Annotated in this window: 51 protein-coding genes (1 of these 51 running past the window's edge); 42 read left to right on the forward strand and 9 right to left on the reverse strand. The window is 64.1% G+C overall.

Going from position 1 to position 57671, the window contains the following annotated elements; translation table 11 throughout:
* Positions 1-82 precede the first annotated feature (82 nt).
* Genes lpdA through ACKLLE_RS17830 form a run of 4 tightly spaced genes read right to left on the reverse strand, consistent with a single transcriptional unit; the run spans position 83 to position 5047 of the window.
* On the reverse strand, positions 83-1471 hold the full coding sequence (gene lpdA / locus ACKLLE_RS17815) for a dihydrolipoyl dehydrogenase (RefSeq protein WP_420058659.1): 1389 nt from the start codon (positions 1469-1471) through the stop codon (positions 83-85).
* Between the two features lie 2 nt (positions 1472-1473).
* Positions 1474-2754: a dihydrolipoamide acetyltransferase family protein gene (locus ACKLLE_RS17820; RefSeq protein WP_420058660.1), complete on the reverse strand. Its 1281-nt coding sequence runs from the start codon at positions 2752-2754 to the stop codon at positions 1474-1476.
* On the reverse strand, positions 2755-3813 hold the full coding sequence (locus ACKLLE_RS17825) for an alpha-ketoacid dehydrogenase subunit beta (protein ID WP_064302489.1): 1059 nt from the start codon (positions 3811-3813) through the stop codon (positions 2755-2757).
* A 1-nt stretch (position 3814) separates the two neighbouring features.
* Positions 3815-5047, reverse strand: a complete 1233-nt coding sequence (locus ACKLLE_RS17830) for a 3-methyl-2-oxobutanoate dehydrogenase (2-methylpropanoyl-transferring) subunit alpha (RefSeq protein WP_420058661.1) — start codon at positions 5045-5047, stop codon at positions 3815-3817.
* Positions 5048-5258: 211 nt separating this feature from the next.
* Between ACKLLE_RS17830 and bkdR the strand changes: the two genes are divergently transcribed.
* The 3 genes from bkdR (at position 5259) to ACKLLE_RS17845 (ending at position 8813) form a co-directional block, all read left to right on the forward strand.
* Positions 5259-5750, forward strand: a complete 492-nt coding sequence (bkdR, locus tag ACKLLE_RS17835; RefSeq protein ID WP_420058662.1) for a Bkd operon transcriptional regulator BkdR — start codon at positions 5259-5261, stop codon at positions 5748-5750.
* Between the two features lie 326 nt (positions 5751-6076).
* A complete protein-coding gene (locus ACKLLE_RS17840; protein WP_420058708.1) occupies positions 6077-7318 on the forward strand; it encodes a glutamine synthetase family protein in 1242 nt (413 codons plus the stop codon).
* A 151-nt stretch (positions 7319-7469) separates the two neighbouring features.
* A complete protein-coding gene (locus ACKLLE_RS17845) occupies positions 7470-8813 on the forward strand; it encodes an MFS transporter (protein WP_064302492.1) in 1344 nt (447 codons plus the stop codon).
* Positions 8814-8850: 37 nt separating this feature from the next.
* Here ACKLLE_RS17845 and ACKLLE_RS17850 read toward each other — a convergent pair whose 3' ends face one another.
* The 4 genes from ACKLLE_RS17850 to flgA form a co-directional block, all read right to left on the reverse strand.
* Complete coding sequence (locus ACKLLE_RS17850) at positions 8851-9594, reverse strand: flagellar brake protein (RefSeq protein ID WP_009402952.1); 744 nt, start codon at positions 9592-9594, stop codon at positions 8851-8853.
* A 75-nt stretch (positions 9595-9669) separates the two neighbouring features.
* Positions 9670-10137, reverse strand: a complete 468-nt coding sequence (locus tag ACKLLE_RS17855; RefSeq protein ID WP_009402950.1) for a flagella synthesis protein FlgN — start codon at positions 10135-10137, stop codon at positions 9670-9672.
* Positions 10138-10182: 45 nt separating this feature from the next.
* Positions 10183-10500, reverse strand: coding sequence for a flagellar biosynthesis anti-sigma factor FlgM (flgM, locus tag ACKLLE_RS17860; RefSeq protein WP_009402949.1), 318 nt, complete (start codon positions 10498-10500; stop codon positions 10183-10185).
* 180 nt (positions 10501-10680) lie between these two features.
* Positions 10681-11433 carry a flagellar basal body P-ring formation chaperone FlgA gene (flgA, locus tag ACKLLE_RS17865; protein WP_420058663.1) on the reverse strand — a complete coding sequence of 251 codons (753 nt, stop codon included), beginning with the start codon at positions 11431-11433 and terminating at the stop codon, positions 10681-10683.
* Between the two features lie 67 nt (positions 11434-11500).
* Between flgA and ACKLLE_RS17870 the strand changes: the two genes are divergently transcribed.
* Positions 11501-12433 carry a chemotaxis protein CheV gene (locus tag ACKLLE_RS17870; RefSeq protein ID WP_009402947.1) on the forward strand — a complete coding sequence of 311 codons (933 nt, stop codon included), beginning with the start codon at positions 11501-11503 and terminating at the stop codon, positions 12431-12433.
* A gap of 52 nt (positions 12434-12485) precedes the next feature.
* On the forward strand, positions 12486-13313 hold the full coding sequence (gene cheR, locus ACKLLE_RS17875; protein ID WP_009402946.1) for a protein-glutamate O-methyltransferase CheR: 828 nt from the start codon (positions 12486-12488) through the stop codon (positions 13311-13313).
* A 169-nt stretch (positions 13314-13482) separates the two neighbouring features.
* Here cheR and ACKLLE_RS17880 read toward each other — a convergent pair whose 3' ends face one another.
* Positions 13483-16104, reverse strand: a complete 2622-nt coding sequence (locus ACKLLE_RS17880) for an autotransporter family protein (protein ID WP_420058709.1) — start codon at positions 16102-16104, stop codon at positions 13483-13485.
* Between the two features lie 335 nt (positions 16105-16439).
* Between ACKLLE_RS17880 and flgB the strand changes: the two genes are divergently transcribed.
* From flgB to fliE, 37 genes are all read left to right on the forward strand, one after another.
* Positions 16440-16850, forward strand: a complete 411-nt coding sequence (flgB, locus tag ACKLLE_RS17885) for a flagellar basal body rod protein FlgB (protein ID WP_420058664.1) — start codon at positions 16440-16442, stop codon at positions 16848-16850.
* 3 nt (positions 16851-16853) lie between these two features.
* Positions 16854-17294 carry a flagellar basal body rod protein FlgC gene (gene flgC, locus ACKLLE_RS17890; protein ID WP_064302498.1) on the forward strand — a complete coding sequence of 147 codons (441 nt, stop codon included), beginning with the start codon at positions 16854-16856 and terminating at the stop codon, positions 17292-17294.
* A gap of 15 nt (positions 17295-17309) precedes the next feature.
* On the forward strand, positions 17310-18032 hold the full coding sequence (flgD, locus tag ACKLLE_RS17895) for a flagellar hook assembly protein FlgD (RefSeq protein WP_037061276.1): 723 nt from the start codon (positions 17310-17312) through the stop codon (positions 18030-18032).
* Between the two features lie 27 nt (positions 18033-18059).
* Entirely contained in the window at positions 18060-19382 is a 1323-nt protein-coding gene (gene flgE / locus ACKLLE_RS17900; RefSeq protein ID WP_064302499.1) for a flagellar hook protein FlgE, read from the forward strand.
* A 74-nt stretch (positions 19383-19456) separates the two neighbouring features.
* Positions 19457-19639 carry a hypothetical protein gene (locus tag ACKLLE_RS17905; protein WP_420058665.1) on the forward strand — a complete coding sequence of 61 codons (183 nt, stop codon included), beginning with the start codon at positions 19457-19459 and terminating at the stop codon, positions 19637-19639.
* A 326-nt stretch (positions 19640-19965) separates the two neighbouring features.
* A complete protein-coding gene (locus tag ACKLLE_RS17910; protein WP_009402930.1) occupies positions 19966-20706 on the forward strand; it encodes a flagellar basal body rod protein FlgF in 741 nt (246 codons plus the stop codon).
* Between the two features lie 45 nt (positions 20707-20751).
* Entirely contained in the window at positions 20752-21537 is a 786-nt protein-coding gene (flgG, locus tag ACKLLE_RS17915) for a flagellar basal-body rod protein FlgG (RefSeq protein WP_009402928.1), read from the forward strand.
* Positions 21538-21591: 54 nt separating this feature from the next.
* A complete protein-coding gene (gene flgH, locus ACKLLE_RS17920; protein WP_064302501.1) occupies positions 21592-22287 on the forward strand; it encodes a flagellar basal body L-ring protein FlgH in 696 nt (231 codons plus the stop codon).
* A 12-nt stretch (positions 22288-22299) separates the two neighbouring features.
* The gene (locus ACKLLE_RS17925; RefSeq protein WP_009402924.1) at positions 22300-23409 is read left to right on the forward strand and encodes a flagellar basal body P-ring protein FlgI; all 1110 of its coding nucleotides are present in this window, start codon (positions 22300-22302) and stop codon (positions 23407-23409) included.
* 12 nt (positions 23410-23421) lie between these two features.
* A complete protein-coding gene (gene flgJ / locus ACKLLE_RS17930) occupies positions 23422-24627 on the forward strand; it encodes a flagellar assembly peptidoglycan hydrolase FlgJ (protein WP_420058666.1) in 1206 nt (401 codons plus the stop codon).
* A gap of 10 nt (positions 24628-24637) precedes the next feature.
* Positions 24638-26686: a flagellar hook-associated protein FlgK gene (gene flgK, locus ACKLLE_RS17935; protein ID WP_064302503.1), complete on the forward strand. Its 2049-nt coding sequence runs from the start codon at positions 24638-24640 to the stop codon at positions 26684-26686.
* A 13-nt stretch (positions 26687-26699) separates the two neighbouring features.
* Complete coding sequence (locus tag ACKLLE_RS17940) at positions 26700-28274, forward strand: flagellar hook-associated protein 3 (RefSeq protein ID WP_064302504.1); 1575 nt, start codon at positions 26700-26702, stop codon at positions 28272-28274.
* A gap of 114 nt (positions 28275-28388) precedes the next feature.
* A complete protein-coding gene (locus tag ACKLLE_RS17945) occupies positions 28389-31973 on the forward strand; it encodes a glycosyltransferase (RefSeq protein WP_420058667.1) in 3585 nt (1194 codons plus the stop codon).
* Between the two features lie 158 nt (positions 31974-32131).
* Entirely contained in the window at positions 32132-32905 is a 774-nt protein-coding gene (rfbF, locus tag ACKLLE_RS17950; RefSeq protein WP_009402915.1) for a glucose-1-phosphate cytidylyltransferase, read from the forward strand.
* Positions 32887-33969 carry a CDP-glucose 4,6-dehydratase gene (rfbG, locus tag ACKLLE_RS17955; RefSeq protein WP_064302506.1) on the forward strand — a complete coding sequence of 361 codons (1083 nt, stop codon included), beginning with the start codon at positions 32887-32889 and terminating at the stop codon, positions 33967-33969. Before rfbF ends, rfbG begins: the two co-directional genes overlap by 19 nt.
* Positions 33966-34526, forward strand: a complete 561-nt coding sequence (locus ACKLLE_RS17960) for a dTDP-4-dehydrorhamnose 3,5-epimerase family protein (RefSeq protein ID WP_064302507.1) — start codon at positions 33966-33968, stop codon at positions 34524-34526. The genes rfbG and ACKLLE_RS17960 overlap by 4 nt, the downstream gene beginning before the upstream one ends.
* Entirely contained in the window at positions 34523-35746 is a 1224-nt protein-coding gene (locus ACKLLE_RS17965; RefSeq protein WP_420058668.1) for a methyltransferase domain-containing protein, read from the forward strand. The genes ACKLLE_RS17960 and ACKLLE_RS17965 overlap by 4 nt, the downstream gene beginning before the upstream one ends.
* A 5-nt stretch (positions 35747-35751) precedes the next feature.
* Positions 35752-36609, forward strand: coding sequence for an NAD-dependent epimerase/dehydratase family protein (locus ACKLLE_RS17970; RefSeq protein WP_420058710.1), 858 nt, complete (start codon positions 35752-35754; stop codon positions 36607-36609).
* Positions 36599-37672: a class I SAM-dependent methyltransferase gene (locus ACKLLE_RS17975; protein ID WP_420058669.1), complete on the forward strand. Its 1074-nt coding sequence runs from the start codon at positions 36599-36601 to the stop codon at positions 37670-37672. The genes ACKLLE_RS17970 and ACKLLE_RS17975 overlap by 11 nt, the downstream gene beginning before the upstream one ends.
* Positions 37673-37692: 20 nt before the next feature.
* Entirely contained in the window at positions 37693-38424 is a 732-nt protein-coding gene (locus tag ACKLLE_RS17980) for a cephalosporin hydroxylase family protein (RefSeq protein WP_009402908.1), read from the forward strand.
* Positions 38425-38503: 79 nt separating this feature from the next.
* Entirely contained in the window at positions 38504-41383 is a 2880-nt protein-coding gene (locus tag ACKLLE_RS17985) for a TIGR00180 family glycosyltransferase (protein WP_420058670.1), read from the forward strand.
* Between the two features lie 164 nt (positions 41384-41547).
* Positions 41548-42849, forward strand: a complete 1302-nt coding sequence (pseC, locus tag ACKLLE_RS17990; RefSeq protein WP_420058671.1) for a UDP-4-amino-4,6-dideoxy-N-acetyl-beta-L-altrosamine transaminase — start codon at positions 41548-41550, stop codon at positions 42847-42849.
* Positions 42846-43559 carry a pseudaminic acid cytidylyltransferase gene (gene pseF, locus ACKLLE_RS17995; protein WP_064302512.1) on the forward strand — a complete coding sequence of 238 codons (714 nt, stop codon included), beginning with the start codon at positions 42846-42848 and terminating at the stop codon, positions 43557-43559. Before pseC ends, pseF begins: the two co-directional genes overlap by 4 nt.
* A complete protein-coding gene (gene pseG, locus ACKLLE_RS18000) occupies positions 43556-45025 on the forward strand; it encodes a UDP-2,4-diacetamido-2,4,6-trideoxy-beta-L-altropyranose hydrolase (RefSeq protein ID WP_064302513.1) in 1470 nt (489 codons plus the stop codon). The genes pseF and pseG overlap by 4 nt, the downstream gene beginning before the upstream one ends.
* Positions 45012-46064, forward strand: coding sequence for a pseudaminic acid synthase (pseI, locus tag ACKLLE_RS18005; RefSeq protein WP_420058672.1), 1053 nt, complete (start codon positions 45012-45014; stop codon positions 46062-46064). The genes pseG and pseI overlap by 14 nt, the downstream gene beginning before the upstream one ends.
* A 390-nt stretch (positions 46065-46454) precedes the next feature.
* Positions 46455-47381 (forward strand): ketoacyl-ACP synthase III, encoded by a 927-nt coding sequence (locus ACKLLE_RS18010; RefSeq protein ID WP_064302515.1) that lies wholly within the window; start codon positions 46455-46457, stop codon positions 47379-47381.
* Positions 47382-47436: 55 nt separating this feature from the next.
* Positions 47437-48726, forward strand: coding sequence for a motility associated factor glycosyltransferase family protein (locus ACKLLE_RS18015; protein ID WP_420058673.1), 1290 nt, complete (start codon positions 47437-47439; stop codon positions 48724-48726).
* Positions 48723-48983, forward strand: a complete 261-nt coding sequence (locus ACKLLE_RS18020) for a hypothetical protein (RefSeq protein ID WP_064302517.1) — start codon at positions 48723-48725, stop codon at positions 48981-48983. Before ACKLLE_RS18015 ends, ACKLLE_RS18020 begins: the two co-directional genes overlap by 4 nt.
* Before the next feature lie 217 nt (positions 48984-49200).
* Positions 49201-50055, forward strand: coding sequence for a flagellin domain-containing protein (locus ACKLLE_RS18025; RefSeq protein WP_064302518.1), 855 nt, complete (start codon positions 49201-49203; stop codon positions 50053-50055).
* A gap of 67 nt (positions 50056-50122) precedes the next feature.
* Positions 50123-50491, forward strand: a complete 369-nt coding sequence (locus ACKLLE_RS18030) for a flagellar protein FlaG (protein ID WP_009402885.1) — start codon at positions 50123-50125, stop codon at positions 50489-50491.
* Positions 50492-50572: 81 nt separating this feature from the next.
* The gene (gene fliD, locus ACKLLE_RS18035; protein WP_420058674.1) at positions 50573-51976 is read left to right on the forward strand and encodes a flagellar filament capping protein FliD; all 1404 of its coding nucleotides are present in this window, start codon (positions 50573-50575) and stop codon (positions 51974-51976) included.
* Between the two features lie 129 nt (positions 51977-52105).
* Entirely contained in the window at positions 52106-52489 is a 384-nt protein-coding gene (gene fliS / locus ACKLLE_RS18040) for a flagellar export chaperone FliS (RefSeq protein WP_064302520.1), read from the forward strand.
* Positions 52490-52512: 23 nt separating this feature from the next.
* Entirely contained in the window at positions 52513-52809 is a 297-nt protein-coding gene (gene fliT / locus ACKLLE_RS18045) for a flagellar protein FliT (protein WP_064302521.1), read from the forward strand.
* Positions 52810-52978: 169 nt separating this feature from the next.
* Complete coding sequence (locus tag ACKLLE_RS18050; protein WP_064302522.1) at positions 52979-54454, forward strand: sigma-54 dependent transcriptional regulator; 1476 nt, start codon at positions 52979-52981, stop codon at positions 54452-54454.
* Between the two features lie 181 nt (positions 54455-54635).
* A complete protein-coding gene (locus ACKLLE_RS18055; protein ID WP_420058675.1) occupies positions 54636-55841 on the forward strand; it encodes a sensor histidine kinase in 1206 nt (401 codons plus the stop codon).
* A complete protein-coding gene (locus ACKLLE_RS18060; protein ID WP_420058676.1) occupies positions 55838-57235 on the forward strand; it encodes a sigma-54-dependent transcriptional regulator in 1398 nt (465 codons plus the stop codon). The genes ACKLLE_RS18055 and ACKLLE_RS18060 overlap by 4 nt, the downstream gene beginning before the upstream one ends.
* A gap of 118 nt (positions 57236-57353) precedes the next feature.
* A protein-coding gene (gene fliE / locus ACKLLE_RS18065) for a flagellar hook-basal body complex protein FliE (RefSeq protein ID WP_009402338.1) crosses the window boundary here: on the forward strand, positions 57354-57671 show its 5' portion. It continues 12 nt past the right edge of the window; only the first 318 of its 330 coding nucleotides appear in the window; its start codon is at positions 57354-57356; its stop codon lies beyond the right edge, outside the window.

Consider the following 57671-nt stretch of genomic DNA (forward strand, 5'->3'; position numbering starts at 1 on the left):
CCCCCCCCCCCCCCCCCCCCCCCCCCCCCCCCCCCCCCCCCCCCCCCCCCCCCCCCCCCCCCCACAGGGTCCGCGTCCCGCTTTAGATATGCAGCGCATGCCCCAACGCCCGCAGCGCCGCTTCCTGCACCGCCTCACCCAGTGTCGGGTGTGCATGGATGGTCCCCGCCACATCCTCCAGCCGCGCGCCCATCTCCAGTGACTGGGCAAAGGCCGTGGACAGTTCGGAAACCCCGACGCCCACCGCTTGCCAGCCGACGATCAGGTGATTGTCACGCCGTGCCACCACGCGCACGAAGCCGCTCTTCGATTCCAGGGTCATGGCCCGGCCATTGGCGGCGAAGGGGAACTGCGCCACCAGGCAATCCAGTCCCTCTTCCTTGGCAGTTTCCGGGGTCTTGCCTGCCACCACGACCTCAGGATCGGTGAAGCACACCGCCGCGATGGCGGCAGGCGCGAAGGCCCGCTGCCTGCCGGCGATCAGTTCGGCGACCATCTCGCCCTGGGCCATGGCCCGGTGCGCCAGCATCGGCTCACCTGCCACGTCACCGATGGCCCAGACGTTGCGCATGCTGGTCTGGCAGCGCTCGTCGATGGCGATGGCGGCGCCGTTCATCTTCAGGTCCAGGGCTTCGAGGTTGAAGCCTCTGGTCCGCGGACGACGTCCCACGGCGACCAGCACCTGGTCGGTTTCCAGGGACAACTCCTCGCCATCCGGCGTGCGCACCTTCAGGTGTTTGGTCGCGGCGTCGAAGCCTTCGACGCTGTGCCCGAGGTACAGCTGCACGCCAAGCTTCTTCAGCGATTCGGCCACCGGCTGGGTCAGTTCGGCGTCGTAGGTCGGCAGGATGCGCTCGCGGGCTTCCACCACGCTGACCTCCACGCCGAGCTTGCGGTAGACGATGCCCAGCTCCAGGCCGATATAGCCGCCGCCGACCACGGTCAAGCGCTTGGGCAGGGCCTTGGGCGACAAGGCTTCGGTGGAGGAGATCACCGCGCCGCCCAGCGGCAGTATCGGCAATTCGACGCTGCTGGAACCGGTGGCGAGCAACAGGTGCTCGCAGCGGATGCGCAGGTCCTGCCCGTCGATTTCCACCAGCTTGCCGTCGATGATCCTGGCCCAGCCGTGGATCACCTTGACGTCGTTTTTCTTCAGCAGGGCGGCAACGCCAGTGGTCAGGCGGTCGACGATGCCGTCCTTCCAGGCCACGCTCTGCCCGATATCCAGGCTTGGCGTGGCGACCTTGATGCCGAGCGTGGATTTGCGGCTGTGCAGCTCGGTCTGATGGAACTGCTCGGCCACATGGATCAGCGCCTTCGACGGAATGCAGCCGATGTTCAGGCAGGTGCCACCGAGGGCCTGGCCTTCGACCAGGATGGTGGGGATGCCCAGTTGTCCGGCGCGGATCGCGGCGATATAGCCGCCGGGGCCGCCGCCGATGATCAGCAGGGTGGTGTCCAGGGTCTGCATGCTTACTCCACGAACAGGCTGGCGGGTTGTTCGAGCAGGCCGCGCACGGCCTGGATGAATTGTGCGGCGTCCATGCCATCGACCACCCGGTGATCGAAGGAGCTGGAGAGGTTCATCATCTTGCGGATGACGATCTGGCCGTTGACCACCATGGGCCGCTCGACGATGCGGTTGACCCCGACGATCGCCACTTCCGGGGTGTTGACCACCGGCGTGCTGACGATACCGCCCAGCGCGCCGAGGCTGGTCAGGGTGATGGTCGAGCCGCTGAGTTCGTCGCGGCTGGCCTTGTTGCTGCGTGCGGCCTGGGCCAGGCGCGAAATTTCGCTGGCGTTATGCCACAGGCTGCCGGCTTCGGCATGGCGCAGCACCGGCACCATCAGGCCGTTGTCGCCCTGGGTGGCGATGCCCACGTGCACCGCGCCGTGGCGGATGATGACCTGGGCTTCGTCGTCATAGGTGGCGTTGATCTGCGGGAAGTCGCGCAGGGCCACGACCATGGCGCGCACCAGGAACGGCAGCAGGGTCAGCTTGCCGCGGCTTTCGCCGTATTTGCCGTTGAGGTGCTGGCGCAGTTCTTCCAGGGCGCTGACGTCGATCTCTTCCACATAGCTGAAGTGGGCGACGCGGCGCTTGGCGTCCTGCATGCGCTGGGCGATCTTGCGGCGCAGGCCGATCACCGGGATCTGCTCGCTGTCCTCGCGCTTGGCGTAGCCGCCCGGGGCGCCGTTGCCGCTGCGGGTCGGCTGGGTGAGGAAGGCGTCGAGGTCCTCGTGGAGAATGCGCCCGGCCGGGCCGCTGCCGTGGACGTAACGCAGTTCGATCCCGGCATCCCAGGCGCGCTTGCGCACGGCGGGGGAGGCGAGGGGTTTTTCATTGGCGCCACGGGGTACGATCGGTGCCTTCTCGACCGCTGCGGCGGCGATGTGCGGTTTGGCCGCCGGCGCTTCCACCGCTGCCGGAGCCGGTGCCGGTTTCGGCTCGGGTGCTGCTGCAACCACCGGTGCCGGCTTGCCGGCGCTTTCCTGATGATTGCCGGCCCCTTCGACTTCGATGCGGATCAGCTCGCTGCCCACCGCCATGACCTCGCCGGGCTGGCCGCCCAGGGCCAGGACCTTGCCGGAGACCGGCGAAGGAATTTCCACCGTGGCCTTGTCGGTCATGACATCGGCCACCACCTGGTCCTCGGTGATGGTGTCACCGACCTTGACGAACCATTCCACCAACTCTACCTGCGCGATGCCTTCGCCGATGTCCGGCATCTTGATGACGTGCGTGCCCATTCAGACCTCCATGACCCGTTTCAATGCCGCACCGACCCGCGAAGGGCCAGGGAAGTACGCCCACTCCTGCGCGTGCGGGTAGGGGGTGTCCCAGCCGGTGACGCGTTCGATGGGCGCTTCCAGGTGGTGGAAGCAATGTTCCTGGACCAGCGACACCAGCTCGGCACCGAAGCCGCAGGTGCGCGTGGCTTCATGCACCACTACGCAACGGCCAGTCTTCTTCACCGACTCGACGATGGTTTCCAGGTCCAGCGGCCACAGGCTGCGCAGGTCGATGACCTCGGCATCGACGCCGGTTTCCTCGGCGGCGACCTGGGACACGTAGACCGTGGTGCCATAGGTCAGCACGGTAACGTCGTTGCCCGGACGGGTGATCGCCGCCTTGTCCAGCGGCACCGTGTAGTAGCCGTCCGGCACGGCGCTGGCCGCATGCTTCGACCAAGGGGTTACCGGGCGATCATGGTGGCCGTCGAAGGGGCCGTTATACAGGCGCTTGGGTTCGAGGAAGATCACCGGGTCGTCGCATTCGATCGAAGCAATCAACAGGCCCTTGGCGTCGTAGGGGTTGGATGGCATCACCGTGCGCAGGCCGCAGACCTGGGTGAACATTGCCTCGGGGCTCTGGCTGTGGGTCTGGCCGCCGTAGATACCGCCGCCGCAGGGCATGCGCAGGGTCAACGGGGCAACGAATTCACCGGCCGAGCGGTAGCGCAGGCGGGCCATCTCGGAAACGATCTGGTCGGAGGCGGGGTAGAAGTAGTCGGCGAACTGGATTTCCACGACCGGGCGCAGGCCGTAGGCGCCCATGCCCACGGCGGTGCCGACGATGCCGCTTTCCGAAATCGGCGCGTCGAACACCCGGGACTTGCCGTACTTGCTCTGCAGGCCCTCGGTGCAGCGGAACACGCCGCCGAAATAACCGACGTCCTGGCCGTAGATGACCACGTTGTCGTCGCGCTCGAGCATGATGTCCATGGCCGAGCGCAGGGCCTGGATCATGGTCATGGTGGTGGTCGACATGGCGGTTTCAACCTGGATGGAAGTGTTGTGGTCGTTCATGTCAGATCCCCAGTTCCTGGCGCTGCCGGCGCAGGTGCGCGGGCATTTCCTTGTAGACGTCCTCGAACATCGAGGCCGGGCTCGGCATCTGGCCGCCGGCCAGGGTGCCGTACTGCTCGGCTTCCTTCTGCGCGGCGATGATTTCCGCGTCCAGCTCGGCACTGACCTGCTGGTGCTCTTCTTCGGACCAATGGCCGTTGGCGATCAGGTGCTGTTTCAGGCGCACGATCGGATCGCCCAGGGGGAAGTGAATCCAGTCGTCGGCGGGGCGGTATTTCGAGGGATCGTCGGACGTGGAGTGCGGGCCGGCGCGGTAGGTGACCCACTCGATCAGCGTCGGGCCGAAGCCGCGGCGGGCGCGTTCGGCGGCCCAGCGCGAGGCGGCGTACACCGCGACGAAGTCGTTGCCGTCCACCCGCAGCGAGGCGATTCCGCAGCCCACGCCACGGCCGGCGAAAGTGGTGGCTTCGCCACCGGCGATGGCCTGGAAGGTGGAGATGGCCCACTGGTTGTTGACCACGTTGAGGATCACCGGGGCGCGGTAGACGTGGGCGAAGGTCAGGGCGGTATGGAAATCGGATTCGGCGGTAGCACCGTCGCCGATCCAGGCCGAGGCGATCTTGGTATCGCCCTTGATCGCCGAGGTCATGGCCCAGCCGACCGCCTGGACGAACTGGGTGGCAAGGTTGCCGCTGATGGTGAAGAAGCCGGCCTCGCGCACCGAGTACATGATGGGCAACTGGCGACCCTTGAGCGGATCGCGCTCGTTGGACAGCAACTGGCAGATCATCTCGGTCAGCGACACTTCCCGGGCCATCAGGATGCTCTGCTGGCGATAGGTCGGGAAGCACATGTCGCTGCGGTTCAGGGCCAGGGCCTGGGCACTGCCGATGGCTTCCTCGCCCAGGCTCTGCATGTAGAAGGACATTTTCTTCTGGCGCTGGGCGACCACCATGCGGCTGTCGAACTGGCGGGTCTTCATCATTGCCCGCATGCCCTGGCGCAGGACCTGCGGGTCGATGCCCTCGGCCCAGGGGCCTACGGCATTGCCTTCGGCGTCGAGAACGCGGATCAGGCTGTAGGCCAGGTCCGAGGTATCGGCAGGTTCGACGTCGATGGCGGGTTTGCGGACTTGCCCTGCGTCATTCAGGCGCAGGTAGGAGAAATCGGTCTGGCAGCCTGGCCGGCCGGTGGGCTCGGGCACATGCAAACGCAGTGGGGCGTACTCGTTCATTGCTTTTTACGCTCGCTCTGTCTTGTGTTTTTGTTGAGCTTTGACGCAGTAGCTACTGGGACCCGGCTTGTGACCGGCTTGTGACCGGGAAGTCAGTCTTGTCTTAATGATATTCCGGCCCCGGAAGAATATTTTTCTGATGTTCGTTGCCTTTGTTCGAGCGGACGGATAAATATTCTGCAAAAGAACAAAAGGCGGGAAGATTTATCTCATGCGCAAACTGGATCGCACTGACATCGGCATTCTCAACAGCCTTCAGGAAAACGCGCGGGTCACCAACGCCGAACTGGCGCGTTCGGTGAACCTGTCGCCGACGCCCTGCTTCAACCGGGTCAAGGCGCTGGAGGAATGCGGCGTGATCCGCCAGCAGGTGACCTTGCTGGCGCCGGAGGTACTGGGGCTGGACGTCAACGTGTTCATTCACGTCAGCCTGGAGAAGCAAGTGGAGCAGTCGCTGCATCGCTTCGAGGAAGAAATCGCCGAACGGCCCGAGGTAATGGAGTGCTACCTGATGACCGGGGACCCGGATTATCTGCTGCGGGTGTTGTTGCCGAGCATCCAGGCGCTGGAGCGGTTTCTCGATTACCTGACGCGGTTGCCGGGGGTGGCGAATATTCGTTCGAGCTTTGCCTTGAAACAGGTCAGGTACAAGACGGCGCTGCCGTTGCCGGCCAATGGGTTGACCCTGCGAGAGCCACGCTAGAAAGAGCACCGCCTATCCTGTGGGAGCGGGTTCACCCGCGATGACGATGGTGAATTCACCGACGTAATCGCGGGTGAACCCGCTCCCACAGGGTCCGCGTCCTATCAACAGGGTGTAGAAAATCACGATCAATCGCCGCCATCACCGCTTGATATTTTGAACAGCCCCTGAGTATGTTGTCCGGGTCGCCGTTTCCGGCATGCGAAAACAACAAGGACAGAGTCATGACGACCAATGTTCAGCGTTCCCTGGAAGAGCGCTTGACGGGCATTGATGAAATCGAATGCGTTACGCCGGATCTCAACGGCGTGCCGCGCGGCAAGGTGATGACGGCCGAGGGCTTCCTCGAAGGCCGACGCCTGCAACTGGCGCGAGGCGTGCTGTTGCAATGCATCATGGGCGGCTACCCGCCGGCGCGCTTCTATGGCGGCGACGATGGCGACCTGGCGCTGGTCGCCGATCCGGCGCAGATCCACCGCCTGCCCTGGAGCGCCGAACCCCGCGCCCTGGCCATCTGCGATGCCGACGAATTGAGCGGCGAACGTTCCGGCCTGTCCACCCGCGGCCTGCTCAAGACAGTGATCGCCCGCTATGCCGCACGCGGCCTGGCGCCGGTGGTGGCGACCGAGCTGGAGTTCTTCGTTTTCGCGCCCAACACCGACCCGACCCGGCCATTCCAGCCTCCGCTGGGCCTGGACGGGCGCCGCGAAGATGGCCATTCGGCGTTCAGCGTCAGTTCCAACAACGGCCTGCGCCCGTTCTTCCAGGAGGTGTACCGCTGCATGGCAGCGCTCGGGCTGCCGCGCGATACCTTCATGCACGAGATGGGTGTCAGCCAGTTCGAGATCAACCTGCTGCATGGCGATCCGCTGCTGCTGGCCGACCAGACCTTCCTGTTCAAGCACCTGCTCAAGGAGGTCGCGCTCAAGCATGGCCTGACCGTGGTGTGCATGGCCAAGCCGCTGGCACATACCCCGGGCAGCTCGATGCACATTCACCAGAGCGTGGTGGAGATTGGCAGCGGCCGGAACGTTTTCAGCGATGCCGGCGGCAAGCCCACCGATACCTTCCTGCATTTCATCGGTGGCCAGCAGGCGTGCATGGCCGACTTCACCGCACTGTTCGCCCCGAACGTCAACTCCTACCAGCGCCTGTGCCATCCCTACGCATCGCCGAACAACGCCTGCTGGTCCGAGGACAATCGCGCCGCCGGCCTGCGCATTCCGGCCAGTTCACCCGTGGCCCGGCGTGTGGAAAACCGCTTGCCGGGGGCCGATGCCAACCCCTACCTGGCCATCGCCGCCAGCCTCGCCGCCGGCCTGCATGGCATCGAGAACGGCCTGCAACCGGCCCCGGCGATCCAGGGTGAGTTCGCGGTGCCGGATCACCTGTCGCTGCCGTGCACGCTGCATGCGGCGCTGGATCGCCTCAAGCGCAGCAGCCTGGCGCGTGAGCTGTTCGGCGAGGAGTTCATCGCCGGTTATATCGCCACCAAGACCCAGGAGCTGACCAGCTTCTTCGACGAGATCACCCCTTGGGAGCGGCGCGTGCTGGCGGCCCAGGCCTGACCGGCAATCCACGGAATAGAAGGCCGATTACGCGGGTTCCTGGCGTAATCGGCCTTTTGTTTTTTTCGCCGGTGCCGGCCGCGCGGCGGGAATAATCACTTATGCTTTCACGCAGTTTTTCCACCAGCCCAAGAGGTCGTTCGGGACGCTGATGCGCACTATCTGGAAGTCTTTTCGCGCGTTGTACTTCGCTGCTCTGATGATGTTGATCGGCTCCGGCCTGCTGAGCACCTACCTTGCCCTGCGCCTTAGCGCCGACCAGGTCGACAGCCTGTGGGTCGGTGCCCTGATGGCTGCCAACTATTTCGGCCTTGCCCTGGGTGGCAAGATCGGTCACCGCCTGATCGCCCGGGTCGGGCATATCCGCGCCTATGCCACCTGCGCCGGGATCGTCGGTGCCGCGGTACTGGGCCATGGTCTGGTCAGCTTCCTGCCGGCGTGGCTGTTCCTGCGGGTCATCGTCGGCCTCGGGATGATGTGCCAGTACATGGTCATCGAGAGCTGGCTCAACGAGCAGGCCGATGCCAAGCATCGTGGCGCGGTGTTCAGCGGCTACATGATCGCCTCCTACCTGGGCCTGGTCCTGGGCCAGTTGATCCTCGTGGTCCATCCGCAACTGGGCCCCGAGCTGCTGATGCTGGTGGCGATGTGCTTTGCCCTGTGCCTGGTGCCGGTGGCCCTGACCCGGCGCATCCACCCGGCGCCGCTGCGGCCGGCTCCGATGGAGCCGCGTTTCTTTATCAAGCGGGTGCCGCAGTCGTTGAGCACGGTGCTGGGCTCGGGGCTGATCGTCGGTTCGTTCTATGGCCTGGCACCGCTCTATGCCTCGAAGCAGGGCCTGAGTACCGAGCAGGTGGGTATCTTCATGGGCGTATGCATCTTTGCCGGCCTGCTGGTGCAGTGGCCGCTGGGCTGGTTGTCGGACCGCTACGACCGTGCCGTGCTGATCCGCAGCGTGGCCATCGGCCTGGCGATCGCCTCGCTGCCGTTGGCGATCCTGCCCGGGGTGCCGATGGCGGTGCTGTTCGCGGCCGGCTTCCTGGTCTCGCTGCTGCAGTTCTGCCTGTACCCGCTGGCCGTGGCGTTCTCCAACGACCACGTGGAAAGCGAGCGGCGGGTCTCGCTGACGGCGATGCTGCTGGTCACCTATGGCGTCGGCGCGAGTATCGGGCCACTGGCGGCAGGGGTGCTGATGAAGGCCTTTGGCGACCAGATGCTCTATGCCTTCTTCACCTTCTTCGCCCTGGTGCTGGTCTGGCGCATTCGTCCCGATGCGGTCACCGGGTTGCACCAGGTGGAAGATGCGCCGTTGTCCCACGTGGCCATGCCGGCAGCCAGCTCGCCCCTGGCCGCTGCCCTCGACCCGCGGGTCAACGAGCAGGTGGTCCAGGAACAGATGCAGACGCCGGTCGCAGCCGAGGATACCGAAGCCGAGGACGAGGCGGGGGAGGTCAAGGACGGGCAGGTGGTCGAGGAACCGGCCAAGCCGCTTTGAAACGAAACGGGGACCGCATGCGGTCCCCGTTTTCCTGTCAGTAGTCGTCTTTGTCGAAGCGTCGCGCTTCGCGCTGCAATTGATAGACGAAACTCTCGATCTTGCGCTGCATCTGCCCGGTCAGGTTATGGAAGCGCACGCCGGCGAAGGTGGCGTTCAGGCGCTCCTCGAAATGCAGATGGCGCAGTTCCACCGACATCTGGGTCAGGCTCAGGGGCCCGCTGGCGGCGAACTTGTCGTAGACCTGGCCCAGTTGCAGGCGCTCTTCGATATTGCCTTCGAAGCGCAGCTTGCAGCCGGTGGCAGAGATGTCCAGAAGCTTGCCGCGGATGGCACCCACGCCCTTGAGCTTGTCACCGTCAAGGACGATGTCGACCAGTTGCGAGAGCTTGAGGGCGGCACGGAAGGCATTGCGGCGCTGATGGTAGGTCACTTCCTCGGGCAGGGTGCCGCGGTAGCAGCGCACGTCGCCGGAAGAGTCGATGGTCAGTGGCTGGTTGCATTCCCAGGCGATCCGCACGCCGTCATGGAAACCTTCGACCCGAAAGGGCTCGCCGTTTTCCAGGAAGCGCTCGCCGTCGCGGGGGATCATTTCATCCAGGGCCAGGACGTTGTTGTCACGGTCGACCTCGACCACGTAGCTCTGGAAACGCTGGCTGCGCTCATGGAAGGTAATGATCAGCGGATCATGGCTCTCTTGCAGCATCCGCAGGTTGGCGGCAATTTCCAAAGGCGTGTTGAACACCTTCGGAGGCTGCGGAGCTTCTACGTCATTGAACACGGTTGATGAATCTCCAGGCAAAAACGACACACGCACAAGGCATTTTGCCAGTATGCGCTATGGCTTGATAGAGGGTCACGCCTGGCTGAGCGCACGAGGCTTGGCAAGCGGCGAGGTCGAGCCCCGGCTGTCGTATAGCGAAGGGGCTTCGCCGCCCATGAGGATTCTGATCTGGTTGGCCGTGGTGGCCTGCTGAAGCGTGATGGATTCGCCGTTGCGCTCGTTGACCGCCTTGCACTCGTTGAGCAGGTTGCCCAGTACGTCGAGTTGCTGGAGCAATTGCGGGCCAAGGTGCGACTGGCTGGCCAGGGCCTCGACGCCGGCGCGATCCGGGGTCAGGCCGAGGCTTGCGAGCAGCTCGCTGCGCCGACGACCGTGCTGATCGAGCAGGACTACCAGCGACTGCTTGTAGGCCAGGATATCTTCCAGTGCCGGCATGTCACGGCCGTGCAGGGCGACGTATTCGTCCCGCAGCAGCTGCAGCAGTTGCTCGGCCGGGCCGATATCTTCTTCGATCAGTTGCAGCAGGGTCGTATCGTGCATGGCTGGCTCTTGGTCTTGGCGTCCTTGAAGTCAGCGCGCCGAGGGCTAGCGCTGGGCTTCGAAATTGAGCAGTTTGCTGGCCACGCGGTTGGCGTCGACCTGGTAGCTACCGTCGGCGATGGCCTGTTTCAACGCGGCCACGCGGTCGCTGTTGACGATGGGCTGGTCGCGCAGCTTGTCGCTGACCTGTTGCAACTGCTGGGCCTCATGGCTGAGGTGTACGGTCTCCCCGCTCTGTGCGGTAACGGCTGCCGCGTCGGACTGGCCTGCGCGATTGCTGGCGGCGCTTTCCTGGCTGGTGCCGGTGCGCAGGCCGCCCGTCACTGACGGGGAGTTATTCAAACGACTGAAGTCGATGACCATGATCAGAAAACCTCTCGGAAATAGGACGCTTGCCCTTTTTTCGGCCAACCCGAAAAAAACTTTAGGCACGAATTGACAGGCATTCGTGACAAGGTCGTCATTCCGTAATACGCACAGTCTAGAAAATGCGCTTCCTGATCGCCAGCGCTGATTCGTCGCGCGGTGGCCTGTGTCACAAGGTCACATGGAAACCTCCACCTCGCCGGGACCGGTTACCCTGGCCTTGACCACCCGCTTGGAGTTGAGGTTGCGTACCCGTATCTGCTCGCTCATCCCGCCCTTGCTCAGCGCTTCGCCGGGCATGCGCACGGCCAGCGTGCCACTGCGGGCGATGATGACCACATGATCACCTTTGCGGATCACCTCGGCCTGTTCCAGATGAACGGGGGTGATGACCTGGTCGATGACCATTGGTCGGACGACTTTCTGTCCGATGGCCTGGTCGAGGCTGGCGAGGAAGCCTTGGCCCAGCAGGCCGACGTCGCGTTCGCGCAGGGTCACGTCCTGTTCCTGGACCACGGCGTCACGCTTGAGTGGCCGGCTGACCACCACGACATCGCGGAACAGCTTGACCTGGGCCGGCACGAATACCGTCCACGGCGAACTGCCATCACAGCGCACCCGCACGGTCACCCGGCCCAACGGCTGGGCCGGGCTTTCCAGGCTGGCGCCGAGCTGCTCGCTGCACAGCGGCATGCGCAGCCGCGGGTCGAGGTTGTTCACCTGGATCTCGTAGCGGCCTTCGGTCTGGCTCTTTTGCAAATAGTCTTCTACGGAAAACTCAAGAAACCCCTGGGTGACACCGATAAGCACTTCAGGCAAGGTGAAAGTGTCAGCCAGAGTTCGAGCGCCGGGAGTCAACAGGCACAGCGCAGCAAGGAAGCCGGGCAGATGGCGGTGCAGGCGTCGGAAAAATGTCGTTTTCGTATTCATGAAAGTAGAAAAGCAAGGCGCGTGCCGATCTGCGCGCTGCCCTAATGCTTCGTTTGAGGAGTCTGGCATGGCTGGTGTAATGGATTCGGTGAACCAGCGCACGCAACTGGTAGGACAGAATCGTCTCGAACTGCTGCTGTTCCGCCTGCGCGGCGAGCAGTTGTACGGGATCAACGTGTTCAAGGTACGGGAAGTGCTGCAATGCCCGAGCCTGACACTTCTGCCCAAGGCCAGTCGGGTCGTGCGCGGTGTCGCGAATATTCGTGGGGCGACCATCCCGATCCTGGATCTGGCGATGGCGACGGGTCTGCCTCCCCTGGAGAACCAGGACCCGAGCAAGAGCTTCGTCATCATTACCGAGTACAACACCAAGACCCAGGGCTTCCTGGTGCACTCGGTAGAGCGCATCGTCAACATGAACTGGGAAGAGATCCACCCGCCACCCAAGGGCACCGGGCGCGATCACTACCTCACGGCGGTGACCCGGGTCGACAACAAGATGGTCGAGATCATCGACGTCGAGAAGATCCTCGCCGAGGTGGCGCCTGCCTCCGAGTCGGTGTCCACCGGCGTGGTCAATGCCGAGGTGCACAGCAAGGCCGTTTCGCTGCGGGTGCTGACCGTGGACGACTCGTCGGTGGCGCGCAAGCAGGTCAGTCGCTGCCTGCAGACGGTCGGTGTGGAGGTGGTCGCGCTGAATGACGGACGCCAGGCGCTGGAATACCTGAAGAAACTGGTCGACGAGGGCAAGCGCCCGGAAGAGGAGTTCCTGATGATGATCTCCGACATCGAGATGCCGGAGATGGACGGTTACACGCTGACCGCGGAGATCCGCAACGATCCGCGCATGCAAAACCTGCACATCATCCTGCATACTTCGCTGTCCGGGGTATTCAACCAGGCCATGGTGAAGAAGGTCGGCGCCGACGACTTCCTCGCCAAGTTCCGTCCGGACGACCTGGCCCAGCGGGTGGTCGACCGGATCAATGCCACACACTAATTGCCGGGGGCGCAGGCCCCTGGCGTTGTACACGATTTAAGAGGCGGCACCATTGTCTACGGGTAATTTGGATTTCGAACAGTTCCGGGTCTTCCTGGAAAAAGCCTGTGGCATCCTGCTGGGCGAAAATAAGCAGTACCTGGTTTCCAGCCGTCTCAACAAGCTGATGGAGCAGCAAGGCATCAAGACGCTGACCGAGCTGGTGCAGCGCATCCAGAGCCAGCCGCGCAGCGGCTTGCGCGAGCAGGTGGTCGACGCCATGACCACCAACGAAACCCTCTGGTTCCGCGATACCTATCCCTTCGAAGTGTTGAAGAACAAGGTATTGCCGGAGATGCTGCGCAACAGCCCCGGGCAGCGCCTGCGCATCTGGTCGGCGGCCTGTTCGTCCGGGCAGGAGCCCTACTCGATTTCCATGACCCTCGACGAGTTCGAGCGGACCAACGTCGGCCAGTTGAAGATGGGCGCGCAGATCGTCGCGACCGATCTCTCCGGCGCGATGCTGGCTAACTGCAAGACCGGCGAATACGACAGCCTGGCGATCGCCCGCGGCCTGTCCCAGGAGCGCCTGCAGCGCTACTTCGATCCGAAGGGGCCGGGGCGCTGGGCAATCAAGGCGCCGATCCGCAGCCGTGTGGAGTTCCGCTCGTTCAACCTGCTGGACAGCTACGCCGCGCTGGGCAAGTTCGACATCGTGTTCTGCCGCAACGTCCTGATCTACTTCTCGGCGCAGGTGAAGAAGGACATCCTCACCCGCATCCATGCCACGCTGAAGCCGGGTGGTTACCTGTTCCTCGGGGCGTCCGAGGCACTCAATGGCCTGCCGGATCTGTACCAGATGGTGCAGTGCAGCCCGGGGATCATCTACCAGGCCAAGTAACGCCACGGGCCCCGTGGGAGCGGGTTCACCCGCGATTACGTCAGCGAGCACACCACCGTAATCGCGGGTGAACCCGCTCCCACAAGGTCCGGTGGATCCAGTGGGATCGGTGTTTTAGCCCAAGAAAAAGCCCCCGGCCTCACGACCGGGGGCTTTTCATTTCAGGCGATCAGAAGTCGTACCGCACCTTGGCGCTGAACACATCGGCATCGAAGCCCGATTTGCCGATGTAGTCGTAGTTCACGCCCAGGGTCACTGCGCCCAGCTTGTAGTCAGTACCGATACCGGCTTCGTAGCTGTTGCGCACGGCCTTGGCGCCGCTGGTGACGAACGGGGTGCTGCCGAGCAGGAAGGTCGAGGTGCTGCTGGCCTCGTCGGCGGCGAAGTCGTGGTAGGCCATCAGCCTGACCTGCGGCTCCAGGGTGCCGGCGCCGAGGTTGAAGCTGCCGGCAACACGCACACCGGCGCCCAGCTCGATGGCTTCGTAGCGCTGGTCCTCGACTTTCAATGCGGCCGACGAACCCTTCTCGCGGTAGCCATCGATGTTCACCTGGCTGTAGCGCGCCGCCAGCCGTGGCTCGACCAGCATTTGCGGGTTGATCTTCCAAGTGTAGCCGCCGACCAGGTTCAGGCCGAGCAGGTCGCTGTCGTAGCTGGCCTTGGCCTGGGTGCCGGCGATCCGGCGCTTGCTGTCGTTGTCGTTGACGCCGTAGGTCAGGCTGCCGTCGACGAAGTAGTTGCCCAGCTCATAGCCGCCGTAGAAGGTGAAGGCGTGGCTGTCGACTTCGGTCTTGTTGCCGCTTTTGCCGTTCACGTCGGTGTTGATGAAGCTGTAGGCCAGGCCCAAGGTCAGTTGGTCGTTCAGCTTGCCGTCGGCACCTACGGCGACACCGCGGCTGTAGGCGTTGTAGCCGGCCACGCCGTCGCGCAGGTCCTGGGTGGCGTCGCTGTAGAGGCTCTGCACCCACACGCCGGCTTCCTTGAAGGCATCGCCCGACGATGCGCCGCGCAGGCTGCTGGTGCGGCTGCCGGTGACGTTGCTGACCAGGTTCTGGCTGGTGGTGGCTGCCTGGGTGGCGCCGCCGTTGGTTTCCGGAGTCAGTTGCTCGGCGATGCGGGCCAGGTCGGCTTCGCTGGTGTTGAGCAGGGTTTGCAGGAAGGGATCGTTGGGGTTCTGCTCGCGGATACGGTTGATCACGCCATCGTTGACCAGGCTGCCGATGGCCTTCTGGCCGTTGGCGGAGCCGCCGTTGCCGACGACGATTTCCTCGACTTGCTCCTGGCCCTTGGCGGTCACGGTGGCGACCAGGGTGTTGTCTTCAAGCGTGTAGCTGTCGATGTTGAGCAGGGCGGAGGAGCTCGTCAGGTTCAGCTTGCCGTTCGGGTCGATATTCTCGCCGCTGGCGTCCAACACCTGGAATTCGCCTGCCTGGATCAGTTTGTACCGGGTGCCGTTGGCAGAGAAGTCGCTGCCTTGGGCGGCCAGCTTGATCTGTGCGTCCTGGCCGAACTGGGCAATGCCGGTGACGCTCAGGACTGCGCTGTCCGGGTTGGTATCGCGGTACAGGTTCAAACCCAGGGCCGAGTTGCTGGCAACGTAGAGGTTGCCTTCCACACTGGTGTGCTTGCCCAGCAGATTCAACTGCGCAGGCGCTTTGTCGGAAACGCTGCCCACATCCAACCAGTCGAAATTGGCATCCTTCAGGCGGATGTTGTAGCCGTCTTCATCAGTGTTGGTGCCGGTGAAATCGACATTGCCGGTGACGTAGATGTCGGCGAGGTCGATCAGGTTGCCGGTGACCTGGCTGCCGTCTTGCAGTTCGAGGTACACGTCGTTGCCGAAAACGAAGCGTGAGGCGCTGGCGTCCACCGCCTCCTCGCCGGCAATCAGTTTGCCGCTGTTGACGATGCGCAGCGGCGAGTATTGGAGAGCTTCGCTGTCGATGTCATAGGCATTGACGTAAATGGCCGAGTCCTGGGCCTGGATGGTCCCGGTATTGACGATGTGAGGGCCGTAGCTGGTGAAACTGGCCGCTTCGATGCGGATGCCAGTAGCGTCCTCGCCGTTGGCAATGATAATGCCGTGGTTTTCGATGCCGCCCAGGTCGGTACGGTCATAGAGCGGGCCATTGAAACCGCCGGCGATTTCCAGGCCGACAGCATCTTCTCCGGTGGCTTCGATCCGGCCCTGGTTGATGACCTTGCCGAAGATCCGCCCGCCGGTGAGGTAGATGCCAGTGGCGTCCTCGCCGCTGACGATGATCCTGCCGCTGGCAGCATTGACCAGGTCACCCGCGATGTAGGTGGAGCCGCTGACATCGATACCGGTGGCAATATCGACCGCGTCGCCGTCCTGCAGCGGTTCGCCCTTGGCTGACAGCAAGCCTTCGTTGATGACGCTGCCGCCGATGAGCGCCGGGTCGATACGCAGGGCATTGGCGCCGCCGCCGACCGCGCTGATGCTGCCTTTGTTGATCAGGCTGCCGTCGATCGCGTTGTTGATGGCGACAGTGGTCTCGTCTGCGTAGAGGTCCATGTCCAGGCCAGCGGCGAAATCGCCGGAGCTGTTGATCGTGGCGTTGAGGATCAGGTCTTTATGTACATAGAAACCATTGAGCTGGATGGGATCCTCGTTCCCGCTACCGGTGTAGCTGCCGACTATCTCCAGGTCTTCGGTGAATTCCTGGTGTTGGCTCAGGAAGCCTGCATTGGTCAGCTGCACGGTTTGGGCATGGGCCGGCAGGATAGTGGTGGTCACCGCCAGGGCGATCAGGGTCTTGCGGAAAAGCATGGAGGCCACGGTTCAGTCCTTAAACTACTTGGAAGATCACGATGCTGTCCTTGCGAGGCAACGGCCTGGTTGGTGGTAATGGCTAAGTGCCACGCAACGAGCGGGGCGGATGTTAAAGAAGTTGCCATTGAAATGGCACCTTTTTGACGCCGTTTTTTCCCTATCCTTGCCGCTTTTTTCCGCCGCCAGCGGCAGCCAGTTGCCGCTTTTCTGGCATTGCCGCCTCCGGAAAAACCGCAAAGACCCCGGTTTCATTGAGGTTTCGCTTCTTGGCATGGGACTTGCTGTTTCATCGCCAACGAACCATCCGGTCAACCTTCGAAGGTTTCCCCGACATGAGCATCAGCTTCGACAAAGCGCTCGGTATCCACGAAAAGGCCCTGAGCTTCCGCGCCCAGCGCGCCGAGGTTCTGGCCAACAACATCGCCAACGCCGATACGCCGAACTTCAAGGCGCGCGACATGGACTTCTCCAAGGTGCTCGCCGCCGAAGCCGAGAAGGCCCAGAAGGGCGGCCATTTCGCCCTGGACCGGACCAACGCCCGGCATATCGAGGCCGAGGGCGTGACCCTCAGCGACGAGTCGCTTCAGTACCGCACGCCGATGCAGCCTTCGATCGACCAGAACACCGTCGATGCCCAGCTCGAGCAATCGAGCTACGCGGAAAACGCCGTGGGTTTCCAGGCCAGCTTCACGCTGCTCAACAGTAAATTCAAAGGGCTGGTTTCGGCCCTGCGCGGAGAGTAAGTCATGTCCCTCGCCAGTGTTTTCAACATCGCCGGTAGCGGCATGAGCGCCCAGACCACCCGTCTGAACACCGTCGCTTCGAACATCGCCAACGCCGAGACCGTCTCGTCGAGCATCGACCAGACCTACCGCGCGCGCCACCCGGTGTTCGCCACTACCTTCCAGCAGGCGCAGAACGGCAACCAGTCGCTGTTCCAGGACCAGGACGCAGCAGGGCAGGGCGTGCAGGTGCTCGGTGTGGTCGAAGACCAGAGCAACCTCGAAGCGCGCTACGAGCCGAACCATCCGGCGGCGAACAAGGACGGCTACGTCTACTACCCGAACGTCAACGTGGTCGAGGAAATGGCCGACATGATCTCGGCCAGTCGTTCGTTCCAGACCAATGCCGAGTTGATGAACACGGCCAAGACCATGATGCAGAAAGTACTGACCCTGGGTCAGTGATAAGGGATTACGCCAATGGCTAGCGTCAACGATACGACAGCAGGGGTGAACCTCAACGACGTCATCAAGGCCTCGGGGACCAAGAGTACCTCGCAGACCGGCGTCGCCTCCGCCACCAACAGCTCCACCGGCGGCCAGACCCTGGGCAAGGATGCGTTCCTGCAGCTCCTGGTCACCCAGATGCAGCACCAGAACCCCCTGGATCCGCAGGACAACAGCGAATTCGTGGCCCAGCTCGCCCAGTTCAGCAGCCTCGAGGGCATTACCTCGCTGAACGAGTCGGTCAATGCGATTTCCGGCAACTACAAATCGTCCCAGGCCCTGCAGGCCTCGTCCCTGGTCGGTCGCTCGGTGATCGCCCAGACCGACAAGGCGGTGGTCGATACCACCAAGAGCCTCAACGGTTCGGTAGTGGTGCCGCAGTCGGTCAGCAGCGTCACCGTCACCATCACCGACAAGGACGGCAACGCCGTGCGCACCCTGCAACTGGGCGAACAGAAGGCCGGCAACGCCTCGTTCGTCTGGGACGGCAAGAACGACAAGGGTGAAGTGGTTTCGCCGGATACCTACTCGTTCAAGGCGACCACCACCGTCGACGGCAAGGCCATGGAGATGTACACCCTGCTCCCGGCCACCGTCAGCAGCGTCACCATCAGCCAGACAGGGGGCGAGATGATGCTCAACCTCGCCGGTCAGGGCAGCGTCGCGCTGTCCAAAGTGCAAACCATCGGTATATAGAGCCGGCTAACGGCACAGGAGTGAAAGATGTCCTTCAATATCGGCCTTAGCGGTCTCTATGCAGCCAGCAAGCAGCTGGACGTTACCGGCAACAACATCGCCAACGTTGCCACCACCGGCTTCAAATCCTCGCGCGCGGAGTTCGAGGACGTGTACTCGGCAAGCAAGCTCGGCGTCGGCAGCAAGACCGTCGGCAACGGCGTGCGCCTGGCGGCGGTGTCCCAGCAGTTCGGCCAGGGTGACGTGAACAACACCGGCAACGTGCTGGACATGGCCATCCAGGGCCAGGGCTACTTCATCCTCAGCGACAACGGCTCGCTCAGCTACACCCGTGCCGGTGCCTTCCAGACCAACAAGGACAACTACGTCGTCACCTCCGATGGCCTGCGCCTGCAGGGTTATGCCGCCGACGAGAACGGCACGATCATCAAGTCCGGCCTGACCGACCTGAAGATCGACACCTCGGCGCTGGCGCCCAAGGCCACCAGCCTGATCGACCAGGGCATCAACCTGAATTCCTCGGCCGACAGCATTCCGCTGGCGCCGACCGGCCCGGCCTTCGTGCCGACCGACGAAACCACCTACAGCAAGAAGTTCTCGACCGAGATCTACGATAGCCAGGGTAACAAGCACACCATGGAGCAGTACTATCGCAAGACCGATCAGAACACCTGGACCATGTACACCCTGATCGACGGCCGCAATCCGCAGAACCCGGCCAGCACCACGCCGCTGACCGGCACCATGACCTTCAAGTCCGACGGCAGCGTCAACAGCATGACCGGCTCGGTCGCGCCGGACGACAGCTTCGCCGTGGTCAACAACGTGTTCACGGTCAAGGGCTGGATTCCGTCGGCGTACAACTCCACCACCGGTACCTGGTCGCCCAATGGTTCGGCCGCGAACCCGGACGGCATCCGCCTGGACATGAACTCGACCACCTCGTACAACACCGAGACGGCGCGCCTGTCCCAGTCCCAGGACGGTTATGCCACCGGCATCCTGTCGAGCCTGAGCATCGACTCCACCGGTGTCATGTTCGCCAGCTTCAGCAACCAGCAATCCCGTGCCATCGGTCAGCTGGCCATCGCCAGCTTCGCCAACGAGCAGGGCCTGGAGCAGCAGGGCGGCACCCGCTGGAAGGAAACCTACGCCTCGGGCATCCCGGGCATCGACACGCCGAAGACCGGTACGCTCGGCTCGATCTCTTCCAACTCCCTGGAAGAATCGAACGTCAACCTGACCCAGGAACTGGTCGAGCTGGTCAAGGCGCAGTCCAACTACCAGGCCAACGCCAAGACCATCTCCACCCAGAGCTCCATCATGCAGACCATCATCCAGATGACCTGATGTTGGCTGGGTAGTGTGATCACGCGAGCCCCTTCCCGATCCGGGCGGGGGCTTGTCGTTTCAGCGAGGTGGAAATGAAGCGTTTTGTGCTGGCTGGAGTGTTGTTCGTGCTGGCAAGCCAGGCGGTGGCGGCGATGGCCTCGTGGTACCGCTGGGAAAGCCAGGCCGACGGGCGCCTGGTCTGCGCCCAGCAGGCGCCGGGTGAGGGCTGGAAGCGTTTTGCCGGGCCGTTCAACAATGCCGGGTGCCGGCCCTGATTAGATGGAGAAGGCTTCGCGGACCTTGTGGGAGCGGGTTCACCCGCGATTACGGTAGTGGACTCACCATAGCAATCGCGGGTGAACCCGCTCCCACAGGGTCCGCGGTGCTTTTGCTTTTCCCTTGAGGCGGGATCTTGCCGCCCTCCGGCAAACCCACCGCCGATAATTTGTCTTCCCCCTCCGCAACAACCCTCCGCAAAACCAGCAAAACCCCGAAAACACAGGGCTTTTCCCGCCTTGGCAAAATCTGGTTCGAAAATTGCTTTCATCGCTCGACAGCAGCGGTGAACGGCAAGTGTTCGCCAGCCCAGCGGAGGAAGACTGTGGACAAGATGCTTTACGTGGCCATGACCGGCGCCAGCCAGAACGCGCTGGCGCAGAAGGCCCATGCCAACAACCTGGCGAACATTTCCACCAGCGGTTTCCAGCGTGACCTGGAGCAGGCCCGTTCGATGCCGGTATTCGGTGACAGCTTTCCGGCGCGGGCCTATGCCATGACCGAGCGCCCGGCCACCGATTTCAGCCCCGGTGCGCTGCAGGAAACCGGCCGTGACCTGGATATCGCCATCGGCGGCGACGGCTTCATTGCCGTACAGGCGCCGGACGGCAGCGAAGCCTACGTGCGCACCGCCAGCCTGAACGTCGACGCGGTCGGTGTCCTGCGTGCCGGCAACGGCATGCCGGTGATGGGTAACGGCGGCCCCATCGCCGTGCCGCCGGAGCAGAAGATCGAGATCGGCCAGGACGGCACCATCACCATCCGCGCCATGGGCGAAGGCCCGCGGGTACTGGCCGAGGTCGATCGCATCAAGCTGGTCAACCCTGACCTGAAGACCATGACCAAGGGCCTGGACGGGATGATCCACACCAAGAGCGGCCAGCCTGCCCCGGCCGATGCCAACGTGCAGGTGGTGTCCGGTTTCCTCGAGGCCAGCAACGTCAATGCCGTGGAGGAAATGACCTCCGTGCTGGCGCTGGCCCGGCAGTTCGAGTTGCACGTAAAGATGATGAACACGGCCAAGGAAGGCGACGAAGCCATGGCTCGGGTTTTGCAAATCAGCTAATGACACAGGCGTAGCGCCGAAAAACAGGCGTACGAGGAGAACAGCATGCTTCCGGCTCTTTGGGTCAGTAAAACCGGTCTGTCCGCCCAGGACACCAACCTGACCGTGATTTCCAACAACCTGGCCAACGTCTCGACCACCGGCTTCAAGCGGGATCGCGCCGAATTCCAGGACCTGCTCTACCAGGTCAAGCGCCAGCCCGGTGCCCAGTCGACCCAGGACAGCGAATTGCCGTCGGGCCTGCAAGTGGGTACCGGTGTGCGCATCGTCGGCACCCAGAAGAACTTCATGACCGGCAGCCTGCAGACCACCGAGAACCCGCTGGACCTCGCGGTCAACGGCCGTGGCTTCTTCCAGATCCTGCAGCCGGACGGCACCGTCTCCTACACCCGTGACGGCACCTTCCACCTGAACTCCGACGGCCAGATCGTCACCGCCAACGGTTTTGCCCTGGAACCCGCGATCGTCGTGCCGCCGGATGCCCAGACCTTCACCGTCGGCCAGGACGGCACCGTGTCGATCACCACTGCCGGCAACCCGGCGGCGCAGATCATCGGCAACATCCAGACCGCCGACTTCATCAACCCGGCCGGCCTGCAGGCCCAGGGCGGCAACCTGTTCCTGGAAACCGCCGCCAGCGGCGCGCCGCAGATCGGTACCCCGGGCCTCAACGGCTTCGGTACCACCATGCAGCAGACCCTGGAAAACTCCAACGTCAGCACCGTGGAAGAGCTGGTCAACATGATCACCACCCAACGTGCCTACGAAATGAACTCCAAGGTGATTTCCACCGCCGACCAGATGCTCTCGTACGTTACCCAGAACCTGTAACTGACGTGACCAAGGTCGCTATTTCGCTACTCGTTACACCGTGAGGTCAGAGTCATGAGCCGTTTGTTGTCCGTTGTCGCCCTGGGGGGGGCGGTGTTGCTGGCTGGTTGCGTCGCGCCGACGCCCAAGCCCAACGATCCGTACTACGCGCCGGTGCTGCCGCGTACGCCCCTGCCGGCGGCCGCCAACAACGGCTCGATCTACCAGGCCGGGTTCGAGCAGAACCTGTACAGCGACCGCAAGGCGTTCCGGGTCGGTGACATCATCACCATCACCCTCAACGAGCGGACCCAGGCCAGCAAGAATGCCAACTCGCAGATCGACAAGGACAGCACTGCGAACATCGGCCTGACCTCGCTGTTCGGCTCCAGCCTGACCACCAACAACCCGATCGGCAGCAACGACCTGAGCCTCAGTGCCGGCTATAAGGGCGACCGCGGCACCAAGGGCGATGCCAAGTCGGCGCAGAGCAACACCCTGACCGGTTCGATCACCGTGACCGTGGCCGACGTGCTGCCCAACGGCATCATCGCCGTGCGCGGGGAAAAGTGGATGACCCTGAACACCGGCGACGAGCTGGTGCGTATCGCCGGCCTGGTCCGCGCCGATGACATCAGCACCGACAACACCGTGTCCTCGACCCGGGTGGCGGATGCACGCATTACCTATTCCGGTACCGGGGCCTTCGCCGATGCCAGCCAGCCCGGCTGGTTCGACCGCTTCTTCCTCAGTCCGCTTTTCCCGTTCTAGGTTCGGGTGACCATGCTCAAGTTCAAGCAGTTCGTTGCCGCGACCCTTCTCCTGGCCGCGGCGTGCAGCGCCCAGGCCGAGCGGCTGAAGGACATCGCCAGCATTTCCGGCGTGCGTTCCAACCAGTTGATCGGCTATGGCCTGGTGGTGGGGCTCAACGGTACGGGTGACCAGACCACCCAGACCCCGTTCACCCTGCAGACCTTCAACAACATGCTCTCGCAGTTCGGTATCAAGGTGCCGCCAGGGTCGGGCAACGTGCAGTTGAAAAACGTCGCGGCGGTTTCCGTGCATGCCGACCTGCCGCCGTTCGCCAAGCCGGGGCAGGTGGTGGACATCACCGTGTCCTCCATCGGCAACTCGAAAAGCCTGCGCGGCGGCAGCCTGCTGATGACCCCGCTCAAGGGTATCGACGGCAACGTCTACGCCATCGCCCAGGGCAACCTGGTGGTAGGCGGCTTCGATGCCGAGGGTCGTGACGGTTCGAAGATCACCGTCAACGTTCCGTCGGCGGGCCGGATTCCCGGCGGCGCTTCCGTGGAGCGCGCCGTGCCCAGCGGTTTCAACCAGGGCAACAGCCTGACCCTGAACCTCAACCGTCCTGACTTCACCACTGCCAAGCGCATCGTCGACAAGGTCAACGAACTGCTCGGCCCGGGTGTGGCCCAGGCGGTGGACGGCGGTTCGGTGCGGGTCACCGCGCCCCTCGATCCGGGTCAGCGCGTCGATTACCTGTCGATCCTGGAAAACCTCGAGATCGATCCGGGCCAGGCGGTGGCCAAGGTCATCATCAACTCGCGTACCGGTACCATCGTGATCGGCCAGAACGTCAAGGTGTCGCCGGCCGCGGTGACCCACGGCAGCCTGACCGTGACCATCACCGAAGACCCGATCGTCAGCCAGCCGGGGGCGTTCTCCAACGGCCAGACCGCGGTGGTGCCGCGTTCCCGGGTCAACGCCCAGCAGGAAGCCAAGCCGATGTTCAAGTTCGGCCCGGGCACCACGCTCGACGAGATCGTCCGTGCCGTCAACCAGGTGGGCGCCGCGCCCAGCGACCTGATGGCGATCCTTGAAGCACTGAAGCAGGCCGGCGCATTGCAGGCCGACCTGATCGTGATCTGAGGAGCGCAACCGATGGATCTGCCCAAGAGCGCCATGTTCAGCACCGCCGACAGCGGTGCCTATACCGACCTCAATCGCCTCAATTCACTGAAGGTCGGCGACCGCGACAGCGAGGGCAACCTGCGCAAGGTGGCCCAGGAATTCGAGTCGCTGTTCCTCAACGAAATGCTCAAGTCGGTGCGTTCGGCCACCGACGTGCTGGCCAAGGACAACCCGCTCAATACCGAGACCACCAAGCAGTACCAGTCGATGTATGACCAGCAGCTGGCGGTGAGCCTGTCCCGCGAGGGTGGGGGTATCGGGCTGCAGGACGTGCTGATGCGCCAGTTGTCCAAGCAGAAGTCGAGCCGCGTCAACACCAGCCCGTTCCCGCGGGTCGATGTCGAGCAAAAGGCGCTGTGGGCCAGCAAGGTCGCCGAGCCGGTGCGCAGCAACGAGGCTGGCACCGGCACCCGCAACGATGTCGCCGCCCTCAATTCGCGGCGCCTGGCCCTGCCGGGCAAGCTCACCGATCGCCTGCTGGCGGGCATCGTGCCGTCGGCCAATGCCAACGCGGCCACCACCAATACCGCAGCGATTCCCGGACGTACCACGGCCATGACCGACGCGGTGGTGAAGGGTGACTGGGAGCCGGCGCAAACCTTCGCCGCGCCCGGTTCGTCCATGCGCATCTACGGTCGCGCCGTGGCCCAGCCGCCGCTGGCGCCGGCGAAGAAAGCCTTCGATTCCAGCGACGACTTCGTCGCCACCATGCTGCCGATGGCCGAGCAGGCGGCCCGGCGCATCGGCGTCGATCCGCGCTACCTGGTGGCCCAGGCGGCGCTGGAAACCGGTTGGGGCAAGTCGGTCATGCGCGCCTCCGACGGCAGCAGCAGTCACAACCTGTTCGGCATCAAGGCCACCGGCAACTGGGAAGGGGATTCGGCGCGGGCGATCACCAGCGAGTTCCGCGACGGCCAGTTCGTCAAGGAGACCGCGGCGTTCCGCTCCTATGACTCGTACCAGGACAGCTTCCACGACCTGGTCAGCCTGTTGCAGAACAACAGTCGCTATCAAGAAGCGGTGAAGTCGGCCGATAACCCAGAACAATTCGTGCGAGAGCTGCAAAAGGCCGGGTACGCCACCGACCCGAACTACGCCAGCAAGATCTCGCAGATCGCAAAACAGATGAAGTCGTACGACAGCTACGCGGCGATGAGCCCAACGACGAAACTATAAGGTTTGAACCATGGCGAGTTTGATCAGCATCGGGATGTCGGGACTTGGGGCCGCCCAGTCGGGCCTGCATACCACGGGTAACAACATTGCCAACGCCGATGTTGCCGGCTATTCGCGCCAGCAGAACATCCAGACCACCAACGGCTCGATCCGCTACGGCCAGGTGTACATCGGTTCCGGTACCACCCTGGCCGACGTGCGCCGGGTGTACAACGCGTTCCTCGACAACCAGTTGCAGACCAGCACGTCGCTGAACAGCGACGCCGCGTCGTACCTGAACCAGATCACCTCGGTGGACAACCTGCTGTCCGACGCCAACACCGGCGTCACCGGCGCCCTGAAGAGCTTCTTCAGCGCGCTGCAGGGCCTGTCTGCCAAGCCCAACGACGATGCTTCGCGGCAGTTGCTGCTGACCAACGCCGAAGCCCTGGCCAACCGCTTCAACACCATCGCCGCGCAGTTCAAGGAACAGAACAGCAACATCAACGGCAACCTCAAGTCGATGACCGAACAGGTCAACAACCTGGCCAAGACCGTTGCGTCGCTGAACGAGCAGATCGCCAAGGTCGGCGCGGTCAATGGCCAGCCCAACGACCTGCTCGACCAGCGCGACGAGACCATCCGCCAGCTCAACGAGCTGGTCGGCGTGCAGACCACCAACCGCAACGGCAACATCGACGTGACCCTGGCCAACGGCCAGTCGCTGGTCCTGGGCACCAGCGTCAATGCCCTGAGCGTGGTCACCAGCACCACCGACCCGAGCCAGGTGTCGATCAAGCTGGCCTACAACAACACCACCGTGGATGTGACCAACTCCCTCACCGGTGGCGAGATCGGCGGCCTGCTGCGCTACCGCAAGGACACCCTGATCCCGGCCCAGAACGAGATCGGCCGCCTGGCCCTGGTCATGGCCGACAAGGTCAACACCCAGCTGGCCCAGGGGATCGACAAGAACGGTGAATTCGGTTCGGCGCTGTTCAACGACATCAACAGCGCCCTGTCCATGGCCGGACGCAGCATCGCCATGAACGGCAACAGCACCGGCTCCGGCAACCTCGACGTGGTGATCAAGGACACCAGCCTGCTCAGCACCAGCGACTACCAGGTGACCTTCACCAGCGCCACCAGCTACACCGTGCGCAAGCTGCCGGACAACACCAGCATGGGCAGCTTCGACCTCACTGATGATCCGCAGCCGGTCATCGATGGTTTCAGCCTGAATCTCAACGGCGGTGCGCTCAGTGCCGGCGACAGCTTCAAGATCACTCCGACGCGCAACGGCGCGGCGAACCTCGACGTGGTCATGACCGACTCGAAGAAACTGGCCATGGCTGCGCCGCTGGGCGCTACCGCCGGCGGCAGCAACACCGGCACCGGCGTGATCTCCCAGCCGGTCCTGACCTCGGTCCTGGATATCGCCGACCCGGCCCAGCGCCTGGAACTGCAGAACGGCATCAAGTACGGAACGCCGGTGCGCCTGGTGTTCGGCGACGAAACCGCCTCGCCGCAGACCTACTCGGTGGTCGATGCCAAGGGCAACGCCATCGGCAGCGGCACCTTCATTCCCGGGCAGAACAACACCCTGCAGATCAACGTGCCGATGGTCGATGCCTCCGGCGCGCCGGTGCTGGACGGCAGTGGCGTGCAGAAGACCTTCGCCTTCCAGATGGACATCAGCGGCGCGCCGAAGAAGAACGACAGCTACACCGTGTCCCTGACCGGTGCTTCGTCCTCGGACAACCGCAACGGCCTGAGCCTGCTGGAACTGCAGAACAAGCAGACCGTCGACGTCGGCAGCACCACCAAGGGCGTCAGCATCAGCGATGCCTACGGCAAGCTGGTGGAAAGCGTCGGGGCCAAGACCCAGCAAGCCAAGATGGACAGTGCGGCGACCGAGGTCATCCTGACCCAGGCCAAGGCTTCCCGGGATTCGCTCTCCGGCGTGCAGCTGGATGAAGAGGCCGGCAACCTGGTCAAGTACCAGCAGTACTACACCGCCTCGTCGCAGATCATCAAGGCGGCGCAGGAAGTCTTCAACACCTTGATCAGTGCGCTTTAAGGAGTCGTAGAGCATGCGTATTTCCACTTCCCAGTACTACGAATCCAGCGCCGCCAACTACCAGCGCAACTATTCCAACGTGGTCAAGACCGGCGAGGAAGCCAGCGACCTGATCCGCGTGCGCACCGCCGCCGATGACCCGGTAGGCGCGGCGCGCCTGTTGCAGCTCGACCACCAGAGCTCGATGCTCGAGCAGTACGCCACCAACACCACGTCGGTGCGCAACAGCCTGAGCCAGGCGGAAACCACCCTGAACTCGATCAACACCCTGCTGCAGCGAGTCAATGAGCTGGCGCTGGGGGCGGGCAACGCCGGCTTTACCGATACCGAGCGCAAGGCCACCGCCACCGAGCTGGGCAAGCTCGAAGAGCAGTTGCTGAGCCTGATGAACACCCGCGACGAGAACGGCCAGTACCTGTTCTCCGGCTCCAAGAGCGATACCCAGCCCTTCGTGCGCAACGCCGACGGCACCTACAGCTACATGGGCGACGAGGGCGAGCTGAAACTGCAGGTCGGCGACATGCTGACCATGGCCGCCACCAACAGCGGGGCCAAGACCTTCGAGCAGGCGTTGAACACCAACCGTACCCAGACCACCCTGACCGCACCCACCCCGGATGACGGTCGTGTGCGTTTCACCGACGGGCAGATGTCCAGCGCCTCGGGCTACAACGACCAGTTCCGCAGCGGTCAGCCCTACACCATCACCCTGCTCAGCAGCACCCAGTTCAAGGTCACCGATGCCTCGGGGACGGATGTCACCGCCGATGCGACCAATGCCGGGACCTTCGATCCGAGCACCACGGGTGGCGTTTCGGTCAGCTTCCGTGGCGTCGACCTGCGCCTGAACATCAACCTGCAGGCCGGTGACACCAACCCGGATGCCGTGGTGGCCGGGCACACCTTTACCCTGGAGAGCAAGCCGGACACCATCACCGGCGTGCGCAGCCCAGGCAACGCCTCCAGCACCCAGGTCAGCTCGACCCAGGTGGTGGATGCCGACAAATACGCCAAGGCGTTCCCATCCGGTGGTGCGGTGATCAAGTTCACCAGCGCCACCGACTTCGAGCTGTACGCCTCGCCGGTAACCGCCGACAGCCGTCCGGTGGCCAACGGTACCCTGGCCGGTACGCCGCCGACGGCCACCGCTGCCGGTGTGCAGTTCGACTTCAGCGCAGCGCCTGCTTCCGGTGACCAGTACGTGGTCCAGGTCAACAAGCACCAGACGCAAAACATCCTCGACACCGTCGCCCAATTGCGCCAGGCCCTGGAACAGCCGATCGACGGCAGCACCGCCGGCCAGCAGCAACTGCGCGAAGCCCTCGATGCGGCCATCTCCAACATCAGCAGCGGGCAGGACCAACTTGGCTACACCGTGACTTCCATCGGTGGCCGGGGCAAGGCCCTGGACCTGCAGGAACTGGCCAACGAGAGCCTGAGCATCGCCAACGCCAGCACCCAGTCGTCGATCCGCGACTCGGACCCGGCCGAGGTCATGACCCGCCTGACCCTGCAGCAGACCATGCTCCAGGCGTCGCAGATGGCCTTCAGCCGGATCAGCCAGCTGAGCCTGTTCAACAGCCTGTAAAACCTGCGCTTGCGCCGCGTCCCCGCTGCGGGCGCGGCGCGGCACAGCCGCCATTCCCCCAGTGCCAGGCTGTTCCGTTTCACCCGAGGGCGGTTCCTGGTCGAGAGTCTTCCCGTGAATCCAGCACCTCTTGTCAGCCTCGTCATTCCTGCCAACAACGCCCGTTTTTTCCGCGCGGCCCTGGTCAGCGCCCTGGCGCAGAGCCATGAGCACCTCGAAGTGATCGTCTGCGACGAAGGGCGCGACGACGAGATCAAGGCCATCGTCGACGAGCTGGAGCCCCTGGCGCGCTGCCCCTTGTATTACCAGCGCAACGCCCGGCCCCTCGGTCTGCCGCACAACCTGCTGGCGGGGCTGGAGCTGGCCCGCGGTGAATACGTACAGTTCCTTTGCGACGACGACCGCCTGCTGGCCGACTGCATCAGCAGCGAGCTGAAGCTGTACCTGGCCAATGACGACGTCAGCCTGGTCACCACTCGCCGCAGCCTGGTGGACGGCGAGGATTTCTCCCTGGCCCAGCGCCTGGAAAACAGCTGGTTCACCTGGGGTGACACGGTCTACCACGGCAACGACCTGCTGGACTTCTTCGAAAGCAATCCGCTGAACTTCATCGGCGGTTTCAGCAACACCCTGATGCGCGCCAAGGACCTGAACGAGTTGCTGCCAGCGCTGGTCGAGGCCGGGTTCCACGCCCATATCGATTTCGCGCTGTTCGTCTGCCTGCTGCGGCGCGGCAACCTGGCGGTGACCGCCCAGATCAACTGCATCGAGCGCATCCATCCCGAGCAGTTGCGCCGCCAGGCGGACCTGCAAGCCTCGCGCGCCAACGAGCTGCAATGGCTGCGCAGCATGTTCGCCGCCCGTCCGCCGGCCAGCGAGTCGTTCTCCGGCTGGGTGAAGATCCATGTCCTGCCGGTGGATGGCGCCAGCGTCGAGCGTGTCTGGGAAAACCTGTTCCTGGTCCATGTCTTGCGCAGCTTGCAGGCGATCCAGGAGTCCCAGGTCGGCGACCACAGCGATACCTTCGCCGACCTTTACAAGGAATGGCTCGGCTGCCGCCAGGACCCGCTGGTACTGCGCCGCTTGATGCGCCTGAGCGAGCACTGGGAACGGCAGCCGCGGATTGCCGTGGTGGTACTCGACAGCGAGGGCGACAACCAGGCGCGCCAGCGCACCCTGGACAGCATCCAGCGCCAATGCTACGGCGCCGCGAGCACCCTGTTGCTGAGTGCCGGCCGGCTGCCGGCCAGCCTCGATGAAAGCCTGATCGGCCGGGCGTTGCAGGACGACTGGGCGTTGCAGCTCAACGAAGTGCTGCCCGAGCTGGACGGCATCGACTGGTTCTGCCTGCTGCGCGCCGGTGATCGTCTCAGCGAGTTCAGCCTGATGCTGATGGCCGAGCGCATCGTGCACCTGGGCGAAATCGCCTGCCTCTACGGTGACGAAGGCGGGCTGGATGACGAGGTTTCCAGCGAGCCGGTGTTCAAGCCCGACTTCAACCTCGACCTGCAGCGGGCCTATCCCTTCACCGGGCGGGTGCTGGCGTTCTCGCGTGCTCATTACCTGGCGGCGGGCGGCTTTGCCGGCGGCTACCGGGAACTGGCGCCCCATGACCTGCTCTGGCGCCTGGTGGAAAGCCACGGCCCGCAGGTGGTCGAACATGTTCCGGAAGTCCTGGTGGAGTCGGCCTTCGGCTTCGCCGCCTGGCTGTCGTCGCCGGCCGTGGTTGCGGAAAATCCGCAGGTGCTCGATGCCCACCTGCGCCGCCTGGGCATGGATTATCGCCTGGAAAACGAGATGGGCAGCGCGATCAACCAGATCCGCTACCTGCATTCGGCGCAGCCACTGGTGACCCTGGTCTTCAGTTTCCGCGACCAGGTCGCCGCGCTGGAGCGTTGCCTGGAAAGCGTATTTGCCAAGACCACCTACCCGAACTACGAAGTGCTGGTGATCGACAACGCCAGCCAGCGCGAGGAGTCGCGAGCCTGGCTGGCAGCCATGGCGCAGATGGGGGCGCGCCTGCGGGTACTGGAGCTGGACGAGGAAAGCTCGTTCGCCGCCCAGCAGAACCTGGCGGCGGGGCAGGCCCGGGGCGAATACCTGGTGATGCTCGACGTCTTCACCGTGATAACCGAAGGTGACTGGCTGGATGAGCTGTTGGCCCATGGCCAGCGTCCCGAAGTCGGCATGGTCGGTGCCGAACTGGTCAACGCCCATGGCCTGGTGGTCAATGCCGGCGGCATCCTGGGCATGCGTGGCGCGGTGTATTCGCCGTTCGTGGGCGAGGCGAGCCAGGCCGGTGGCTATATGCAACGGCTGCAGGTGGCGCAGAACTACTCGGCCCTGGGCGCCGATTGCCTGTTGGTGCGCAAGCAGTTGCTGCTGGAACTGGGCGGCTTGAACGACGCCGTTTTCAGCGCTGCCTTCAGCGATGTCGACCTGGGGCTGCGCATGCGCCAGGCCGGTTATCTCTGTGTCTGGACGCCGCGTGCGCGCCTGGTGCTGGACCGTCCGCCGGGCCCGGCGCCGGACCCGCAGAAGGAAGCCGAGCGCCAGGCCGTGCTGGTCCAGCAGCACGAGGCCTTCCAGCAGGCCTGGATGCCGGTGATTGCCCGGGATCCGGCGTATAACGTGAACCTCTCGCTCAAGGAGGCGGCGTTCCGTCTCGAGCCTGGGCTCAAGGACGGCTGGCAGCCTTTCGTCGGGCGTTCGCTGCCGCACATCCTCGCCTTGCCGATGAACAAGACCGCCGTGGGCCACTACCGGGTCATCAAGCCGCTGACCGAGCTGGAGGCGGCGGGCTGGGTGACGCAGCAGCAGTACTTCGAGATTCCCACCAACGTCGAGCTCGCGCGCAGCGCCCCCGACGTGGCAATCCTGCAGGGGCGCTACACCGAAGGTTTCATCAAGGAAATCGAGCGGCTCAAGACCTACTCGAAGGGCTTCGTCATCTACGAGCTGGACGACTACGTGGTCAAGGTGCCGAAGAAGAACGGCCACCTCAAGCACACCCCACGCGACCTGGAGGGTTCGCTGCGCCGCGGTATTGCCCGTTGCGACCGCCTGGTGGTGTCCACCGAGCCGCTGGCCGATGCCCTGAGCGATACCCATCGCGACATCCGCGTGCTGCCCAACATGCTGGCCGAGGAACTCTGGGTCGGCCAGCGCGCCCGGCGCCGTACCTCCAGCAAGCCGCGGGTAGGGTGGGGCGGCGGTACCAGCCATACCGGCGACCTGGAAGTGATTGCCGAGGTGATCAAGACCCTGGCCAACGAGGTGGAGTGGATTTTCTTCGGCATGTGCCCGCCGGCCTTGCGCCCCTACATCCACGAATTCCATCCACCGGTCGGCCTGGGTGCCTATCCGGCCAAGCTGTCCAGCCTCAACCTGGACCTGGCACTGGCGCCGCTGGAGTTCCACATCTTCAACGACTGCAAGAGCAACCTGCGCTTGCTGGAGTACGGCGCCTGCGGCTACCCGGTGATCGTCACCGACACCGCTGCCTACCGGGGCTACCTGCCGTGCACGCGGGTCAAGACCAACTCCACCGAGGAATGGCTGGAAGCGATCCGCATGCACCTGGCCGACCCTGACGCCAGCTACCGCATGGGCGACCAGTTGCACGACGAGGTCATGCGCAACTACGTGCTGCGGCCGGAGCATGTGCAGGTGTGGTATGACGGCTGGATGCCGGGGTAATCCCACAGGTATCGCGGACAACGCCGAACCCTGTGGGAGCTGGCCTTGCCAGCGATGAGGCCCGAAAGGGCGCTGCAAATCTGGCGCGTTTCCTGCAAGTCCCCCTCTCATCGCCATAAATCCCGCGCTGCAGCCGTGCGCGACGACAGGGGAAGGACATGAAGGCAGTAATTCTGGCCGGTGGGCTGGGTACCCGCATCAGCGAGGAATCGCACCTCAAGCCCAAGCCGATGATCGAGATCGGCGGGAAGCCAATTCTCTGGCACATCATGAAGCAGTACTCGGCCCACGGTATCCACGATTTCGTCATCTGCCTTGGCTACAAGGGCTATGCGATCAAGGATTTCTTCGCCAACTATTTCCTGCATACCTCCGATGTCACCTTCGACATGCGTGCCAATCGCATGGACGTGCACCAGAACTACAGCGAGCCGTGGCGGGTCACCCTGATCGACACCGGCGAGGAAACCATGACCGGTGGCCGCCTGCGCCGCGCCGCCCGCTACGTGGAAGACGAGCAGGCCTTCTGCTTCACCTACGGCGACGGTGTGTCCGACCTGAATATCGGCGCCCTGGTGGACTTCCACATGGGCCATGGCAAGCTCGCCACGGTCACCGCCGTGCAACCGCCGGGACGCTACGGCGCCCTTGAGCGCGACGGTGACAAGGTCAGCGGCTTCATCGAGAAACCCCGCGGCGACGGCGGCTGGATCAACGGCGGTTTCTTCGTGCTGTCGCCGAAGGTCCTGCCCTATATCATCGACGATCACACCTCCTGGGAATCCGAGCCCCTGGCCCGGCTGGCGGCAGAGGACCAACTGAACGCCTTCCAGCACGATGGCTTCTGGCATCCGATGGATACCCTGCGCGACAAGAATCATCTCGAACAGTTATGGCAGAGCGGGGAGGCCCCATGGAAACAGTGGGCCTGAATGCCGAATTCTGGAACGGCAAGCGCGTACTGCTGACCGGTCACACCGGTTTCAAGGGCAGTTGGCTGGCACTCTGGCTGCGGGAACTGGGCGCCGAAGTCACCGGCTTCGCCCTCGATCCGCAACCCGGCCCCAACCTGTACGAGCTGGCCCAGGTCGGCCGCGATATCAAGGACGCCCGTGGCGACCTGCGCGACCTTGGCGCCCTGCTCGAAGTGGTGGCCGAGGCGCAGCCGGAAATCGTCCTGCACCTGGCGGCGCAGCCCTTGGTGCGCGAGGCCTATCGCGATCCGCTGGGCACCTGGTCCAGCAACGTGATGGGCACGCTCAACCTGCTCGAAGCCATTCGCCAGGTCGGCGGCGTGCGCTCGGTGGTGCTGGTCACCACCGACAAGGTCTACGCCAACCAGGAATGGCCATGGCCCTACCGCGAGAACGAAGCCCTCGGCGGCCATGATCCGTACAGCAGCAGCAAGGCCTGCTGCGAACTGCTGGCGCAATCCTACGCGGCGTCCTTCTTCCCGCCGGCCAGCCACGCCGAGCATGGCCTCGCCCTGGCCACGGCGCGGGCCGGCAATGTGCTCGGCGGCGGCGATTTCGCTGCCGAACGCCTTATTCCCGATGTGCTCAAGGCCTGGGATGCGGGGCATCCGGTGACCTTGCGCTATCCCCAGGCGGTCCGCCCCTGGCAGCACGCTCTCGAACCGCTGGCGGGCTACCTGCTGCTGGCCCATCGCTTGTATACCGAGGGCCCGGTTTTCGCCGGTGCCTGGAACTTCGGCCCGGCCGAAGGCGATATGTGCAGCGTTGGCGATGTGGTCGCGCACCTGTCGCGGCAATGGCCGGACTCGCCGGGCATGCGCGTCGAGCCGAGCGACCTGCATGAAGCCGGCGTGCTGCGCCTGGACAGCGGCCGTGCCCGGCAACTGCTCGGCTGGCGCACCCGCTGGTCCTTGCGCGAGTGCCTGGAGCACACCCTGCAATGGCACCTGGCGTGGAAGCGTGGCGACGAGATGCGCGCCGTCACCCTGGATCAGCTGAACCTGTACGCGGAGCTGTCGTGAGCGACCTGCAACTCCATGCCCTGCCGCTGGCCGGGCTCTACAGCGTGCAGCACAAGCGCCACGGCGATGCCCGCGGGCAGTTTTCCCGGCTGTTCTGCGAAGGCAGCCTGGACGGCCTGGGCGTGCCGTTGCACATTCGCCAGATCAATCACTCGCACACCCTCGGCCAGGGTTCGGTGCGCGGCCTGCATTACCAGCAGGGCGAACAGCCGGAAGCCAAGCTGATCACCTGCCTGCGCGGCGAAGTCTGGGATGTGGCGGTGGACCTGCGCGAGGGCTCGCCGACCTTCCTGCACTGGCATGCCGAACACCTCAAGGCCGGTGACGGTCGCAGCCTGCTGATCCCCGCCGGTTTCGCCCATGGCTTCCAGGTGCTCGGCGAAGAGGCCGAGCTGCTTTACCTGCACGGTGCGGACTACGCGCCGGGACGCGAAGGCGGGCTGTCGGTGCACGACCCGCGCCTGGCCATTGCCTGGCCGCTGCCTGTCAAGAATCTGTCGGCCCGGGATGAGGCCCATCCCTGGCTGGATCATCATTTCACCGGAGTGCCTGCATGAATTGCCGTGGCTGTGGCGCAGCGCTGAGCCTGCCCCTGATCGACCTGGGCACCGCGCCGCCTTCCAATGCCTACCTGCGCGCCGAGCAACTGGCGGCTGCCGAGGCCTGGGTGCCGCTCAAGGTTGGCGTCTGCCAGGCGTGCTGGCTGGTGCAGACCGAGGACTACACCCGCGCCGACGCGCTGTTCGATGCCGACTACGCCTATTTCAGTTCCTACTCCAGTTCGTGGCTGGCCCATGCCCGGCAGTACGTCGAGGACATGAGCGCGCGCTTCGGCCTGGACGAGCACAGCCGGGTGGTGGAAATCGCCGCCAACGACGGCTACCTGCTGCAATACGTCGCCGCACGCGGCATTCCCTGCCTCGGCGTCGAGCCGACCCGCAGCACCGCCCAGGCCGCGCGTGACAAGGGCCTGGACATTCGCGAGGTATTCTTCGGCGAACAGGCGGCCGCGCAACTGGTGGGCGAGGGCTGGAGTGCCGACCTGATGGCGGCCAACAACGTGCTCGCCCATGTTCCGGACATCAACGATTTCCTGCGCGGCTTCGCCACGCTGCTCAAGCCGTCGGGGGTTGCCACCTTCGAATTCCCGCACCTGCTCAGCCTGATGGCCGAGAGCCAGTTCGACACCCTGTACCACGAGCATTATTCCTACCTGTCGCTGACGGCGGTGCGCACCCTGTGCCAGCGCAACGGCCTGGAGATCTTCGACGTCGAGGAGCTGCCGACCCACGGTGGCTCGTTGCGGGTCTACGTGCAGCGTGCCGATGGTCCGCAGGCGGCGCGGCCGGCGGTGCAAGCCTTGCTCGACACGGAGGACAGGGTGGGCGTAACCACCACCGGTTTCTACGCGACACTGGCCCCGGCCGCCGAACGCATCAAGCACCAGTTGCTGCGCTTCCTGCTCCAGGCCAAGGCCGAGGGCAAGCGCGTGGTTGGCTATGGCGCTGCCGCCAAGGGCAACACCCTGCTCAACTACGCCGGGGTCCGCGCCGACCTGCTGGCCTGGGTGGCCGACGCCAATCCGCACAAGCAGGGCAAGTTCCTCCCCGGGAGCCGCATTCCGGTGGTCGCACCGGAGCGCCTGGCCGCCGAGCAGCCGGACTACGTGCTGGTATTGCCGTGGAACCTGCTCAAGGAAGTCAGCGAGCAGCAGGCGCTGGTGCGTGAATGGGGCGGGCGTTTCGTCATCGCCGTGCCGGAGCTGACCATCCTGTGACTGCGATGACCGTACTGGTGACCGGTGCCAGCGGCTTTGTCGGGCGGCACCTAGTCGCTGCATTGCTGGCCCGTGGTTGCCAGGTGCGCGCGGTGGCCCGTCGCCAGGCGCCGGCGCGAGCCTTGCCATGGTTCGACCGGGTCGGGTTCGTGGCCGCCGATATCCATGATCCGCGCACCGATGTCGCTGCCCTGTGCGAAGGCGTCGATGCCTTGGTCCACCTGGCATGGCCGGGCCTGCCCAACTACCAGGGGTTGTTCCATCTGGAACACAACCTGATGGCCGACTACCGCTTCATCAAGCACGCCGTCGAGGCCGGGGTAGGGCAGGTGCAGGTCACCGGCACCTGCTTCGAGTACGGCATGCAGAGCGGCCCGCTGAGCGAAACCCTGGAATGCCGGCCGGCCAATGCCTACGGCCTGGCCAAGCACAGCCTGCATCTGTTCCTCGACACCTTGCGCCAGCAGGTGCCGTTCACCCTGCAATGGGCGCGGCTGTTCTACCTGCATGGCGAGGGGCAGAACCCCAACAGCCTGCTGGCGGCCCTGGACCGGGCCATTGACGCGGGGCAGGCGCAATTCGACATGTCGGGCGGCGAGCAATTGCGGGATTTCCTGCCCGTCGAGACGGCCACCGCACATCTCGCCACTTTGCTGCAACGGCGCGATTTCAGTGGCGTGGTCAATATTTGCAGCGGCCAGCCGATAGCGGTACGCAGCCTGGTGGAGCGCCACCGCGCCGCGCGGGATTCGCGGATCGCCCTGAACCTGGGGCACTACCCTTATCCGGCGCACGAGCCCATGGCCTTCTGGGGCGATGCCCGACGCCTGCATACCTTGCTGGGAGCAGAACATGAAGCATGAGTTGTACCGCGCCGATGCCTTGCCGGTGCTGCAGAACCGCACATTTGCCGATGCCGCCAGTGCCCGGGCCAGTGCCAGCGCCGATATGCGCCTGGTGCAGGACGCTCGCACCGGCCTGGTGTTCAACGATGCCTTCGATGCCGACAAGCTCAGCTACGACAGCGACTACCAGAACGAGCAGGCCCATTCCGGGCAGTTCCAGCGTCATCTGAACGATGTCGAGGCCATCGTTGCCCGCCATTTCAAGGGCCACAGCCTGATCGAAGTGGGCTGCGGCAAGGGGTACTTCCTCGAACTGCTGCGCGAACGCGGCTATGCCGTGACCGGTATCGATCCGGCCTATGAGGGCGACAGCGCCGACGTGATCAAGGCGCCGTTCACCGCCGAACTGGACCTGCGCGCCGATGCCATCGTGCTGCGCCATGTGCTGGAGCATATCGCCGATCCGGTGGGGTTCCTCCACGAGATCGCCCGGGCCAACGGCAACGCCGGCCTGATCTACATCGAAGTGCCGTGCCTGGACTGGATCATCGAGCACAAGGCCTGGTTCGACCTGTTCTACGAGCACGTCAACTATTTCCGCCTCTCTGACCTGCAGCGCCTGTTCGGCCGTGTGCTGGAGGCCGGGCGCCTGTTCGGCGAGCAATACCTGTACGTGGTCGCCGACCTCGCCAGCCTGCGCCGCCTCGACGATGGCGCGGCCGAGCCACTGCGCCTGCCGGCTGATTTCAATGCCAGCCTGGCACGTGCGGTGCAGATCGTGCAGCGCGATGCCGGCAAGGGCTCGGCGATCTGGGGCGCGTCGTCCAAGGGCGTGATCTATTCGCTGTTCCTGCAGCGTGCCGGGGTGGCGGTCGACCAGGTGGTCGATATCAACCCGGCCAAGCAGGGCCGCTACCTGCCGCTGAGCGGCGTGCGCGTTTCGTCGCCGCAGGAGGCCATGGCCGCCTTGCCCGACGGCGCCAACCTGTTCGTGATGAATTCCAACTACCTCGAAGAAATCCGCCGCATGACCGCCGACCGGTTCGTCTACCACGCCGTCGACAGCGCCGCATTTCAATGACTTCCCGGAGAGACAGCACCATGACCGACGTTATCAAGGCCTTCGAAGCCGAATGCGAGGCCGGCATCAAGGCCCAGGGCCAGGACGAGCAGCTCAAGGGCCTGGCCCGGGACTTCTTCAACGAGTCGGCCAAGCACAAGTACAGCTACCACTTTTCGTGGATGGGCCGGCCGATCATCCAGCTGCCCCAGGACATGCTGGCGATGCAGGAGATCATCTGGCGGGTCAAGCCGGACCTGATCATCGAATGCGGCATCGCCCACGGCGGTTCGATCATCTACTACGCCTCGTTGCTGGAACTGCAGGGCCATGGCGAGGTGCTGGGCATCGACCTGGACATCCGCCCGCACAACCGCGAGGCCATCGAAAGCCATCAGATGGCCAGGCGCATTTCCATGATCGAGGGTTCGAGCATCGATCCGGCGGTGGTGGAGCGCGTGCGCGCCTTCGCCGAAGGCAAGAAGGTGATTCTGGTGCTGGACTCCAACCACACCCATGAGCACGTGCTCGAAGAACTGCGTGCCTACGCACCGCTGGTGGCGGTGGGCAGCTACTGCGTGGTGATGGATACCGTGGTCGAGGATATGCCGCCGGAGTTCTTCCCGGACCGTCCGTGGGGCCCGGGCGACAACCCGAAGACCGCGGTGTGGGAATACCTCAAGGAAAACGCCGATTTCGAAATCGACCAGCAGATGCAGGACAAGCTGCTGATCAGCGTGGCGCCGGATGGCTACCTGCGCCGGGTACGCTGACTTTTACCGACCCTAATGGCCCCGGCTTGCCAGCGATGGGGCCCGAGAGCACACAGCAGATTTCCCGTCAGGTACCTACATGCCAAGCACTGCCCTGAACAACCAGTTCACCCTGGTCATGCTGACCCACAAGCGCCCCGGCTTCCTGCGCCGCGCCTTGCAGTACTACAAGGACTTTCCCGGCACCCTGCTGGTGCTCGACTCCTCGCCGGAGCCGGCTGCCGGTATCACCGAGCGCTTCCCGCGGGTCGACTACCGGCACCTGCCGCAGTTCGACTACCGTGGCTTCCAGGCCAAGATCAAGCACGGCCTGGGCCTGGTGACGACGCCCTACATGGCGCTGGTCGCCGACGATGACTTCATCCTGCCCGATGCCATCGGCGAGTCCCTGGACTTCCTCGAAGCCCATCCGGACTACGGCATGTGCCAGGGCTACAGCATGATGTACCTGGCCCAGGCGGGGCACATCAACTACTACCGCCGCGACAAGAAGATCGGCCAGGAGGACTTCGCCAGCGACGATCCGCGCCAGCGCATCCTCGACTACCTGTACGCCTTCATCCCGCCGTTCTACGCGGTGACCCGCACCTCGCTGCTGCAGGACTGGGCTGCGCAGATTCCCGACAACCTGCGTTTCGAATGGCTGGAGGTCAGCCACACTTGGTTCCTGCTGGCCAGTGCCAAGGCGCGCATGCTGCCGATCCCTTATGCGGTGCGCGAAGCCAACTACGGCGCCTCCGAGCACAATACCGAGGTCACCTACGCCCTGGCCCTGCCAGACCCGGCCTCGGTGGCCAGCCGTGAGGAATTCAGCGACGTGCTGGCCGGCCTCGAGACACCGCTCAAGGGCGAGCGCGAACAATTGCGCGCCCTGGCCCGGGAGAGTTTCGCCCTGATGTACGAAGGCCTGGCCGGTGGTCGCTCGCTGATCATCGAGCCGGTCTTCTCTTCCCACGTCAATGGGCCCGGCGAAGCATCGACCTACAAGTTCCTGCCGACCCAGTACGTCAACCTGCCGTTCTACAACCAGGCGTTCTTCGACCGACTGGGCGAAATCGAATTCCTCCTGCATGCCCTGCCGGCGGGCCGCGTGCAGCAGGAAGAGCTGGAGTCGATCTGGCTGCAGCAGGAACGCCTGCTTGCCGTGCACCCCGAGGACAACGCGTTCAGCCAGATCGCTCGCGCCCGCGAAGCGCTCAAGGCCGCGCCGTACAACCTGGCGGTCGTCAAGCGCCTGGCTGACTTGCTGCATGACGATGGCGAGACCGAAGAGGCCGGCAAGTTGCAGGCATGGGCCCGGCGCCTGGAAGCCGTGGCCAGCGACGGCGGCCGCGCGCTGCTCGGCGCCCAGCCATCCGGACGCCTGCTCGACTGGCTGGAGGCGCGCCAGCCCGACCCGGCCAGCCGCGAAGCCGTCGCCGCGCACCTCAAGCAGCATCAGGGTGGCCCGCAGATCGGCATCCTCCTGCTCAACCTCGAGCATGACGAAGCCAGGCTGCAGGCCACCTTCGACAGCCTGATCAACGGCGTCAGCCGCTCGTTCCGCATCATTGTCTTCACCACCGGGCCGCTGCCGGCCATGACCAGCCTGCAAAGCACCCTGCATTTCGTCCGGGTGAGCAAGGACGACTACGTCGACAAGATCAACCAGATCGCCCGCCAGAGTAGCTGCGACTGGCTGATGCTCGCCGAGGCCGGTGACGAGTTCACCGCCACCGGCTTGCTGCGTGCCGGCCTGGAGCTGCTCGACGCGCCGGACTGCCGTGCCGTGGCAGTGGACGAGATCCAGCAACTGTCCGGCGGTGCCTGGCGTGAACTGCTGCGCCCCGGCATCAACCTCGACCTGCTGCAAAGCCTGCCGCCGCTGATGGCGCGGCACTGGCTGGTACGCCGCGAGGTGCTGGTGGAGGCGGGCGGTTTCGCCAGCGAATTCAGCGAGGCGCTGGAATACGAATTGCTCCTGCGCCTGATCGAGAAGGGCGGCCTGAACGGTCTCGCCCACCTCGACGAGCCGCTGTTGATCAGCCGGGCGCCCGAGCTCAAGCACAACGAACATGCCCGCCAGGCCCTGGCCCGGCATCTGGCCGCGCGTGGCTACAAGGCCCAGGTCAGCTCGGCGCTGCCGGGGGCCTTGCGCATTGACTACCGCCACCTGGAGCGACCGCAGGTGTCGATCATCCTGCGCAGCGAGGACAACCAGGAAGCATTGCAGCGTTGCCTGGAAAGCGTTTTGCAGCGTACCCGCTACCTGCGCTACGAGGTGCTGGTCGCCGATAACGCCAGCCAGTCGCCGGCGCACCTGCAATGGCTGGAGCAGTTGCAGCAGCTCGGTGGACGCGTACGCGTCCTGCAGAGCCCGCAGCGGCTTGGCGAAGCGGCCCTGATCAACGCCGCCAGCGCCGAAGCGAACGGTGAGTACCTGGTGCTGCTGGCCCCTGACGCCGAGGTGGTCAATGCCAACTGGCTGGAGCTGTTGCTCAACCAGGCCCAGCGGCCGGAGGTCGGCATCGTCGGCGCCAAGCTGGTGGATGCTGCCGGCAACGTGACCCAGGGCGGGTTGATGCTGACGGCGGACGGTGTGCAGGCTGCGCATGTTGGTCTGAAGAAGGAAGAAACCGGCTATCTCGGCCAGGCTGCGGTGGAGCAGAACTACCCGGCGGTCTCGGCCATCTGCCTGATGGTGCGGACCGAGGTGTTCCGCGCCCTGGGCGGGCTGGATGAGGTCGGGTTCGCTGACGCCTACGCCGATGTCGACCTGTGCCTGAAAGTGGCCGAAGCCGGTCTGCTGACGGTGTGGACGCCACAGGTGCAGGTGGTGCATCCGGGGCAGTTGCCGCAGGACGAGGTTGCCCTCGCGGCGTTGCGTGGCAAGTGGGCCGGGCTGTGGAGCAGCGCTGCCCATGGTCGCAGCCTGAAGCCCGAGCAGGCGGCGTTCGACTGGAAAGCGCTGATCGGTTGAAGGCGGGGCCGGCGATGGGGTCGCTGATGGCCTCGTCGCTGGCAGGCAGTGATGAAAATCCTGCTGGCCTGCATCTTGCTTCGCCCCTGTTTCAACAGGTCGGAGGTCAGAAAACCGTTGCTTTCCGCCTCCGCCCACTGCGAGTTCCAGCCAGGATTTCCGGCATGTTCGATGACAAGTCCCCCCTCACCCGCGGCGGTAACGGCGCGTTCGCCCGTACCTTGCTCAACGCGCCTGTCGATCTGGCAGGTGGCGTGGGCGCGCCGTTGCCGGTCCGGGAGGTGGTCGACGACGGTCGGCCGATACCCTATGGCCGGCAGCACCTGGACAAGTCCGACATCGACGCCGTGGTCGAGGTGCTGCGCTCCGACTGGCTGACCCAGGGGCCAACCCTGGAGCGCTTCGAGCAGGCCGTGGCCGAGCGTTGCCAGGCGCGCCATGCAGTGGCCGTCAGCAATGCTACCGCCGGCCTGCACCTGGCCTGCCTGGCGGCGGGCCTTGGTGCCGGTGACTGGCTGTGGACCAGCCCCAACAGTTTCGTAGCCTCGGCCAACTGTGCGCGCTACTGCGGTGCCGGCGTCGATTTCGTCGATATCGATCCGCTGACCTGGAACCTCGATGTGCGCGCCCTCGCGCGCAAGCTGGAACAGGCGAGCGCCCTCGGTCGCCTGCCCAAGGTGCTGGTGGCCGTGGCATTTTCCGGGCAAAGCTGCGACATGCGCGAAATCAACCGCCTGGCCCGTGAATACGGGTTCCGGGTGATCGAGGATGCCGCTCACGCCTTCGGTGCCCGATACGCCGGCGAGCCGGTAGGCAGTGGTGTCTATGCGGACATGACGGTGTTCAGCTTCCACCCGGTGAAGATCATCACCAGCGGCGAGGGCGGCATGGTCCTGTGCCAGGACCCGGAGCTGGCCAGGCAACTGCGCGCCCTGCGCAGCCACGGAATCACCCGGGACCCGGCGCAAATGACCGAGCCCACCCATGGTGGCTGGTACTACCAGCAGACCGAGCTGGGCTTCAACTACCGCATGTGCGATATCCAGGCTGCCCTGGGCCTGTCGCAGATGCGCCGGCTGGACGAATTCCTCGCCCGCCGTCGGGCCCTGGCGGCACGCTACGAGCGACTGCTGGCAGGGTTGCCGTTGCAGTTGCCGACGCCGCAGCCTGGTGCCGAGTCGTCCTGGCACCTGTACGTGGTGCGCTTGCACGAGCACCTCGAAGGCCGCCATCGTGAAGTGTTCGATGGGCTCAGGGCTGCCGGCATCCACGTCAACTTGCACTACATCCCGATACACCTGCAGCCGTACTACCGTGACCAGGGCTTCGCCAGCGGTGATTTCCCGGAATCCGAGCGCTACTACCGGCAGGCGATAACCCTGCCGCTGTACCCGGACCTGGGCGAGGCCCGGCAGGACCGGGTGGTGGCAGTCCTGCGCGAGCTGCTGATGGAGTACCGTCCATGAGCGGGGCGGTGGCGATCATTCCGGCCCGTGGCGACAGCAAGCGCATCCCTGGAAAGAACCGCAAGCTGTTCAAGGGCGAACCGGTCATTGCCTATTCGATTCGTGCCGCCTTGGGCTGCGGCCTGTTCGAGCGGGTCGTGGTCAGTACCGACGACCCGCTGATCGCCGAAGTTGCCCGGGCCTACGGCGCCGATGTGCCGTTCGTGCGTCCGGCGTCGCTGGCCGACGATCATGCCACCACCCTTTCGGTGGTGGTGCATGCCCTTCAAACCCTGGAAGAGCAGGGGTATTGGGCGGACCTGGCCTGCTGCATCTACGCCACCGCACCGCTGTTGCAGAAGCGCTACCTGCGAACCGGGCATGACACCCTGGTCGCCCATCCTCATAAGGACTACGCGTTTTCCGTGTGCAGTGTCGGCTTTCCGGTTCAGCGCGCCCTGACCCTGACCAATGAGGGCGCACTGACGCCGTTGTACCCGCAGTATCGCGACACCCGTTCCCAGGACCTGCCCCATGCCTATCAGGATGCCGCGCAGTTCTATTGGGGGCGCAGTGCGGCCTGGTTGCGCGGCGAGCCGCTGTTTTCCGAACGTAGCCTGCCGGTGACGTTGCCCCGTCATCTGGTCCAGGACATCGATACCGAGGAAGACTGGCGGCGTGCCGAGTACCTTTACAGCGCGCTGCATGCCGCCGGGGAACTGCTGGATTGAACCTGTTGTTTCGCGTCGATGCCGGCAGTGCCCTGGGCATCGGCCATGTCGCCCGCTGCCTGACCCTGGCCGCAGAACTGGTCGCTTGCGGCGCCCGGGTGGCCTTTGCCTGCCGTGAACTGCCAGGCCACCAGATGGCCCGGATCGCTGCTGCAGGGCACCAGGTTTTCCCCCTGTCGCTAGCGCTGGAGGACGATATCGCTGCCCTGGCGGCCGTTCTGCCGGCCGGCTGCCGCTTCGACTGGCTCATCGTCGATCACTACGGCCTTGATGCCAGCTGGGAAACCCCGGCGCGGCAATGGGCGCGGCGGATCATGGTGATCGATGACCTGGCCGACCGGCCCCATGATTGCGACCTGCTGCTGGACCAGAATTTCACCGCCAGCGCGGCACGCTACCAGCCGCGGGTTCCTGCACGATGCCGTCTGCTGGCGGGGCCCCGGCATGCGCTGTTGCGCCCTGCTTTCCGCCAGCCCAGGCAGGCCGAAAGCGAACGGGCGCGGCGGGTGCTGGTGAGTTTTGGCGGCTTCGACCAGGCCGGCATGACCTTGAAGGCCTTGCAGGCCCTGGCAGGCATCGAGCAGGTCGAGGTGCAGTGCATCGCCGGGCAGGGCAGTGCGGATCTTCCTGCGTTGCAGGCGTTGGTGGCGTCGCGTCCGGGCTGGCAGTTGCTCGGCTTCGTCGACGACTTGCCCGAGCGTATGGCCGCTGCGACCCTGTTCGTCGGTGCCGGCGGCGGGACGACCTGGGAGCGCGCGGCCATGGGCCTGCCGAGCCTGTGCGTTGGCGTCGCCGATAACCAGCTGGAGAATGCCGAAGCGCTCGGGCAGGCGGGTGTGCACCTGTATCTCGGCGCTGCGCCGATGGTCTCGGTCGAAGCGCTACGCCAGGCCATCGCCGTGCTGCTGGACAATCTGCCACTGCGTCAACATTTTGCCGCTCGCGGTCGTGCGCTGGTCGATGGCCAGGGAGCGCGTCGCGTCGTCGTGGCATTGCTTGCCGATGGGGTGCAGGTGCGCCCGGCGACGTCCGGGGACGCGCGCCTGCTGTTCGACGGTCGCAATGCCGAAGCGGTACGCCAGAATTCCCTGGACAGCGCGCCCCTCGACTGGGACAGCCATTGCCGCTGGCTAGACGCGACCCTGGCTAGCCAGCAGCGCCTGTTGCTGGTCGGCGAAACCACCGATGGCCCACTGGGGATGCTTCGCTACGATCTGCTCGAGGCGAGCCGGGCGCGGGTTTCCCTGTACCTGTTCGACGGCCGCTACGGTGTTGGCTGGGGCAGGGCGCTGCTGGCCGCAGGGGAGCGTGCGCTACTCGGACGCTGGCCGGCGCTGGAGGCCATCGAGGCCCAGGTGCTGGCCCACAATGCGCCGTCCTTGGCGCTGTTTCGCGGCGCCGGTTATACACAGGCCGAGTGCCATTTCGAACGGATAGTGAGGAATTCGCGACATGAGCAGTTTTAACATCGGGCGGCGTCGGGTCGGTATCGATGTCGCGCCGCTGGTGATCGCCGAGATGAGCGGCAACCATAACCAGTCGCTGGAGCGAGCCTTGCGCATCGTCGAAGCGGCGGCACAAGCCGGTGCCCATGCGTTGAAGCTGCAGACCTACACCGCCGACACCATGACCCTGGACCTGGACCATGGCGAGTTCTTCATCGAGGATCCCGCCAGCCTGTGGGCCGGCTCCTCGCTGTATTCGCTATACGAAAAGGCGCATACGCCCTGGGAGTGGCATGAGCCGATCTTCCGGCGCGCACGGCAGTTGGGCATGCTGGCGTTTTCCACGCCTTTCGACGAGACCTCAGTGGACTTTCTCGAAAGCCTCGACGTGCCGGCCTACAAGATCGCCAGCTTCGAAAATACCGACCTGCCGTTGATCCGCAAAGTGGCGGCCACCGGCAAGCCGCTGATCATTTCCACTGGCATGGCCAGCCTTGCCGAACTGGACGAGACGGTCCGCGCGGCACGGGAGGCGGGGTGCCGCGACCTGGTCCTGCTCAAGTGCACCAGTACTTACCCGGCCAGCCCGGAAAACAGTAATGTGCGGACCATCCCGCACCTGCGCGATCTGTTCGGCTGCGAGGTGGGGCTGTCCGACCACACCCTGGGAGTCGGCGGTGCCGTGGCTGCGGTGGCCCTGGGCGCCAGCGTGGTGGAGAAACACTTCACCCTGGACCGCGCCGAGGGCGGTGTGGATGCGGCGTTTTCGCTGGAGCCTGCGGAATTGGCCGGGCTGGTGCAGGAAACCGAGCGGGCGTGGCTGGCGCTGGGCTCGGTGAACTACGGCGCGAGCCAGGCGGAGCAGGCCTCGAAACGCTTCCGGCGCTCGCTGTACGTGGTGCGCGACATGGCTGCCGGCGAGCGTTTCGATCACAACAACGTGCGCGCCATTCGACCGGGGCTGGGCCTGGCGCCCAAGCACCTTGATTCCCTGCTCGGGCGCAAGGCCCGGCAGCCGCTCAAGCGCGGCACGGCGCTGGACTGGTCGCTGGTCGAATAAGCATCACGGACCCTGTGGGTTCACCCGCGATTACGATAGTGGCCGCACCACCGCAATCGCTGGCAAGCCAGCTCCCACAGTGACCGTGTCGAACACAAAGCCCGCGGTTGGCCGAGAAACCTGTGGGAGCTGGCTTGCCAGCGATAGCCATAGTGGCTTCACCACCGTAATCCAGCCGCGACCCTAGGAAAATGTGCCATTGTCTGTGAAAATCCGTGACCTATCGGTCATGACGGACATCTGTGTCTCTATCGTTACCGGCAGCGACGGGCCGTGTCACCGGCGCTGCCATCGCCATCCAGTCCAGCGGATGGCGCAAATTCCTGTTTTCTGGCGCCCCTCGAATCATGCGAGCGGTGATATTCAGCGGTTCTTTATTGGGAAGCCATGATGATTGGCATAAAAAGCATTGCGAGCTACGTTCCGGCCGCCGGCCTGGACAACTACGCACAAGGCGCCAAGTTCGGCAAGGATGAGGAGTTCATCCTCGGCAAGATCGGCTCGGCCTTCCTGCCTCGCAAATCCGACGAACAGGAAACCTCCGACCTGTGCGTCGAGGCGGTCAATGCCCTGTTCGCCGCCAACCCGGGCCTGTCCCGCGATTCCATCGACGCCCTGATCGTCGTCACCCAGAACGGCGACGCCGAAGGCCTGCCGCATACCGCCGCCATCGTCCAGGACAAGCTCGGCCTGCCGACCCGTGTCGCGGCCTTCGACATTTCCCTGGGCTGTTCCGGTTATGTCTACGGCATCTACGCGCTGAAGGGCTTCATGGAAGCCACCGGCCTGAAGAACGGCCTGCTGGTCACTGCCGATCCATATTCGAAAATCGTCGATCCGGAAGACCGCAATACCACCATGCTCTTCGGTGATGCCGCCACCGCCACCTGGATGGGCGAGGACCCGGTCTGGGCCCTTGGCAAGTCGGCGTTCGGCACCGACGGTTCCGGAGCGCCGCACCTTAAGGTCACCGATGGTGTGTTCTTCATGAACGGCCGCCAGGTATTCAACTTCGCCTTGCTCAAGGTGCCTGCGCACCTGCACGAGTTGCTGGAGCAATCCGGGTTGGCGGCGGACGATATCGACGCCTTCTGCATCCACCAGGGCAGCGCGGCGATCGTCGATGCCGTGGCGCGGCGTTTCGAAGACAAACCGGAGAAGTTCGTCAAGGACATGGTCGAGACCGGCAATACCGTGTCGTCGAGCATTCCCCTGCTCCTGGAAAAACACGCGCTGGACACTACCTGGAAGCGGGTTGCAGTGAGCGGTTTCGGCGTGGGCCTTTCGTGGGGCTCGGCGATTCTTCATCGACCGTGACCTGAAACCCCGCGCAGGGTAATCTTCGGCGTTTCGCAGGCAAGGGATGCTCACCATGAGCGAGTTTTTCCAGCGTAACGCCGAAGTCATCCAGGCTCGCTGGCCTTCGCTGTTCGAGCGCATCGCGCGCGAGGATTGCGACGGCATCGATGCAGTGCTGGTCCAGGGCCTGGGTTCGACCCTGAGTGTCGACGGCATCCAGCTCAGCAGCCGTCATGATCGCCTGGCCGAGGCGCAGTTCCAGGCCGACAGCCTGCCCCAAAGCGCCCATCTCAACCTCTACGGTACCGGCCTGGGCGATCTGCAGAACGCCCTGTTGCAGCGCCCTGGCTTGCAGCGCCTGCATGTGCATATCCTCAACGGCGCCCTGTTCGCGCTGGTCCTGCGCCTGCTGGACCAGAGTCCATGGCTCGCCGATCCACGGGTCGAGCTTGCCTACGCTGCAGATGCCAAGGAAATCGCGCTGCCGTACTTCGCCTTGCCGGCGGAGCTGGCGCTGGCCGACGACTTCAACGCCAAGATCCGCGACCGTCTGGTGAGCGAAACCCACCTGGCGTTCAACAACACCAATTTCGATACCGCTGACCCGCATCTCGTCGAGCTGCTGGAAAGAAGCCTGCCGCTATTGCGCAGCGACCGGGACGTTGCCGAACTGTTCGGCAGCCGGGCAGGGCAGGAGGCCTTCGTCATTGCCACCGGTCCGACCCTGCAAGGCCACCTGGCCGCGCTCAAGCGTATTCATGCCGAGCCCGGGCGCCCGCTGTTCATTGCCGTCGATACGGCCTACAAGCCGCTGCTGGCAGCCGGTATCGAGCCGGATATCGTGGTCAGCGTCGACCACAAGATCCGCCTGCATCATCTGCCGCCCGAGGCTTCGGCGAACACCTCGCTGGTGTACATGCCGATGCTCGATGTCGATACCGTGGCGGGCTGGCGCGGTCCCCGTTATGCCGCCTACTCCGGCAGTGCCCTCTACGACGGGGTGCGCGAGGCGATTCCCCGGGGCCATTTGTTCGTGGGGGGTAGCGTCATCCATCCGGCGGCCGACCTGGCGGTCAAGATGGGCATGCGCCGCATCACGCTGTTCGGCGCCGACTTTGCCTTCCCCGGTAATCGCACCCACACCGGTTGGGACGACGGCGTGCTGGGCCCGCAAGTGTCCGTGGCCCGTCACTGGGTACTGGACGGCAATGGCCAGCGGGTGCGGACCCAGCTGAATTTCCGTGGCTACCTGATCGAGCTGGAGCGTTTTATCGCTCGTCATCCCGAGGTGGCGTTCCGCAACACCAGTCGCGCCGGCGCGCTGATCGCCGGTACCACCTTCGATGAGGCGTTCTGCCAATGAGCACGATGCAAGAAAGCGCCCGGCAGTGTGCCGGGCTGTTTCGCCTGGGCCGGGATATCGAGGCGGCGGTGGCGATGGTGGAGCTGTTCGCCGCAGCCCCGGCGTTGTTCGCGCTGGCGCCAGGGGCTACCCAGGAAGCGTTCGCCGCGCTTTTCAGTGAAATGCTGGCAGCACAGCAACGCCAGGATTGGATCTCCCTGGCCGACAGCCTCGAGTACGAACTGCCGAACCTGATCGAGCAGGCAGCTCCGCGCTGAAGTGTGATGGCCATCACACAGGCCTTGCCTCCAGGGGTGCCTGCGAACAGGGGCAAGTGCCTGATTTACAAGGGGTGGCGGCGTGATGGCATTTTTTTTTGAAAAACCCCTAAAGCAACCCGCCAAGACGACGATAAACATTACGAAGGTTCTCTAGGCCACACCCGGCGGATGCCAGGGCCGGAAGCCGCAGTATCCATCCAACGAGGAATTCGTCATGGCATTAACCGTTAACACCAACACCACTTCGCTGGGCGTGCAGAAGAACCTGAACAAAGCTTCCGACGCGCTGAGCACCTCGATGACCCGCCTGTCGTCCGGCCTGCGCATCAACAGCGCCAAAGACGACGCTGCTGGCCAGCAGATCGCCAACAAGCTGCAAACCATGGTCACCGGCACCACCGTTGCGATCAAGAACGCCAACGACGGTAACTCGATCACCCAGACCGCTGAAGGCGCTCTGTCGGAAATCACCAACATCCTGCAGCGTATGCGTGAGCTGGCTCTGCAAGCCCGTAACGACTCGAACGGCACCACTGAACGTGCGGCGCTGAACAAGGAATTCGCGGCCAAGTCCGACGAAATCACCCGTATCGCCACCTCCACCACCTTCGGTACCAGCAAGCAACTGCTGAACGGTACTGCTGGCACCATGGAGTTCCAGGTCGGTGCAATGACCGGTTCGAGCCAGATCCTGAGCGTCTCGATGACCTCCAGCTTCGCGGCTACCGCCCTGGGTGTAGGTACAGGTGCCCTGGCGATCTCCGGTACTTCGGACTCCGCCGTTCACACCGCTGTTGACGGCGCGATCACCGCCATCGACGCCGCACTGCAAACCGTTGACAACAAGAAGTCGGACCTGGGTGCTATCCAGAACCGCTTCCAGAGCACCATCAACAACCTGCAGAGCATGAACGAGAACTCCGCTGCTGCCCAAGGTCGCGTGCAAGACACCGACTTCGCCGCAGAAACCGCTCAGCTGACCAAGCAGCAAACCCTGCAGCAAGCGTCCACCGCAGTTCTGGCCCAGGCCAACCAACTGCCATCCGCTGTACTGAAACTGCTTCAGTAATAGCTACGATGAAGAGCGAGGGGGTGCGCGAGCATTCCCTCGCTTTTTACTTTGGAGGTGATGGGCGATGGACATGAGCGTCAGGTTGAACGCGTCTTACCCGGCTCCAGCGGCAGCTGCAGCCCAGCAGGAAAAAGCTGCTGAACAGGGTGCGTCCGAAAAGGTCCACGCCAGGCCGGAACTCGCGGCAGTGGATAAAGACAAGCAAGACTCCGATACCAGCCTGCAGGAAGCAGTCAAGGGTCTACAGGATTACGTCCAGTCGTTGCAGCGCAACCTGGAATTTTCGGTGGACGAATCCACCGGAACGACTGTCGTCAAGGTCGTTGCCCGTGACAGTGGTGAAGTGATTCGGCAAATTCCGTCCGAAACCGCCCTGGAACTGGCGAAGAGCCTGCAAGACGTCAACAGCCTGCTTTTCGACGAGAAAGTCTGAAAGCGGTACGAAATTTGATACAAAACCGCGTCATCGGGTAATGTTCAAGCGTTTGGCGCAAGCCAGGAAAAGGAGAATGTAATGGCAAGTCCGATTTTGCCTGCCCTCGGCCTCGGCAGTGGTCTGGATACCTCTGCAATCGTCAAGGCCCTGGCGGATGCCGAAAAAACGCCCAAACAGAACCAGATCGACCGGCAGACCAAGGCCAACACGGCCTCGATTTCGGCGATCGGCAGCCTCAAGAGCGCGCTGACCACCTTCACCACCGCCCTGAGCAAGCTCGGCAGCACCACGACGCCGCAGTTCATTGGCTACTCGGCCACTTCGGCCGACGACAAGCTGGTCAAGGCGACGGCGAGCAGTACTGCGGTCGGCGGCAGCTACGCGGTGAAGGTCAACGAATTGGCGACCGCCTCCAAGGTAGCCAGCCAGCGTTTTGCCAGCAGTAGCGACGCGATCAGCCAGGGCACCCTGGAAATCACCCAGAACGGTACCGTCTACAAGGTCGAGATCGGTGCCGACGCGACCCTGCAGTCCACCCGCGACGCGATCAACAGTGCCCTGAGCGCCAAGGGCATCAGTGCCAACATCATCAATGATGGCCAAGGCTCGCGCCTGGTGCTGACGTCCACCACGACCGGTCTGGGCTCGGACATCTCCGTCGCCGGTATTCCCGAGTTGGTCATCGATGGCACGACCAAGATGACGGACGCAGGCGCCGCCGGCTTCATTAGCGCGCTGGCCCGCGATGCCGAATATTCGGTCGATGGCATGGTGCTGACCAGCAAGTCGAACAAGGTCGAGAACGCGGTGAGCGGCCTGACCCTCGAACTGGTCGCCAAGGGTGCCGAAACCACCATCACCGTAGCCACCAACAGTGACGGTCTGAAAAAATCGGTGCAGAGCTTCGTCGATGCCTACAACGCACTGATCACCACCATCAACGGCCTGAGCCAGACGCCGAAGAATGCCGACGGCAGCCTGGGTACCGCGCCTGCGCTGGCGGGCGACTCGTTGGCTCGGGGCATGCTCTCTGCCCTGCGCAACGAGCTGGTGGTCTCCAGCACCGGCGGCAATGGTTCGCTGAAAGTGCTGTCGCAGTTGGGCATCAACACTGTGCAAAGCACCGGCCTGCTGGAACTCGACAGCACCAAGTTCACGGCAGCGCTGGATACCCAAAAGCTTGGTGGCGAAATCCAGAGCATGTTCTCGGGTGACGAGGGGCTCGCCAACCGCCTGACCAAGGCGCTGGAACCCTACACCCAGTCCGACGGACTGCTCGCCGACCGTTCGAAGATCCTCGAGAGCAACAAGAAGAACCTGGCCACCCAGCAGTCGAACCTGGATGCGCGGATCACCTCGCTGACGGCTTCGCTGACCAAGAAGTACAACACCATGGATACCCTGGTGGGTCAGTTGAACGCCCAGCGCGACAACATCACGTCCATCTTCAGTGCCATGGCTGCGCAGCAGAAGAACTCCTGACTTTTTGCTGGCGTCAAAAGCCCGACAGTGCCGTCTCCGCATGTCGGGCTTTTTTCTTGGTGACTAAAGTTTTTTGACGCCGGGTCGATAACCCGGTCATACAGCAAGCCATTGTGTTGAGGTACGAACATGAATCCGATGTTGGCCCTTCGGCAATATCAGAAAATCAGCGCCCAGGCGCAGACCTCCGAAGCCAGCCCGCACCGCCTGGTGCAAATGCTCATGGAAGGCGGGCTGGATCGCATCGCCCAGGCCAAGGGCGCCCTGGAGCGCAAGGACCTGGCCGGCAAGGGCATCGCCATCGGCAAGGCCATCGGCATCATCGGCGGCCTGCGCGAAGGCCTGGACCGCGATAACATGACCGCGGAACTGGAGCGCCTCGATGCCCTCTACCTGTACATGACTCGTCGTCTGAGCGATGCCAACATCAAGAATGACATCGGCGCCCTCGACGAAGTGACCGATCTGTTGACCACGGTCAAGGAAGGCTGGGACGCGGTCGCCCCACAATAACCAGTTGCGATGAGGATGTCGTGATGAGTGCCGTACTCAAGCGTATCGAGGAAACCCGGGAAGCCTTGGTGGGTGCATTGGCCAATCGCGACTGGGAGGCGGTGGGCGAGCTGGACCAGGCTTGCCGTGCCTGCATGGACGAAGTGATGAGCGCGGAAGTGGTCGACGAGGAGGCGCTGCGCGACAACCTCCAGGACTTGCTGGGGGTGTATCGGCAATTGATCGATGTGGCGACGGAAGAGCGTCAGGCAATTGCCGACGAGATGTCAAAGATCAAGCAGGCGCAACAGGCGACAAAGGTATACCATCTATACCGCTGACTGTTGATGGAAAATCAGCAATGCGCCATAAATTTGACTATTAAAGGTTTTTTGACTTAACTAGTGGCTGTTTTTTAATTTCAGACGTCGGAACACTGACCGTTCAGTCGGAATGATGTCGAGCATGCCCTTCGACGGGCCTCGAGTTGACTAGGGAAGTTGCTATTGCATGTGGCGTGAAACCAAAATTCTCCTGATCGATGACGATAGTGCTCGCCGCCGTGACCTGGCGGTGGTGTTGAATTTTCTTGGGGAAGAAAATCTGCCGTGCTCCAGTCATGACTGGGAGCAGGTTGTCGAGTCGTTGTCGTCCAGTCGTGAAGTCCTCTGTGTCCTCATTGGCGCTGTAAATTCGCCGGCCAGCGTTCTGGGCTTGCTTAAGACAGTGGCTGCATGGGATGAGTTCCTTCCTGTTTTGCTTTTAGGTGAATTTTCTTCGCTGGAGCTTCCGGAAGAGCTGCGTCGCCGTGTGCTGTCCAACCTCGAAATGCCGCCGAGCTACAGCAAGTTGCTGGACTCGCTGCACCGCGCCCAGGTTTATCGCGAGATGTACGACCAGGCCCGTGAGCGCGGGCGGCAACGCGAGCCGAACCTGTTCCGCAGCCTCGTGGGCACCAGCCGGGCCATCCAGCACGTACGGCAAATGATGCAGCAGGTCGCCGACACCGACGCCAGCGTGCTGATCCTCGGCGAATCCGGAACCGGCAAGGAAGTGGTGGCGCGCAACCTGCACTACCACTCCAAGCGCCGCGAAGCGCCGTTCGTGCCGGTCAACTGCGGTGCGATCCCTGCGGAGCTACTGGAAAGCGAGCTGTTCGGCCATGAGAAGGGCGCCTTCACCGGGGCCATCACCAGTCGCGCCGGACGCTTCGAGCTGGCCAACGGTGGCACCCTGTTCCTCGACGAGATCGGCGACATGCCGCTGCCGATGCAGGTCAAGCTGCTGCGCGTGCTGCAGGAGCGCACTTTCGAGCGGGTCGGCAGCAACAAGACCCAGAGCATCGACGTACGTATCATCGCCGCGACCCACAAGAATCTCGAAAGCATGATCGAAGTGGGTTCGTTCCGCGAAGACCTGTATTACCGCCTCAACGTGTTCCCTATCGAGATGGCGCCGCTGCGCGAACGGGTGGAAGACATCCCGCTGCTGATGAACGAGCTGATCTCGCGTATGGAGCATGAAAAGCGTGGCTCGATCCGCTTCAACTCGGCGGCGATCATGTCGCTGTGCCGCCACGGCTGGCCGGGCAACGTCCGCGAATTGGCCAACCTGGTGGAGCGCATGGCGATCATGCATCCCTACGGTGTCATCGGGGTTGCCGAACTGCCGAAAAAATTCCGATATGTCGACGACGAAGACGAGCAACTGGTGGACAGCCTGCGCTCCGACCTGGAGGAGCGCGTGGTTATCAATGGCCATGCGCCGAGCTTCCCGACCAATGCCATGTTGCCGCCGGAAGGCCTTGACTTGAAGGATTACCTCGGCAGCCTGGAGCAAGGACTGATCCAGCAGGCGCTGGACGATGCCAGCGGCATCGTCGCGCGGGCCGCCGAGCGCCTGCGCATTCGCCGCACCACCCTGGTGGAAAAGATGCGCAAGTACGGCATGAGCCGTCGCGATGGAGACGAGCAGGCGGAGGATTGACGCCTGCTTCTGGCGGCCAACGGGGGCCGCTGTGTTAAAACCTTTCTTTTTGTCCGGTAAAGGCCCGCCTATGCGGGCCTTGTCGTTTTCGCCGGGCATGCCGCAAAATTTTCCGGCATGGCTATTGCTATACCGCTTTCAACATACCGTTTTATGACGGTAAGCCATGCGAGAGAGCACGATGCCCCACGCCGCTATCACTTCCCCCGAGCCGCAACGTCTGGATGCTGCCGAGCAGCAGGGCCGCGTCGGCCTGGAGCAGGCGTTTGCCCTGTTCGACCAGATGTCCACCCAGCTCAGCCAGTCCTATAACCTGCTCGAAGCACGGGTCACCGAGCTCAAGGGCGAGCTTGAAGTGGTCAGCGCCCAACGGATGGCCGAGCTGGCGGAAAAGGAGCGCTTGGCCAACCGACTGCAGAACCTGCTCGACCTGCTGCCCGGTGGCGTCATCGTCATCGATGGTCATGGCCTGGTGCGTGAAGCCAACCCGGCGGCCTGCGAGTTGCTCGGCGCGCCGCTGGTCGGCGAGCTGTGGCGCCAGGTGATCGCCCGCTGCTTCGCGCCTCGCGAGGATGATGGTCACGAGATTTCCCTGCGCGACGGCCGCCGGCTGTCCATTTCCACCCGCTCCCTGGATGCCGAGCCCGGCCAGCTGGTGCTGCTCAACGACCTGACCGAGACCCGTCATCTGCAAGACCGCCTGGCCCGTCACGAGCGCCTTTCCACCCTTGGACGCATGGTCGCTTCCCTGGCCCACCAGATCCGCACGCCGCTCTCGGCCGCGATGCTTTACGCCAGCCATCTGGCCGGGCAGGACCTGCCCCTGGAAACCCGCCAGCGTTTCGCCGGCAGCCTCAAGGAGCGCCTGCACGAACTGGAGCACCAGGTGCGCGACATGCTGGTGTTCGCCCGCGGCGAGCTGCCGCTGACCGACCGCCTGACCCCGAAGGCCTTGTTCCAGGCCTTGCAGCAGGCGGCACAGACCCAGGTTCAGGGACACAGCGTGCGCTGGCAGTGCGACAGCCATCTGGGCGAGCTGCTGTGCAACCGCGACACCCTGGTCGGTGCGCTGCTCAACCTGCTGGAGAACGCCTTGCAGGCCAGCTCCGGCAGCGCCCGCCTGAAAATTCACCTGTACCGTCGCGACACCACCCTGCGCCTGTGCATCAGTGATGCCGGCAGCGGCATCGACGGCGCATTGCTGCGACGCCTCGGCGAACCTTTCCTGACCACCAAGGCCACCGGCACCGGCCTGGGCCTTGCGGTGGTCAAGGCAGTTGCCAGGGCGCACCAGGGCGAGTTGCAGTTGCGTTCGCGTCCGGGCCGGGGAACCTGTGCGATTGTCAGCCTGCCGCTGATCGACGGTCTGCGCGGGGTGTCGGCATGAGCGGGATCAAGGTATTGCTGGTTGAAGACGATCGCGCATTGCGCCAGGCCCTGGGCGATACCCTGGAGCTGGGCGGCTTCGCCTGGCGCGCAGCCGGTTGCGCCGAGGATGCCCTGGAAATGGCGGCTGCCGAACCGTTCAACCTGGTGGTCAGTGATGTGAACATGCCCGGGATGGACGGGCATCAGTTGCTCGCGCGCCTGCGCGCCAGCCAGCCGCAGTTGCCGGTCTTGCTGATGACGGCCCATGCGGCGGTGGAGCGGGCGGTGGATGCGATGCGTCAGGGCGCTGCCGATTACCTGGTCAAGCCCTTCGAACCGAAGGCCCTGCTGGAGCTGGTCGCGCGTCATGCCCTCGGTGCCGCCGGCGCCGCCGATGCCGAAGGCCCGGTGGCCCTGGAGCCCTCCAGCGCGCAGTTGCTGGAGCTGGCCGCGCGGGTCGCGCGCAGCGATTCCACCGTATTGATTTCCGGCGAGTCGGGTACCGGCAAGGAAGTCCTGGCCCGCTACATTCACCAGCAGTCGCCCCGGGCCGGGCAGCCTTTCGTGGCGATCAACTGCGCGGCGATCCCTGACAACATGCTCGAGGCGACGCTGTTCGGTCACGAAAAAGGCTCGTTCACCGGTGCCATTGCGGCGCAGGCAGGCAAGTTCGAGCAGGCCGACGGCGGTACCCTGTTGCTGGACGAGATTTCCGAGATGCCCCTGGGCCTGCAGGCCAAGCTGCTGCGTGTGTTGCAGGAAAGGGAAGTGGAGCGGGTCGGCGGACGCAAGCCGATTGCCCTGGATATCCGTGTGGTTGCCACGACCAACCGTGACCTTGCGGGCGAAGTCGCGGCGGGGCGTTTCCGCGAAGACCTGTTCTATCGCCTGTCGGTGTTCCCGCTGGCCTGGCGGCCGCTCAGGGAGCGAAGCGCCGATATTCTGCCATTGGCCGAGCGTTTGCTCTTGCGCCACGTCAATAAAATGAAGCACGCACCGGTTAGGCTCTCCGAGGAAGCCAGGGCCTGCCTGCAAGGCTATGCCTGGCCGGGCAACGTGCGCGAGCTGGACAACGCGATCCAGCGCGCCTTGATCCTGCAGCAGGGCGGGGTGATCGCGGCGGCGGATTTCTGTCTTGCCGGTGCACTCCCGGTTTTGTCCTCGACCCCGCAGGCGGTGCGGCCTGCAGCGCCGCAGGCGGTTGCCGTGGCGGACGAGGCGGGCGGGTTGGGAGACGACTTGCGCCGGCATGAGTTCCAGATGATCATCGACACCCTTCGCGCCGAGCGTGGCCGGCGCAAGGAGGCTGCCGAGCGTCTTGGGATCAGTCCGCGGACCTTGCGTTACAAACTGGCACAAATGCGCGATGCAGGCCTCGATGTGGAGGCCAGCCTTTATGCCACGGGGCTTTGAGGGATGTTGGTGATGGTTTCGCAAAATCGTTGGGGCTAGCTGGCACTCTTGTTGCTATGTCCTGTTTCAGCTGCTGCGTGAGTGTCAAAAAAATGCGGGCCCCCGGAGAGAGAAGTTCATGAGCCAAGGTGTTGAATTCAATCGGTTGATGCTGGATATGCGCGCCATGCAGGCGGAAGCCATGTCGGGCTCGAAGTCCGTGCAGGCACCTGCCGAACTGGGCCAGAGCAGTTTCGCCGATATGCTGGGTCAGGCCATCAACAAGGTCAACGACACCCAGCAGGCGTCCACCCAACTGGCCAATGCCTTCGAAATCGGCAAGAGCGGCGTCGACCTGACCGACGTGATGATCGCCTCGCAGAAAGCCAGCGTCTCGTTCCAGGCCCTCACGCAAGTGCGCAACAAGCTCGTGCAGTCGTATCAAGACATCATGCAG

It is taken from the genome of Pseudomonas bharatica (assembly GCF_048586865.1).
Lineage (GTDB): Bacteria > Pseudomonadota > Gammaproteobacteria > Pseudomonadales > Pseudomonadaceae > Aquipseudomonas > Aquipseudomonas bharatica.

Excerpts from the sequence above, each read along its gene's own strand:
- lpdA (WP_420058659.1), bottom strand. The coding sequence starts at position 1,471 with ATGCAGACCCTGGACACCACCCTGCTGATCATCGGCGGCGGCCCCGGC.
- ACKLLE_RS17820 (WP_420058660.1), bottom strand. The coding sequence starts at position 2,754 with ATGGGCACGCACGTCATCAAGATGCCGGACATCGGCGAAGGCATCGCG.
- ACKLLE_RS17825 (WP_064302489.1), bottom strand. The coding sequence starts at position 3,813 with ATGAACGACCACAACACTTCCATCCAGGTTGAAACCGCCATGTCGACC.
- ACKLLE_RS17830 (WP_420058661.1), bottom strand. The coding sequence starts at position 5,047 with ATGAACGAGTACGCCCCACTGCGTTTGCATGTGCCCGAGCCCACCGGC.
- bkdR (WP_420058662.1), top strand. The coding sequence starts at position 5,259 with ATGCGCAAACTGGATCGCACTGACATCGGCATTCTCAACAGCCTTCAG.
- ACKLLE_RS17840 (WP_420058708.1), top strand. The coding sequence starts at position 6,077 with ATGACGGCCGAGGGCTTCCTCGAAGGCCGACGCCTGCAACTGGCGCGA.
- ACKLLE_RS17845 (WP_064302492.1), top strand. The coding sequence starts at position 7,470 with ATGCGCACTATCTGGAAGTCTTTTCGCGCGTTGTACTTCGCTGCTCTG.
- ACKLLE_RS17855 (WP_009402950.1), bottom strand. The coding sequence starts at position 10,137 with ATGCACGATACGACCCTGCTGCAACTGATCGAAGAAGATATCGGCCCG.
- flgM (WP_009402949.1), bottom strand. The coding sequence starts at position 10,500 with ATGGTCATCGACTTCAGTCGTTTGAATAACTCCCCGTCAGTGACGGGC.
- flgA (WP_420058663.1), bottom strand. The coding sequence starts at position 11,433 with ATGAATACGAAAACGACATTTTTCCGACGCCTGCACCGCCATCTGCCC.
- ACKLLE_RS17870 (WP_009402947.1), top strand. The coding sequence starts at position 11,501 with ATGGCTGGTGTAATGGATTCGGTGAACCAGCGCACGCAACTGGTAGGA.
- ACKLLE_RS17880 (WP_420058709.1), bottom strand. The coding sequence starts at position 16,104 with ATGCTTTTCCGCAAGACCCTGATCGCCCTGGCGGTGACCACCACTATC.
- flgB (WP_420058664.1), top strand. The coding sequence starts at position 16,440 with ATGAGCATCAGCTTCGACAAAGCGCTCGGTATCCACGAAAAGGCCCTG.
- flgC (WP_064302498.1), top strand. The coding sequence starts at position 16,854 with ATGTCCCTCGCCAGTGTTTTCAACATCGCCGGTAGCGGCATGAGCGCC.
- flgD (WP_037061276.1), top strand. The coding sequence starts at position 17,310 with ATGGCTAGCGTCAACGATACGACAGCAGGGGTGAACCTCAACGACGTC.
- flgE (WP_064302499.1), top strand. The coding sequence starts at position 18,060 with ATGTCCTTCAATATCGGCCTTAGCGGTCTCTATGCAGCCAGCAAGCAG.
- ACKLLE_RS17905 (WP_420058665.1), top strand. The coding sequence starts at position 19,457 with ATGAAGCGTTTTGTGCTGGCTGGAGTGTTGTTCGTGCTGGCAAGCCAG.
- flgG (WP_009402928.1), top strand. The coding sequence starts at position 20,752 with ATGCTTCCGGCTCTTTGGGTCAGTAAAACCGGTCTGTCCGCCCAGGAC.
- flgH (WP_064302501.1), top strand. The coding sequence starts at position 21,592 with ATGAGCCGTTTGTTGTCCGTTGTCGCCCTGGGGGGGGCGGTGTTGCTG.
- ACKLLE_RS17925 (WP_009402924.1), top strand. The coding sequence starts at position 22,300 with ATGCTCAAGTTCAAGCAGTTCGTTGCCGCGACCCTTCTCCTGGCCGCG.
- flgJ (WP_420058666.1), top strand. The coding sequence starts at position 23,422 with ATGGATCTGCCCAAGAGCGCCATGTTCAGCACCGCCGACAGCGGTGCC.
- flgK (WP_064302503.1), top strand. The coding sequence starts at position 24,638 with ATGGCGAGTTTGATCAGCATCGGGATGTCGGGACTTGGGGCCGCCCAG.
- ACKLLE_RS17940 (WP_064302504.1), top strand. The coding sequence starts at position 26,700 with ATGCGTATTTCCACTTCCCAGTACTACGAATCCAGCGCCGCCAACTAC.
- rfbF (WP_009402915.1), top strand. The coding sequence starts at position 32,132 with ATGAAGGCAGTAATTCTGGCCGGTGGGCTGGGTACCCGCATCAGCGAG.
- rfbG (WP_064302506.1), top strand. The coding sequence starts at position 32,887 with ATGGAAACAGTGGGCCTGAATGCCGAATTCTGGAACGGCAAGCGCGTA.
- ACKLLE_RS17965 (WP_420058668.1), top strand. The coding sequence starts at position 34,523 with ATGAATTGCCGTGGCTGTGGCGCAGCGCTGAGCCTGCCCCTGATCGAC.
- ACKLLE_RS17970 (WP_420058710.1), top strand. The coding sequence starts at position 35,752 with ATGACCGTACTGGTGACCGGTGCCAGCGGCTTTGTCGGGCGGCACCTA.
- ACKLLE_RS17975 (WP_420058669.1), top strand. The coding sequence starts at position 36,599 with ATGAAGCATGAGTTGTACCGCGCCGATGCCTTGCCGGTGCTGCAGAAC.
- ACKLLE_RS17980 (WP_009402908.1), top strand. The coding sequence starts at position 37,693 with ATGACCGACGTTATCAAGGCCTTCGAAGCCGAATGCGAGGCCGGCATC.
- ACKLLE_RS17985 (WP_420058670.1), top strand. The coding sequence starts at position 38,504 with ATGCCAAGCACTGCCCTGAACAACCAGTTCACCCTGGTCATGCTGACC.
- pseC (WP_420058671.1), top strand. The coding sequence starts at position 41,548 with ATGTTCGATGACAAGTCCCCCCTCACCCGCGGCGGTAACGGCGCGTTC.
- pseF (WP_064302512.1), top strand. The coding sequence starts at position 42,846 with ATGAGCGGGGCGGTGGCGATCATTCCGGCCCGTGGCGACAGCAAGCGC.
- pseI (WP_420058672.1), top strand. The coding sequence starts at position 45,012 with ATGAGCAGTTTTAACATCGGGCGGCGTCGGGTCGGTATCGATGTCGCG.
- ACKLLE_RS18010 (WP_064302515.1), top strand. The coding sequence starts at position 46,455 with ATGATTGGCATAAAAAGCATTGCGAGCTACGTTCCGGCCGCCGGCCTG.
- ACKLLE_RS18015 (WP_420058673.1), top strand. The coding sequence starts at position 47,437 with ATGAGCGAGTTTTTCCAGCGTAACGCCGAAGTCATCCAGGCTCGCTGG.
- ACKLLE_RS18020 (WP_064302517.1), top strand. The coding sequence starts at position 48,723 with ATGAGCACGATGCAAGAAAGCGCCCGGCAGTGTGCCGGGCTGTTTCGC.
- ACKLLE_RS18025 (WP_064302518.1), top strand. The coding sequence starts at position 49,201 with ATGGCATTAACCGTTAACACCAACACCACTTCGCTGGGCGTGCAGAAG.
- ACKLLE_RS18030 (WP_009402885.1), top strand. The coding sequence starts at position 50,123 with ATGGACATGAGCGTCAGGTTGAACGCGTCTTACCCGGCTCCAGCGGCA.
- fliD (WP_420058674.1), top strand. The coding sequence starts at position 50,573 with ATGGCAAGTCCGATTTTGCCTGCCCTCGGCCTCGGCAGTGGTCTGGAT.
- fliS (WP_064302520.1), top strand. The coding sequence starts at position 52,106 with ATGAATCCGATGTTGGCCCTTCGGCAATATCAGAAAATCAGCGCCCAG.
- fliT (WP_064302521.1), top strand. The coding sequence starts at position 52,513 with ATGAGTGCCGTACTCAAGCGTATCGAGGAAACCCGGGAAGCCTTGGTG.
- ACKLLE_RS18050 (WP_064302522.1), top strand. The coding sequence starts at position 52,979 with ATGTGGCGTGAAACCAAAATTCTCCTGATCGATGACGATAGTGCTCGC.
- ACKLLE_RS18055 (WP_420058675.1), top strand. The coding sequence starts at position 54,636 with ATGCCCCACGCCGCTATCACTTCCCCCGAGCCGCAACGTCTGGATGCT.
- ACKLLE_RS18060 (WP_420058676.1), top strand. The coding sequence starts at position 55,838 with ATGAGCGGGATCAAGGTATTGCTGGTTGAAGACGATCGCGCATTGCGC.